Here is a 55,605-nt window from a genome sequence, read left to right as displayed (position 1 = left end):
CCTCCTGCACGTCGGTCGCGCGCCAGTCGGCCTCCGTCCCCTCCGCGGAGTAGTATGTCGTGCACGTGCGCCCGCCCCCGGTCGCCAGGGGCACCAGCTGGTCGAACCAGGGCCCGTCGTCGACGTTGAGGACGCTGTGGGCGGCACGACGGACCAGCTTGGCCTTGTCGGCGAAGTACTGCTCCATCGAGCCGTGGAAGTCCAGGTGCTCCCCGGTGAGGTTGGTCCAGACGGCCACGTCGTAGGAGACGCCCCGCACCCGGTCCAGCGCCAGCGCGTGGCTGGAGGACTCGACGACGGCGGCGGTCGCGCCGTGCCGGACCATGTCGCGCAGGATGTGCTGGACCTGGGGCGCCTCGGGGGTGGTGAAGTGGGACGGCGGCTGCCGCAGCACCCCGTCGGGCAGCTCGTAGCCGATCGTGGACAGGAGGCCGGTCTGCGCCCCGGTGGCACGCAGCAGGTGCAGCGCCAGGCAGGACGTTGTCGTCTTGCCGTCGGTGCCGGTGACCCCGACGACCGTGAGGGCGTCGCTGGGACGGCCCATCACCTCGGTGGCGGCGTCGGCCAGCGCGGCGCGGGCGTCGCCCACGGTCAGGTAGGGGACGTTGCAGGCCGACCCCGGCGGCAGCCCCTCGCCCGCGACCGCGACCGCACCGCGCTCGATGGCCTCGTCCATGAAGCCGTGCCCGTCGAAGCGCGCCCCCCGGACGGCCACGAACAGGTCGCCGGGCCGGATCCAGGCGGCCTGGTGGCTGACCCCGGTCACCTCCAGCCCCCGCGGGTGGTCGACAGTGTCGGCCAGCTGGGCATCGAGGGCGACGACGAGGTCGGCGAGCTTCATGGGCGACACCCTAGCCAGCGGCATCCCCAGGCCCGGCCTTCCGGTGCGACGGGGCCACCGATGTTGGGTACGATCCGAACCAGGTGTGGGGGTCCACCGACGTCCGTACACCTCCGGTGTGCCATGCACATCCTGGGGTGTGCCACAACGACACACGCGCCGACAGGCGCACGATGCAAGGGGAAGTACATGAGCACGACATTCCGTCGCGGGGTCGGCGCCATCGCCGTCGGCCTCCTCGTCGCCGGTGGTGGCACGATCGCCCACGCCGACACGCACACCCCCAACCAGGCGGGCTGGTGGGAGCCGGTGCTGATGGACCCGGACGGTGAGTACGCCGAGTACGGGTTCACCAACGTGGAGTGCGAGAAGGTGGCCGACGACTACAACGACGGCACGTGGACCGCCGAGGTGGACTACGTGGCCGTGATCCTGAACGCCGGGTCCGAGCAGTCGACCGAGGACCCGGACGACGTCAAGCTGAACGTCGCGGCGGGCAAGACGCTCGAGCACAAGTCCGGCAAGGAGATCTCGCACGTCATCGCCTGCACGGGTGACGTTCCCGAGGAGCCCACCGAGCCTGAGCCCACCGAGCCCGAGCCCACGAAGCCCGCGGAGCCGACCAAGCCGGTCGAGCCCACCGAGCCCGAGCCCACGAAGCCCGCCGAGCCGACGAAGCCCGCCGAGCCGACCCACCCGGCCAAGCCCGGCACCCCCGGTGGCCCCGGTGACGACGCCGGCACGCCGGTCGGCCCCGTCGTGCAGACCGACGTCCCGACGAAGGGCGTCAACGCGGTGCTGCCGCTGGCAGCCGTCGCTGCCGCTGGACTGGCGCTCGCCGGTCTCGGCCTGCGTCGCCGCGGCCAGGAGCACTGAGCGGCGACATGCCGTCAGGTCGTCGGCGGGGGGACCGCGCGCACGGCGCGGTCCCCCCGCTGGTCCTCGTGGTCGGCGGACTGGTCGTCGCCCTGGTGGCGGCCGCCCTCCTCCTCTCCACGCTGCTGCGCGACGGGCAGCCGACCCTCGCCTCGACCTCGACACCACCGGTGACGTCGACGGGTCCGCTCACGTCCGAGGAGCAGGGAGCGCCGTCGGCCACGTCGACGGGAGAGCGGCCGACCGGGTCGACCGACCAGGCCGCGACCCCTGCCGACGAAGCAGCAGCCGGGTCGGTCGGCGTCCACGGTTGGACCGCCTCCGCCGCGGGACCGGGATCGACCGCGGCGGGCGCCCCGACGTCCGGCGGCGGCTCGCCCGCCGCCCCCGCCGCCCCCGGCGGCGGGGCGGACGCGGGGGCCGTCGACCGGCCGGTGGACGAGCCGGCCTGGATCCGCATCGCCAGCGGCGGGGTCGACGGGGCCATCGTCCCGCAGGGCCTGGCTCCCGACGGCACGATCAACCCGGGGCGCAACGAGATCATCTGGTTCACCGGCAACGGCCGCGTCCGTCCCGGTGACGTGGGCACCTCCGTCGTCGCTGCCCACGTGACCTGGGAGGGCACGCCGGACGCCTTCGCCCAGCTGCCCTCCGTGGGCGCGGGTGACGTCGTGGAGGTCGGCTACGCCGACGGCTCCACCCGCTCCTTCACCGTGACCAGCACGTCGGCGGTCGACAAGGACGCCCTTGCCCGCTCGCTGACGGTCTGGGGCGGTCACCCGGACGTCCCCCGGCTGGCCATCATCACCTGCGACCCCGTCCTGGGCTACCAGGCCGACGGGCACACCGAGGCCAACTTCGTCGTCATCGCGGAGGGCTGACCCCGGCCCGACGACGAGACCCGGCACTTGCAGCCGGTTCCTGACCAGCGTCCCGGCGTTCCCGCAGGGAGGCGGCCGTCCCCGTGTCAGGAACCGGCCGAGAGTGCCCCGACCCCGCCCGGTCGATGCTCCGCCGCGCGGGACGCGATCTTGCACCACGTATACCCCCTGGGGTATTCTGGACGACAGATCGCACCCGATCACCCCGTCGAGAGGACCCTATCCATGTGCCGTGCCGTGAACTGCAAGACCTGTGGCAAGACGACCTGGGCTGGCTGCGGCCAGCACGTCGACCAGGTGATGAAGGGCGTGCCCAGCTCCCAGCGCTGCTCCGGCCACCAGCAGGAGGTCGGCGCCGGCGCCGGCGCCGGCTTCTTCGGCAAGCTGTTCGGCGGTCGCTGACACCCCGCCCCTGACCAGAACCCCGCGGTGGACACCCTTGTCTCCACCGCGGGGTTCTGCCGTCCCCCCGCGGAGGACCCTCAGCCGCACGGGTGCCCCAGAACCGGCGGCACGGCACCTGTGCGGCCGCGTCGTGCTCAGCGGCGCACGAGCCAGACCGGCTGATAGGTCGACAGGTAGACCGACCCGTCGTCGGTGAGGTTGGGCGGGAAGCCGTTGAGCGCGTCCACGGCCCCGTCGAGGTTGATGGCCTGCTCGCGCACCCACCAGGCGGGCACGGTGCGCGGCTGCTCGGTGACGTTGTACAGCTGGAGCATCGGCCCCACGGGGTGACGGCGCAGGACGACGAAGACGCCCGGGTCCGGCGCGGCCACCGTCTCGGCCGGCCACGAGGCGTGCAGGTGCGGCAGCGAGGCCCGCACCCGGGCGAGGTGCTGCAGACCCGCCCACACCCGGCCGACCGCGGAGCCGGGGTCACTCCGTGCCTCCTCCACGCACCCCCAGTCCAGCCGGGGCCGGTGGGCCCAACGGTTGTCCCCGTCGTGCTCGGGCACCTCGTCCCAGTGCTCGTCGTTGAGCTGGGCGATCTCGTCCCCGGACCAGATCACCGGGACACCGCCCCAGCCGTAGACGACGGCGTACCCCAGCAAGAACCGGGCGACGGCCACGTCCACGGCCTGGGCCGCCTCCTCGAAGCCCTCCTCGTCGACGGCGACGTCGAGGCGCCGCAGGGCGCTGCCGAGCCCGACCAGGCTGGCGGCGCTGCCGGAGATGCGGCGGTCACCGGTGGCCGGGTTGTGCTGGAAGACCAGGCCCTCGGCGGTCGACCCCTCGAACTCGCCGGAGTAGTAGTCGGAGAGGAACTTGCGGTGCGCCCAGCCGTCGACCATCACCGAGCGGGCGTCGTCGTCGTCGATCGCCCACCCGATGTCGTCGTGGCAGCGCAGGTAGGTGATCCAGGCCGACGTCGACGGCACCTGCGGGAAGCGGCTGAGGGCCCGCTCCGCCAGCCGGGAGTCCCGGCTGGCGAGCATCGACCAGACCTGGACCATGAGGCTGTTGTGGTAGGCGAGGTCGGAGACCTTGCCGTGGTGCCGCCCCTGGCCGAGGTAGTGCACCAGCTCGTTCGGGCCCACGATGGCCTCGGCGAGGAAGACCAGCGAGGGTGCGCTGATCCGGCTGACGGCCCGCAGCGCCTGGGTGAGCTGGTGCACCTCCGGCTCGTTCTGGCAGGCCGTGCCCATCCGCTTCCAGATGAAGGCGATCGCGTCCAGGCGCAGCACCTCCACCCCCTGGTTGGCCAGGAAGAGGATGACGTCGGCGACCTCGCAGAAGACGTCCGGGTTCTCCCAGGCCAGGTCCCACTGGTAGCTGTTGAAGGTCGTCCACACCCAGCCGTCGACCTCCTCGTCGAAGGTGAAGCTGCCCGGGGCGAAGTCGGGGAAGACCTCCGGCAGCGTCGCCTCGTAGGCGTCCGGGGTGGTCCGGTCGGGATAGACGTGGAAGTAGCGGCGATAGCGCTCGTCGCCGGCCCGCGCGGACTGCGCCCACGCGTGCTCGCGGGCGACGTGGTTGAGCACCAGGTCCAGGCACAGGCTGATGCCCTGCCCGCGCAGCGAGCGGGTCAGCGAGCGCAGGTCCTCCATCGTGCCCAGGTCCTCGCGCACGCGTCGGTAGTCGGCGACCGCGTAGCCTCCGTCGTTGGGCGCCGGACGCGGCTGCAGCAGCGGCATCAGGTGCAGGTAGGACACGCCCAGCTGCCGCAGGTGGTCCGCGTGCCGCGCGACCCCGGCCAGCGTCCCCTCGGGGGCGAACCGCTCGGCGTAGGCGGCGTAGCCGACCACGCCGGGCCGCTGGAACCAGTCCGGCTCCAGCGAGCGCCGCTCGTCCAGCAGGTGCAGCTCCTCCTCGCGGTCGAGGTATGCCGCCGCGGCCAGCTCGAGGACGCGCGCGGCCACCCCGGCCGGGTCGGAGTAGGGCGAGAGCCCCTCGACGAGGTCGTCCCACCAGCGGGCCACGCGGAGGGCGAAGGTGGTCCGTCGGTGCTCGGGGAGGGGCGCCAGCGTCCGTTCGAGACGAGCGCGCGCGGACGCCGGCAGGGCGGAGGGCCACGGAAGGTCACGGCTCACCCCGCCATGACACCACAGCCGGACCGGCCGGGTGGCCCGACGTGCCGCAGACCGCCGGGGGACCCGCCGGTCACGCGGGACGGCCGCCCGCAGCCGGAGCTGCGGACGGCCGTCGGGCCGGTGCGGAGGGGGGCTAGCCCTTGACCGCTCCCGAGGTCATGCCACGGACCAGGAAGTTCTGGAGCGTGAAGAACACGATCATCGGCAGCACGATGGAGATGAACGCCCCGGCGGTCAGCAGCTCGGCGCCCTGACCCTGCGTGCCCAGCAGCTGCTGGAGCTTCACGATCACCGTCGTGTTGTCGTTGGACAGGAACAGCTTGGCGATGAGCAGGTCGTTCCACACCCACAGGAACTGCAGGGTGGCGAACGCTGCCATCGCCGGCATGGCCATCGGGGCGATGAGCTTCCAGAAGATCTGGAAGTTGGAGCACCCGTCGATGCGCGCCGACTCGACCACGCTGAACGGCAGCGAGGCCATGTAGTTGCGCAGCATGTAGATGGCCAGCGGCATCCCGAACCCGGTGTGCAGCAGCCAGACCGCGAGGTACTGACCGGAGATGCCCCACCCGCGCGGGCCGAGCATGTCCAGCAGCGGCTGGAAGGCCACCTGGATCGGCACGACCATCACCGCGACGATGCTGATGAAGATGATGTCCTTGCCCTTGAAGTCCATGAACGTGAACGCGTAGGCGGCGAAGGCGGCGAACATGATCGGGATGATCGTCGCCGGCACGGCCACCATGACCCCGTTGATGAACGCGTTGCCCAGGTCGGCCTGCTCGAACACCCGGGCGTAGTTGTCCGCGGTCCAGCCGCCCTTCCAGAAGGCCTCCCACCACCCGGAGGTGGCCGCGGCGTCCCGGGTGCGGAAGCTGGTGACGAGCAGACCCACCGTCGGCAGCGACCACAGGATCACCAGCAGCAGCATCACGACCATCGCGACCGGGCTGCGGCGACGCCCGTCCTTGAGCCGTCCCTTGAGTCGTTGCGTGCTCATCGCATGGCCTCCTGCTCGCGGAACTGCTTGACCTGGTAGATGAGGATCGGGATAACGGCCAGCAGCAGGATGACCACGATGGCCGTGGCCCGGCCCGCCTGACCGCGCGCGAACATCTCGTTGAAGAAGAGGTTGGCGATCACGTTGGTGTTGTCCCGGCCGTTCGTCAGCACGTAGACGATGTCGAAGACCTTCATCACCAGGATGAGGATGGTGATGAACACGGTGATGATCGTGCCCTTGATCTGCGGGATGATCACCTTCCAGAAGATCTGCCACTCGCTGGCACCGTCGATGCGGGCCGCCTCGATGGTGTCCTCGGGGACACCCTTGATCGAGGACGACAGCAGCACCATGGCAAACCCGGTCTGCAGCCAGATGAGGATGACCATGAGGAGGATGCTGTTGAGCCGGGCGGTGTCGATCGAGAGCCAGTTCTGCGGCTGTCCGCCGAGCTGGGTGACGATCGCGTTGAGCGCCCCGGTCTGCGGACGACCCGGCGCCTGGTAGGCGTAGACCGTCGTCAGCCAGATGGCCGAGGCGGCCACGAAGCTGATCGCCATCGGCAGGAAGATGAAGCTCTTGGCCCACTTCTCGCTGCTGGCCGAGAGCTTGTCGGCCAGCACGGCCACGACCACGCCCAGCGCCACCGTGATCGCCGGGACGATCGCGATCCACAGGATGTTGTTGATGATCGCCGACCAGAAGCCCGGGTCGTCGAACAGGTCGAGGTAGTTGGCGAAGATCGGGTCGCGGTACTCCGTGCTGTCCCGGTTGGCGAAGGAGTAGTTGATCGTCTGGATCGTCGGGTAGAACAGCGTCAGCGCGATGAGCGAGAAGCCCGGGATGAGGAAGGCGTAGGGGATCAGCCCGTGCTCGAGCCGTCGGGGCAGCGCCTCGACCGCGACGTTGATGAACCAGAACAGCACCGCCGCCCCGCCGACGCCGGCCGCCAGGCCGAGGACACCCATGAGGATCTTGCTGTCGAAGAACCACTGGGGGTACCACGCGAAGGCGAAGAAGAGGTTGAACAGCGCCCACAGGGTCAGGCCGATGCCGACGACCCCGATGAGCAGCCTGACGGGCTGCAGACCGTAGTCGTCGGGCACCGTCGACTCGGGCGAGGCGTCGTCGACCCGGGGGTCGTCCTCGGGGACGTCGTGACCCACGGGTGGGGTCGAGTGGGAGGAGGTCATGGTCTCACTCGTCCTCGGACTCGCCGTCGACCTGCCGCTGGGCCTCCGGCCAGGTCTCCCAGATCTGCGCCGTCACCTTTTCGGCCGACGCGCCGTTCTGGAAGTCGACCATGCCCTTCCAGAAGGAGTCCGAGCCGACCTCCTTGGGCATGACGTCGGAGGCGTCGTAGCGGAAGACGTCGGCGGTGTAGGCCATCTCGGCGATCTGCCGGGTGGTCTCGTCGGGGTAGAGGCTGGTGTCGAAGGAGGTGTGCGGCGAGAGCCACCCGCCGGCCTCGGCCCAGGGGCCACCGAACTCGTCGGAGGTGAGGAACTCCATGAGCGCCACGGTGTCCTCGTCGAAGCTGAACGCGGCCGCGAGGTCGCCTCCGCCCAGGATCGGCTGCCCGTCGTACCCGTCCTCGGCCGGCGGGAAGGTCATGATGCCGACCTCCTCGTCCAGGTTCTCCTGGACGTCCGCGGGGAAGAAGGTGGTGGCGAAGTTGCCCTGCCGCATGAGGTAGCAGTCCGGCTCGGGCTGGAAGGCCGGAGCCATGGCGTCGGCGAAGGGCGTGGACAGGATCGCGGTGGTCCCGCCCAGGACGTTGCCCTCCTCGTTGGCCAGCTCGCCATAGGCCTCGAACGCCTCCACGACCCGGGGGTCGTCGAACGGGATCCGGCCGTACATCCAGTCGTCGTAGACGTCCGGGCCGTGCAGACGGAGCATGTACTCCTCGATCCAGTCCGTGCCGACCCAGCCGGTGGCCTGGGCGGACTCCCAGCCGATGCACCACGGCGCCGCGTCGGTGTCGGCCTTGATCTGCTCGGCGATCTCGTCGAGCTCATCGAGGGAGGCCGGTTCGGTGCTCCAGCCGCCCTCCTCGTAGGCCTCCTTGGGGTACCAGACGATCGACTTGACCGCCATCCGCATGGGGGCGGCGTAGACGCGCCCCTGGTAGCGGGCGGAGTCGAGGAAGCCGGAGACCAGCGTCGCGTCGAGGGCGTCGTAGTCGATCATCTGGTCGATCGGGATGACCTGCCCGTCGGCCGCCATCTGCATGACGCCGCCGGGCTGGGGGAAGAGGCCCACGTCCGGCGCGTCGCCGGAGTTGACCCGCAGCAGGATCGTCGTGGTGAAGTCCTGGTCGGAGGTGTAGACCACGTCGATGCCCGACTCCTCCTCGAAGACGGCGAGGGACTCGACGAAGAGCTCCTCCTCGGCGCCTCCGAAGGCGCCCAGGACGGTCACCGACCCGTCGCCGGGATCGGGGGAGCTCTGCGCTCCGAACCCACCGCCCCCGGCGTCCGGGTCGGGGTTCTGCAGGCATCCGGTCAGGGTCAGGGCCCCGGTCACGGCCAGGGCCGTCACCACGCCGCGTCGTGCACGTGAACTCGCCACCGTTGGCTCCTTCCTCACGGTGCCGGACGTCACGACCGCAGGACGGAGGGCGCGCATCGACCGGCACGAGATGACTCCGACCCTACTCAGCCGGGCCGGTTCCCGTCGGGGGAACATGGTCACGCTTTGGTCACGGTCCTGCTCGGGTCGGGCCACCCAGGACGGCGGTCCTGCTCAGGGTGGGCCACCCAGGACGGTGGTCCTGCCCACCGTCCCTCGTCAGGACCTCGCCGACGACGACGTGGTGGTTCCACCCCGTCAACCGCCTCGAACCGCACGCGCAGGCGCACGCCCGGCGCCTGCACCGTGTAGCAGGTGCGTCCGCGCGAGAGAACCCGGGCCGTCGTCCCGTGGTAGCGGCCGGGAGCAGTGATCCGGACCAGCTCGCCGGGCCGCAGCGAGCCCGGGGGTCGCCCGTCGGCGGGAGCGCCACCCGGGGGGTCGGTGAGCCGGCGCCAGCCCTGCACGACCTGGGGGCCGAGCTGTTCGGGCGGGACGGGCCGTCCGTCCAGGCTCCAGCGCAGCGCCCGGTCGCGGTCGGCCACGCCGCGGCAGCGCGCGCAGAGCAGCAGCCGGTCCGGACGACGGTGCCGGTGCACGACGTGCCCCGCGGCGCACCGACCCTGCCACCGCCCGGGCACGACCGGTCCGTCCGCGGTGTAGCACCGGTCACCGCTCGCGCCGAGGGACCGGGCGGTGCGGCGCCAGACCTCGTCGTGGCCGTGGAGCGGCCCGACGAGGGCGTGCGCCACCTCGTGGAGCACCGTCTCGCGCACCTCGGCCTCGTCCTGGACGGCCGTGATGGCCCGGCTCAGCGTGATCCGCCGGTCGCGGAAGTGGCACGCACCGGCCCGCACCCGGGCCCGGTCGAAGTCGAAGGCCCACCCGTCCAACCCGTGCTCGTCCATCACCTCGCGCGCCATCCGCGCCGCCCTCCCCAGATCCATGGCCGAGATGCTAGCCACGAGCACCGACGGACCCGCTCCCCGCCCGCGGGTCCGTGGACCCGCTCCGGCCCGTGGACCCTCCCCGGCCTGTGGACCCGCCCCGGCCGGGCAGCGGCGAGTATGGTCGGGGTCGTGAATCGGGAAAAGGTCGTCTTCGGCTTCTTCGTGCTGCTGGCCGCGACGCTGAACTTCGGGTACGTGGTGGGCGACATCGACAACCCGAGGCTGCACAACGTCTACGAGCTCTACGCGGCCGTCGCCGTCAACATCATCGCCACCATCCTCAAGTTCGGCGACCGCACCCAGATCGGCGCGGTCCAGCTGGCGACCAGCCTCGTGGCGAGCATCCAGCTGATCATCGCGGCGCTCGTGTGGATCTGGGGCTCGCACGTCGACGCCGGCGGGCTGACCGGGGAGCACATGGCCAGCGTCGTCTCGATCGCCGCCGGGGCGCTCCTGGCCAACTTCGTCTCGGTCATCCTGCTCATCATGGAGACCGTCTCCTACCGGCGCCGCTGACGCGCCCGCCGGACCGGCTGCACGGCATACCCCATGGCCAACCTGCTCCAGCTCCTCCGAGGCGGGACCCCCGCCCGCTCCCGCCCCGACAGCCTGCGCCGGGTGCGGGTCGACGTGCCCTCGGAGCCAGCGGGCACGGACGCGGTCTTCCTCATCCTGCGCCGGGTGCGCACACCGCTGGTCGTCCTGGTGTCCGTCTTCGCGGTGATGACCTTCGGTCTCTCGTTCATGCCGGGCACCGAGGAGAACCCCGATCGACTGTCGGTGTTCGACTCCTTCTACGTCATCAGCTACACCGGCCTGACGATCGGCTACGGCGAGGTGCCGCACGCCTTCTCCTACCCGCAGCGGATCTGGGTCACGTTGACCATCTACGCCAGCGCGTCGTGGCCTGGTCCTACTCGATCGCGGCCCTGCTGTCCCTGGCCCAGGAGCAGACCTTCCGCCGGGCGCTGGCGCTCAACAAGTTCACCCGCAAGGTCCGGGCGATCCAGGAGCCGTTCGTGCTGGTGGTCGGCTACGGGCAGGCCGGGGAGGCGGTGTGCCGGGCGCTGGAGGACCAGGGGCGCAACTTCGTCGTCCTGGACAGCGAGTCGGAGCGGATCGAGCACCTGGCGCTGGACGAGTACACGACCGACGTGCCCGCGATGGCCGCCAGCGGTCGGGACCCGCGGATCCTCGGCATGGCCGGCCTGGGCCACCCGAACTGCGAGGCCGTGCTGGCCCTCACGGACAACGACGAGACCAACCTCTCGGTCGTCATGACGGTCAACCTGCTGCGACCCGAGCTCATGGTCATCGCGCGGTGCAGCGACCGCGAGCACGCCCAGCAGATGCACGACTTCGCCGCGGACGTGGTCATCAACCCCTTCGACCGCTACGGCGCCTACCTCGTCATGGCGCTGCGCCGACCGTCCGGCTTCCGGCTCGCCTCCTGGCTGATGAGCCCCCGCGGCTCGGAGCTGCCGCACAAGCTCGAGCACCTCACCGACGGGCACTGGGTCGTCTGCGCGGACGGGACCTTCGGCTTCGAGGTCACCCGCGACCTGGAGAGCGCCGGCCTGGACGTCGTGCTCGTCGACCCGGCCGACGGGCGGCCCGACGTCAGCGAGGCGGTCGGCTTCATCGCCGGTGCGGAGTCGGACATCGTCAACATGGCGATGGCCGCACACGCGCGGATCGAGAACGACAACCTCTTCATCGCCGTCCGGCAGAGCTCGGCCGTCAACCACGCTCCGCTGCGTGCCTTCGACGCCGACTCGGTCTTCGTCCCGACCGAGCTGCTCGCCCGCGAGGCGGTGGCACGGATCACCTCGCCGAACTACTGGAGCTTCATCGACCACGTGCTGCACGAGGACGACGACTGGGACGCGCAGGTGATGGACGAGATCGTCTCGGTGGTCGGCGACGCCACCCCCGTGAGCACCCGCGTGGAGATCGACCAGCGCAGCACCCCAGCCGCCATCCGGTGGATGCGCACCCAGGAGCTGACCATCGGCGACCTGCTGCGCGACCCCGACGACCGGACGGTCCGGCTGGCGGTCTACCCGGCCGTGCTGGTCCGCGAGGGCCGCCGCACCTTCACCCCCTCCCTCGACAAGCCGTTGCAGGAGGGGGACACCCTGCTGCTGCTGGGCAAGGAGCACGATCTGGCGCTCGTGCGCACGACCGTCTTCCACGACGCCGCCGTGGAGTACGTGGCCACCGGCCGCGAGGTGCCCACCGCCTGGGTCTTCCGGGTCTGGCAGAAGCGGGTCGCGCGGCGGGTGGAGAAGCGGTCAGGCGGCGGCCGGGGCGCAGCCGCCGCCTGACGGGCGGCGCTGTGGCGGACGACACGTCCGCCCCCGCCGTCCGAGGCTGGTGCCCCCGACCGGCCGCCGAGGAGCACACTGGAGGGGAGGGCGTGCCCGCCCTCGGGAGGTGCACCATGACCGGTCCTTCGCGCCGACGCCGGGTCCTCCCCGCGCTCCTGCCCGTGCTGCTGGCCGCGACGCTCGTCGCCTGCGGGGGCGACGGCGGGACACCGGCGGACGTGGCCCCCACGACCTCCCCGACCGCACCGCCCACCGCGGCGCCGTCGGCCACGCCCGACGGAGCGAGCCCCACCCCCTCACCGTCCCCCGGGCGCCCCACGGCCACCACGGCCCCGGAGCCTCCGAGCTCTCCCGCTCCACCGGGCCCCACGCCCACCTCGACGCCGACGCCATACCCCTCCCCCTCGCCGACCACCGCACCGCCCGCACCGACGACGCCGCCCGCACCTCCGCCGACCACCCCGGCCCCCGATCCGGCGGTGACGGTGGGCGCCTGGGCGGGGCTGGACGTCGAGGCGTTCGACACCGACCGGGCGGTCGTCGCGCTGACCTTCGACGGCGGCGCCTCGGACGCGGCACTCTCCTCGATCCTGGGGACGTTGGCGCAGGAGGGGGTGCCGGCCACCTTCTTCGTCACGGGCGACTTCGCCCGGGCCTACCCCGGGGGTGTGACGGCGATCGCCCGCGCGGGTCACCCGGTGGGCAACCACAGCGACACCCACGTCTCCTTCCCGGACTCCACGAACGCCCAGATCCACGACCAGCTCGTGCGGGCCGACGCGGCCATCTCCGCCCTCACCGGCCGGGCCACGGCTCCGCTGTTCCGGTTCCCGTTCGGCGACCGCACGCCGCTGGACGTCGAGGTGGTCAACGCCGAGGGGTACGTGCCGATCCGCTGGACCGTGGACACGCTCGGGTGGCAGGGCACGAGCGGGGGGATCACGACGGCGGTGGTCCGGGAGCGGGTGCGCGACACCGCCCGCCGGGGCCAGGTCGTGCTGATGCACGTGGGCGCCCATCCGGAGGACGGCTCGACGCTGGACGCCGACGCGCTGCCCGGGATGATCGAGGACCTGCGGGCGATGGGCTACGGGTTCACGACCGTGCCGCAGCTGCTGGCCGAGGGCCGGTAGTCCCTGGCGGCACCCCTCAGCGGCTGCGGACCTCCACGATGTGGCCCACGACCCCGGGCACCCAGCCGCTCTCGCGGCGCATCCAACGCACCGCCACGAGGTTGCTGGGCACGACGACGAAGTCGCCGGCGGCCACGGCCAGGTCGGTGCCGAACACGTCGGTGACGACCTCCCAGGCCAGGTCGGTGTGCCGGTGGAGGTGCTCCCCGATGCCGATCGCGTAGCGGTCCACGATCGCGTCGTGGTCCTCCCCCTTGTCCGCCAGCCACCCGGTCAGCGCCCGGTCCAGGCCGGCACCGACCGAGACGAGGTCGTCGACGTCGACCCCCTCCTCGGCCAGGGCCGCGAGCCCGGCGTCGATGCCCTCCCGCTCCTCCTCGCCGATCTTGCGCGACTCGGGGGTCAGGGGCAGCTCCTCGGTCGGGACCTCCCCCGGGTCGGGCAGCGTCCGGACCCGGGTCTCGGTGGCGTGCTGGGCACGCTCCTGGCGGTCGGAGGCGGCGCGGCGGACGCGGTCGAACAGGCCCATCTGCCCACACTACGACCGATCCGCCCCCGCACGCTGGGTGCGGGGGCGGATCGGGGTGTGCAGCGGCGTCGGGACGGGGTCGACGGCGCCGTGGAGAGGCTCGGTCAGCCGACGGCGAGGTGCTGGCCCACGACGATCAGGTCGGCGTCGGCGATGCCGTTGGCGGCGACCAGGGCCTCGACGGTGGTGCCATGCTCCTGCGCCAGGGCGGCGAGGGTGTCGCCGCGCTCGACGGTGACGGTGCCGCCACCGACGGCGTCGGCCGGCACGAGCATGACGTCGCCGGCGTAGATGAGGCGACCGCCGTCGGCGAGGTCGTTGAGGGCGACCAGCTCGGAGACGGTGCTGTCGTAGCTCTGGGCGATGAGCGAGGTGGTCTCACCACGCTCGATGACGTGCTCGGCGACGGCCTGCGCGACCTCGGCGGCCTGCGGGGCCGGCTGGGCGGGAGCGGCCTGCGGGGCCGGCTGGACCGGGGCGGGCTGGGCCGGGGCGGGCTGCTCGACCGGGGCGGCGGGCGCGGCGGGCTCGACCGGGGCCTGCTCCTGCGGCGCGGCGGGCTGGGCCGGGGCGGCCTGCTCGACCGGCTCGGCGGCGGGCTGCGGAGCCTGCTGCTCCACCGGCGCCGGGGCGGGGGCGCTGGAGCCGCCGGCGGTCAGACCCGCGCGGACGGAGCAGACCGGCCACGCGCCGGGGCCCTGGACGGCCAGCACGTTCTCGGCGATCGCGATCTGCTGCGCGCGGCTGGCCAGGTCGGCGCGCGGCGCGTAGTCCAGGCCGCCGAAGCCCGCCCAGGTGCCCTGGACGAACTGCAGGCCGCCGTAGAAGCCGTTGCCGGTGTTGATGGACCAGTCGCCACCGGACTCGCACTGGGCGACGCGGTCCCAGGTGGCGCCGTCGGCGGCCGAGGCCGAGCCCGCGGTGCCGATGCCGGCGATGGTGGCCAGACCGGCGGCGGCGGCCACGGAGGACACGCGGAGCGAACGGGTGCGGGGGGTGCGGTGCATGGAGCTCATGGGGGTACCTCACGAAGTACGGGGATCAGGGTCGAATGCTCTGGACCCACGCCCACCGACGGGACCGGTGACATGGGACGGCCACCCGTAGGTGGCTCGGTCATCCACCGTGCGGTCTCACCCTGGGAATAGCAAACAGCACCCTGTCAGGGTCCGTTCAGAATTGCTCGTGATCTATCCGTGATCTTTCCGTGATCTGCAGAGATGGCGTTCCGACGTGAGACCCGTCACAGGTGCTCCGGCGGAGCCGCGCGGACCTCTCCGCGGTCGCCGTCGACGACCACCCGGGCGCCCTCGACCAGGGAGAGCGTGCCGCTGCCCGTGCCCATGACGGCGGGGATGCCGTACTCCCGGGCCACGATCGCCGCGTGCGAGGCCATTCCGCCGTGGTCGACGACGACGGCCGCGGCGCGCTGGAACAGGGGCGTCCACCCCGGGTTGGTCGACGCGCACACCAGCACCTCCCCCGGCCGCAGCCGCCCGAACTCCGCCGGCCCCGCGAGCACGCGGACCGGTCCGGTCGCCCGGCCGCCACCCGCCGGGGTCCCGACCGCCAGGACCTCGGCGGAGGTCGGGGGCCGGGGGTAGAGGGTGGTGGTCGCGATCAGGGGGCTGCCCGCCAGCTCCTGGTATGCCGCGCGCCGCCGGGTCACAGCCCCGCGCAGGTCCCCCCTGGCCGTCAACTCGTCCAGGGTGAGGAACCAGACGTCGTCGGGACCGTCCACCTCGCCGGTGGCGGCCAGCCGCCGCCCGGCCTCGAGCAGCGCACGGCGCACCGCCGGCATCGTGCGGGTGAGCTCGAAGTGGGTGTCCTCCCGCAGCGCCACGCCGGCGGCGGCCCGCTCGGCCGCCCGGCCCAGGGCGCCGGCCGCCGTCAGGGCCGGGGGACCGCTCCGCGCAGCGTCCTGCGGCCGGTCCCGGTCGGCGAGCAGGGCACGGACGAGCCCCAGCACGGTCGACGGCGCGGCTCCCCACGTGGGGTCGCGGAGCAGGAGCAGGCTCGTGGTCTCCCGGTGCCCGTAGGTCGCCAGGAAGTGCCGCAGCCGCTCGCCCCACCCGTCGGCACCGGGCAGGGCGCGGACCTCCGCCATGGTCACGGGGTCCGCGCGCTCCAGCAGCTCCGGCAGGCCGGGAACCTCCTGCGCACCGCGGGCCAGCGCCGCGAGCTCGTCGTTTGCTGCGCGTGTCCGGGTGGGGGCTCCCAGGAGCAGGTCGGCGAACAGCCCGCCGCGGCCGGTCAGCACGCAGGCCAGCCGGAGCCGCCCGATCGCGACGAAGGCGGCCGGGAGGTGCCCGGCCCGCAGGGCGGTCATCACGTCGACGAGCCCGGCGGCCCGCCGGGGCACCGCGACGAGCTCCTCCCACGTCAGCTCCGTCGGGTCGAGCGCGTCCAGCGCCTCCACCGCCGTCCGGTAGCCGGCCAGCCGCGGGTCCCGGGCCCACGCTTCCGGCCGTCCGCGCAGCCCGCGGACGAGGGAGCGCACCACCCGGGCAGGGGTCCGGACGGTGGGTCGCGGCGCGGGCGGGACGAACTCGCGCACCACCGCGTCGTCGGCCAGCAGGACGTCGGCGAAGCGCACGTGCAGCCCGGCCCCCTCCGCCACTATCCCCTCGACGTGCCGGCCCATGACCGGCCGGATCCAGGCGGTCAGCTCCAGCGGCAGGGGTCGTCGGGGCAGCAGCTCGAGCAGCACCGGTCCGGTGGTCCGCTGGATCCTGCTCAGCGACACCGGAGCTGGCGGCAGCGCCGTCATCGGCCGCGTCTGCAGGAGGACGAACCTGCCGTCGTCGAGCGCCCACTCCACGTCCTGCGGGCGCCCCAGGTGCGCGGCGACGGCGCGTCCGGTCGTGGCCAGCTCGGCCACCTGCGCGTCGGTCAGCACGGGGCCGCCGTCGCCGCCGGGCCTGCGCTCGAGCACCTCGCCGTCCTCCCCCACGACGAGGTGCTCGGGCGTCACGCTCCCGGACACGACCGCCTCGCCGAGCCCCCGCGCGGCGTCGACGACCACGCGGTCCCGGCGCCCGCTCACCGGGTCTGCGGTGAACAGCACGCCCGCCGCCTCGGCCGGCACCATGCGCTGGACGACCACGGCCATCGCGACCGACGCCGGGTCGATCGCCAGCCGCTCCCGGTAGTCCACCGCCCGCTCCGACCACAGCGAGGCCCAGCAGCGACGCACCGCCCCCAGCACGGCCTCGTCGCCCTCGACGTCCAGCAGGGTGTCCTGCTGACCGGCGAAGGTCGCGCCCGGCAGGTCCTCCGCGGTCGCGCTGGAGCGGACCGCGACCGGCCCGCCGCCCAGGTCCCGGTATGCCGTGCGCACGGCCTCGGCGAGATCCTCCGGCACCGGGGCCGCCAGCACCTGGGGCGCCGACGACGCGGCTCCCACGGCATACCGGTAGGCGTCGGTGGTGACCACGAACCCCGGGGGCACGGTGGCGCCGGCCCCCAGCAGGGCCGCCAGGCCGACCGCCTTCCCGCCCACCCGGGGGAGGTCGGTCGCACCGACGGAGGCCAGGTCGAGGACGACGTCGCGGCTCACCCTCCGAGGGTAGGGGGTGGAGGGGACCGTTGGCCCGGGGCGCCGAAGGTGGCAGGGTGGACCCATGAAGCGTGAGTACGAGCAGGCCACCGCCGTCGGCAACGCGAAGCTGCGGATCCGGACCCGAGGCCGGGCGGTGCTGTCCAACCCGATGACCAACCGGGGGACGGCGTTCACCGAGGCGCAGCGGGAGGCGCTCGAGCTCGACGGGCTGATGCCGACCGCGTTCACCACCATGGAGAACCAGACCCGGCGGGTCTACGACCAGTTCCGTTCGACCAAGACGATGCTCGGCAAGTTCCTCGCGCTGAACGCGCTGCGCGACCGCAACGAGGTGCTCTTCTACCACCTGCTCTCGAGCCACCTGGAGGAGATGCTGCCGGTCGTCTACACGCCCACCATCGGGGAGGCGATCGAGCGGTTCAGCCACACCTACAACCGGCCGCGCGGGGTCTTCCTCTCGATCGACCACCCGGAGAAGGTCGAGCAGGGGCTGCGCAACTACGGGCTGGACTCCGAGGACGTGGACCTGGTGTGCGTCACCGACTCCGAGGGCATCCTGGGCATCGGCGACCAGGGCATCGGCGGCATCCAGATCGCCATCGGCAAGCTGTCCGTCTACACCGCCGCGGCGGGGATCCATCCCCGACGGACCATCCCGGTCGTCCTGGACACCGGCACCGACAACCTCGGCCTGCTCTCCAGCGACCTCTACCTCGGCGAGCGGCACGCCCGGGTGCGCGGCGAGCGCTACGACGAGTTCATCGACCAGTTCGTGCAGACGGTGACCAAGCTCTTCCCGCACGCGATGATCCACTGGGAGGACATCGGCACCGCCAACGCGCACCGGATCCTGGAGCGCTACCGCGACGAGGTCTGCACCTTCAACGACGACATCCAGGGCACGGCGGCCGTCGTGCTGGCCGCCCTGCTGGCCGGCGTCGACGTGACCGGCACCAGCCTGGACGAGCAGCGGATCGTCATCTTCGGGGCCGGGAGCGCCGGCATCGGCATCGCCGACCTCGTCAAGGACCAGATGCTGCGCTCACGGACCGCGCGGAGCGAGGAGGAGGCTCACGGCCGATTCTGGTCGATCGGCCTGCAGGGGCTCTACGTCGACGACGACGACACCCTGCACGACTTCCAGCGGCCCTACGCCCGGCCGCGGGCCGAGGTCGCGGCCTGGGACGTGAAGGACCCGGGGAACATCGGGCTGATGGACGTGATCCGCAACGTGCGGCCCACGATCCTCATCGGCACCTCGACCAAGGGCGGGGCCTTCACCCAGGAGGTCGTGGAGGAGATGTCCCGGAACAACCCGCGGCCGATCATCTTTCCGCTGTCCAAAACCCCACGAGCCGGGCCGAGGCCACCCCCGCCGACGTCCTGCGGTGGTCCGACGGACGGGCGCTGGTGGCGACCGGCAGCCCGTTCGAGCCGGTCACCCACGACGGGATCCGGCACACGATCGCCCAGTCCAACAACGCGCTCATCTTCCCGGGTCTCGGGCTCGGCGTCGCCGCCTGCGGGGCCACCCGGATCACGCCAGGGATGATCGCCGCCGCCTCCCAGGCCCTGGCCAGCCTCGTCAACGCCTGGCGCCCCGGCGCCCCCCTGCTGCCCGGCATCGGGGAGCTGCGCCTGGTGTCGGCCACGGTCGCGATCGAGGTGGCCAAGCAGGCCGCGGTCGAGGGCGTCGCCGACCGGCCGCTCACCGACCCCGTGCAGCAGGTGTACGAGCGGATGTGGCAGCCGCGCTACCCCGAGGTCGAGGCGATCTGAGGGAAGGGCTTCCCTGGGACGTCGGGGGGCCTCGCGCGTCGGGGGGCCTCGCGCGTCGGGAGGCTCGCGCGCCGGGGGGCCTCGCGCGTCGGGGGGCTCCTGCGTCGGGGGGGCTGCCACCGTGGTCCGGTCCGACTTGACCTGCGTCAAGGAACCGACGGCGCATCGTCCGTAGCTTGAGGTCATCAGCCCCGAACGGGGGCGTGACACCACCAGCGAAAGGACGCCGTGATGACCACCACGAGCACCGACCGGACCGCCGACACCACGACCGCCACCACCCGGACCACCCTGCGCGCCGAGGGCTTCTCCTGCCCGTCCTGCGTGGCCAAGATCGAGAAGCAGGTCGGCCGCCTCGCCGGTGTGGAGTCCGTGAAGGTGCACTTCGCCTCGGCCCGCATCGAGGTCACCCACGACGAGGCGCTCGTGAGCGTCGACGACCTCGTCGCCGCGGTCGCCAAGGCCGGCTACACCGCCCGCCCGGCCGCCTTCTGAGCCCACCGGCACCCGCGGCTCCCGTCCTGGGGCCGCGGGTGCACGGCGTACGCGGGCACGGCATACCCCTGAGCGGCGGCGCGGCATACCCCGGCTCCCCCGCACGGCATACCCCGGCTCTGCGGCACGGCATACCCCCGGCTCGCAGACCTTCTCCCCCGGTGCGCACCGCGCGCCTCCAGCTCATCCTGCGAAAGAAGTTTCTCCACCATGAACCAGATCCAGACCTGGCTGCACGGCCGGTGGGCCGTGCCCACGCTCTCCGGGTCGGCGATCCTCGCCTCGCTCGTGCTGAGCCGGGTGCTGGACCTGCCGGGCTGGGGCGACGTCCTGATGATCCTCGCCGCCGTCGTGGCCGGGACCCCCGTCGTGCTCAAGGCCTGGCAGGCCCTGACCGCCAGGGTCGTCGGCATCGACCTGCTCGTCTCGATCGCCGCGATCGGTGCCGTGATCATCGGCAACTACTGGGAGGCGGCAGCGGTCACCTTCCTCTTCGCGGTGGGGCACGCCCTGGAGGCGGCCACCCTCAACAAGACGCGGTCGGCGCTGGCCGAGCTGGTCGCGGTCGCGCCCGACGTCGCCGTCGTGCTGCGCGACGGGCAGCAGGTCGAGGTGTCGGCCGCCGAGGTGCGCCCGGGCGAGACCGCCCTCGTCAAGAACGGCACGAAGGTGCCGGTCGACGGCACCGTGTCCGGCGGCACCGGAGCCCTGGACGAGGCGTCCATCACCGGCGAGTCGATCCCGGTCGAGAAGTCGGCCGGCGACCCGGTGTTCGCCGGCACGATCGCCACCGGTGGGTTCCTGCAGGTCACCGCGACCGGTGTGGGTGCCGACACGACGCTGGCCCGCATCATCCACCGGGTCGAGGAGGCCCAGGACGCCAAGGCCCGCACGCAGGCGTTCATGGACCGCTTCTCCGCCTGGTACACCCCCGCGATCATCGTCCTCGCGCTCTCCGTCGGCCTGCTGACCCAGGACGTCGTCCTCGCCCTGACCCTGCTCGTCATCGGCTGCCCCGGGGCGCTGGTCATCTCCATCCCCGTCTCGATCGTGGCCGGCATCGGCCGCGGCGCCAAGGACGGCATCCTCATCAAGGGTGGCGAGTTCCTCGAGACCTCGGCCCGGATCGACGCGGTCGCGCTGGACAAGACCGGCACGCTCACCGAAGGTCGTCCGCGGCTCACCGACGTGGTCGCCCTGGGCGACGTCGACCGCGACGAGGTGCTGCGGCTGGCCGCCCGCGCCGAGGCGGGGTCCGAGCACCCCCTGGCCCGCCCGATCCTGGAGGCCGCCGCCGCCGAGGGCCTGCACGTCTCCGGCCTGCCCGAGCACACCGAACCGGTGCCCGGAAAGGGCATCGTCGCCACGCTCGACGGGCACCGGGTGGCCGTGGGCAACCTCGCGCTGGTCGGGGCCGAGCAGGGTGCCGTCGCGCACGACGCACCGGCCGGCAGCCTCGGCGCCGGTGACGTCACCGCCGGCGACGTCGCCGCCGGCGAGGCACGCGGGGCCCATCACCCCGCCGCCGACCTGGCCCGTGCCGCCCAGGTCGTCGAGGAGCTGGCCGCCGCCGGCCGCACCCCGATGGTCGTCTCCCGCGACGGGCGCATCCTCGGCGTCGTCGCGGTCGCCGACCGGGTCCGGGACGACGCCCCGGAGATGGTGCGCCGCCTGCACGCCGCGGGCGTCAAGAAGGTCGTCATGCTCACCGGCGACATCGAGCCGGTCGCCCGCGCCGTCGGCGCCGCCGTCGGGGTGGACGAGGTCCGCGCCGGCCTGCTGCCCGAGGACAAGCTTGAGGCCGTCGAGGACCTGCGGCGCCAGGGCTACGTCGTGGCCATGGTCGGCGACGGCGTCAACGACGCCCCCGCGCTGGCCACGGCCGACATCGGCGTGGCCATGGGCGCCGCCGGCACGGGCGTGGCCATCGAGACGGCCGACATCGCGCTCATGAAGGACGACCTGCTCAAGCTGCCCGAGGCCGTCTCGCTCGCCCGGCGCACCGTCAACAACATGCGGCAGAACATCGCGGTCGCACTGCTCACGGTCGCCGCGCTCCTGGCCGGCGTGCTCTTCGGCGGCGTCACCATGGCGATCGGGATGCTGGTCCACGAGGTGTCGGTCCTGGTCGTCATCGTCAACGCGATGCGGCTGCTGCGCCGCCACCGCGGAGCTGACGCCCGGTCGGGCCACGACCACCAGGGCCCGGGCCGCTCCGCCGACGGCGCACCGTCGGACGACGACGTGAGGCAGGGACCGGCCCTGAGGGACGGGCGGACCGTCAGGCAGGGACAGACCGTCAGCCCTGTCGACGCCTGACGCTCCCACCTGGGCACCCCCCGGCCGCCCCCCCGCCCCCCCGGCCGCACAGGTGAGGTCGGGATCGTCGGACCTCCATCGCCCACCACGGCGATGGAGGTCCTTCCTTCGCGACCTTGCCCCGTGGGCACCTCGTTCCCGAGGAACCCCGCGCCCTGCCGACCTCACACCGTGGGCACCTCGTGCTGCTCCCGGCCCCGCTTCCGACAGCGCGGGGTGGGTCAGAATGGGCCATGACCGCTCCCTGGCCCGACCTGACCGCCACGACATCCTCCCGTGACCTCTCGGGCCAGGCCGGCTTCCGGCTGATGCCCACCGACGACGTCGAGCCAGGCCCCGCCACGGCCAGGGTCGAGACCCGCGCGGGCGGCCACGCGCTGCTCGTGACCTACACCTGGACCCACCCGACGGACGGCCTCCAGGAGGGGGTGCTCCTCGCCGGCTCGCCCGACGACGAGGACGCCCTGGTCCGAGGCACCTGGCTCGACGCCTGGCACCAGCAGCCGGCTCCGATGACCCTCACCGGACGCCTCGAGGATGGGACTGTCGAGCTCGAGGGGCGGTATGCCGACACCTGGGGATGGCAGATCGACCTCACCTTCACCGCGGAAGGGCTGAGGATCGTCATGCGGAACGTCGTCCCGCAGGAGGCGCTGGCGCAGGTCCCCGAGGGAACGGGCGCCATGGCCGGGCCCTACGAGGTGATGGACCTCAGGGTGTCCTGAGCGCCCAGCCTGACGGGTCGCGGTCGATCCGGACCACCTGGACAGGCCCTCTCACCGGACTCCGGACGAGCGACAACCGGGCGCTGCCTCGGGCTGTCCCTCCACGACTCCGGCTGGCCAGTCGTGGTGGTAGAAGATCGTGGCCGCCCTCCCTCACCGTGGCCGCCCTCTTCACCGTTTCCGGCAGGCCGTACGACGGCATCTCCTTCCGCTCCTACAGCGCCGGTTCCTCCCTGGTGGTGCTGCGCTGTGGTCGCCGGTCCGACGCTCACCGCGCTCACCTGGCGGCTGGCTGACCGCGTCGGCACGTTGTCAGCGTGGCTCTTGTCGAGACCGTGAACGCCTGGGACCGTTGACCATGGTGACCGCGCCGACATCACCCACCGCGGAAGACTTCCGCGCAGCCATGGCGGAAGTCCCACAGATCGTCCACACGGCGTCGGGACCGTTCGAGTATGCAGAGCGGGGGCACGGCGAGGCGATCCTGTCCATCCACGGCTCGCAGGGCGGGTGGGACCAAGGTCTCGTGGCCGCGGAGCACCTGCGGCTGAACGGCTACCGGATCATCGCCCCGAGCAGGCCGGGGTACCTGGGCACACCGCTGTCGACCGGGCGGACGTTCGCGCAGCAGGGGGATGCCCTGGCGGCGCTCCTGGACGCCCTCGAGATCGAACGCATCCACGTGATCGCCGTCTCGGGCGGCGGCCCGGCGGCGTACGAGCTCGCTGCCCGCCACGGTCGCCGCATCAGCAAGCTCGTGCAGGTCGACGCCGTGTGCCTGACCGACCACGGTCCGAGCGCGATCGCGCAGGCGGGGGCGCAAGCGGCGGCGCAGGACTTCCTGCTCAAGGCGGTGATCTGGCTCCTGCGGCACGCCACGAAGCCGACACTCACCACGCTGTTGCGGTCCTTCGGCACCTACACCCGGCGCGCCGCGTCCGAACGGGCGGCGGTGCTCGCCGCACTCCCCGGCCGGACCGCGTGGCTGGAAGCCACCCTTGCAGCATCCCTCGGCGTGGCCCGGCGACGCCAGGGGATGAGGAACGACTTCACCGTCTCTACCCCTGCGCCACTGGAACGCATCACGTGCCCGACACTGATCGTCCACGGCCGCTCGGACAAGGTCGTCCCGCCGACCCATGCCGATCATGCCCACGAGCACATCGCTGGTTCCGAGCTCTACTGGATGGACGGGTCGCACCTCGCGTTCTTCCTCGAGGCTGCCGACACCGCACCGGCGTATGTCGCGCACTGGTTTCGCGACAGTCGGTGACACCTCGGCCGAGGACGCTCGGGCCCTGAGTGCCGCCGGGTAGGGGTCGAGCACCCAGCGGCGACAGCGAGCACCGCACCGGGAAAGGCTTCCAGCAACATCGGGCCCACGACTACCGTGGGCCCATGCTTCGACGCCTTGCGGCTCGCGCCTTCTGGTCGCTCAGCCGCTGGAGACTGTCCACCGCGCCCGCACCGGACCGGCCGACGGTGCTCGTCGGTGCACCCCACACCTCCAACTGGGACTTCGTCCTGATGCTGGGGATCACCTGGCGCCTGGACATGGACATCCGCTGGCTGGGCAAGCACACCCTGTTCACGGGCTGGCGTGGCCCGCTCATGCGTGCCCTGGGTGGCATTCCCGTCGACCGGTCGGACGCGGGCCGTGTCGTCGACGAGGTGGTGGAGCTCGTCCGCTCGGGCGAGGTCTTCGGGCTCGTGGTCACTCCCGACGGAACCCGTGGAGGGCACAGCCATTGGAAGTCCGGTTTCTACCGCATCGCCCGGGAGAGCGGTATGCCGGTGACGCTCGGTTATGTCGACCGCACCACGATGACCACGGGTCTGGGCCCGACCCTGGAGATCACTGGAGACATGGCCGCCGACATGGACCGCATCCGGGCGTTCTATGCCGACAAGGCAGGTTTCCGTCCAGACCTGCGCGTGGAGCCGCGGCTTCGAGAGGAGAGCCCACGGGTCTGACGGATCTGCTGCGCTCGCCCTCGGCCTCCACGGCACCACCCTCGACCACCAGATCCCCAGGTCAATCATCCCCGGCCTCCTTCGTCGATGGTTGCGGCCCGGCCTGGCTGCCGGGCACGGCGATGACGATCTTGGCCCGGGTGTGTCGCTCGGCGAGGTGGCGGATGGCCTCGGCGGTCTGGGCCAGCGCGTAGGTCGTCTCGATCACGGGCCGGACCGCTTCGGCGTCGATCAGCGCCGTGAGCGTCTCGAGGTCCTGGTGGGACGGCTGTGCCGCGAGCACGCGCAGTCGTTGGGACACGAACGGAGACAAGGCAAGCGCTCCGACGTAGCGCCCCAGCGGCCCGAGCACCGGACCGCCGAAACCGCTCGCCGAGACGAGCGTCCCCGTACGGGTCAACGCTCGTCTGCAGTCGGCCAGAGGGTGCCGGCCCGCGAGGTCGAGGATCACGTCGAAGCGCTGCCCGCCGCGGGCGAAGTCCTCCCGGGTGTAGTCGATCACACGGTCCGCACCGAGCGAGCGGACCAGCTCCACGTTCCGGGTGCTGCACACTCCGGTGACATCGGCGCCCAGCGTCTTGGCGATCTGCACCGCGAACGTGCCGACACCCCCTGACGCGCCGTCGATCAGCACCGCCTGGCCGGGCTGCACACCGCCGACGTCGCGCAGGCCCTGCAGGGCGGTGACGGCGGCGAGCGGCACCGCAGCGGCCTGCTCGAAGGTGAGGTTGGCCGGCTTGAGCGCCAGCAGCCGTTCGGGGACGCAGGCGAACTCTGCGAAGCTGCCGGTGGTGGTCTCGCCGTAGACGTCGTCGCCGGGACGGAACCGGGTCACAGCGGCGCCGACCGCCTCGACCCGGCCGGCCAGGTCACGTCCGCGGATGGCGACCCGTGGCCTGCGCAGGCCGAGTGCCGCGCGCATGACGTACGGCCGGCCGGTGGTGAGGAACCAGTCTGCGTGGTTGACCGAGGCTGCGCGCACGCGGACGAGCACCTCGTCCGGCCCGGGAGCGGGCTTGTCGACGTCCTGCAGTCGCAGGACGTCGCCGGCCCCGTACGCCTGCTGGACGATCGCGCGCATCACGGGGTGTCAGGCGTCGCGTCGGTGCAGCATGAGCGCGGCCGCTGCGAGAGGGACGAGGGCGTAGGCGGCCATCACGATCAGGCTCGCCTGTGTGGAGAGGTAGTCACCGTGCGTCCCGGCGCCTCCGGTGGTGAGGAGCGCTGAGGAGGCCGGCAGCGGCAGGTAGCTGACGATGGTCTCCACCCGGTCCAGACGGATGAAGCTGAGGATGCCGGGCAGCAGCAGCAGCACGGTCAGGGCGGCGGTCAGGCTGGCAGCGGTGGAGCGGAGGAGCGTGCCGACGCCGAGCGAGAACAGGGCGGCGGCGGTGAGGCAGTAGACCGAGCCGCCGAGCACGCGCCAGGTACCCGGGTCGTCGATGGCCGGGACGAGGTCGTACCGGGAGAGCTGGGGCATGGTGACCAGGTAGGACAGCGTCAGGCTGACGAGTGCCACCGCGGCGGCCAGGACGACGAGGGTGAGGACCTTGGCGCCCAGGACGGGGAGCCGGGTCGGGACCGCGGCGAACGTGGAGCGGATCATGCCGGTGGCGTACTCCCCGGTGAAGGACAGGGCGCCCAGGACGGCGATGGTGAGCATCCCGAAGGGGAAGCCGCTCGCGACGATCTCGGCGCCGTGCATCTGCTCGATGCCCGGGGCCAGGGCGGGGTCGTCGGCCATGGCGTCCAGCGACATGGCGAAGCCGACGGAGGCCAGCGTCATGAGTGCGGCCGTGGCCGTCACCGCCCACCACGTCGAACGCAGGGACAGCAGCTTGATCCACTCCCCGCGCACGACCCCGGCGAAGGTGGGCTGCACCTGCGCGACGGCGGGTGAGGTGGCGGCGGGCGCGGCGGCGGGTGAGGTCGTCGGGGGGTCGGCGGTCAGGGTGCTCATCGGGTCTCGGCCTTCTCGGTCCTGGACGTGGTGGGGGTGGTGTGGGCGCGGTACTCGACCGCGTCCTGCGTCAGGCGCATGTACGCCTCCTCGAGGCTGGCGCGGCGCGGGGACAGCTCGTGCAGCGGCAGCCCGTGCCTGGCGGCGACCTCGCCGACGTGCTCCGCGGTGGTCCCGCCGACCTCGAGCATCCCGGTCTCGGGGGAGGTGACGGTGGCACCGTCGGCGGTCAGCGCGGCGGCGAGCTCGCCGGCGCGCGGGGAGCGCACCCGCACACCGTCGCCGGCGACGGAGTCGATGACCTGCTGGACCGTCCCGGCGGCGATGATGCGACCGCGGCCGATCACCAGGAGCTGGTCGGCGGTCCGGGACATCTCGCTCATCAGGTGCGAGGAGATGAACACGGTTCGTCCCTCGGCGGCCAGGGCGCGCACGAACTGGCGGACCCACTGCACCCCCTCGGGGTCGAGCCCGTTGACCGGCTCGTCCAGGATGAGCGTCCTGGGGTCGCCCAGGAGGGCGGCGGCGATGCCCAGGCGCTGGCCCATGCCGAGGGAGAACCCTCCGACCCGCTTGGTCGCGACCCCGGCCAGGCCAGGCCGGTCATCTCGATGACCTCCCCGACCCGGGATGCCTGGATGTTGTGGGTGGCGGCCATGGCCCGCAGGTGCGAGCGGGCGCTACGGCCGGGGTGCACGGCGCTGGCCTCCAGCAGGGCGCCGACCTCCCGCAGCGGGGCACGGTGCTGCCGGTACGGCTTGCCGTTGACGGTGACGCTGCCCGAAGTCGGGCGGTCCAGTCCCATGATCATGCGCATGGTGGTTGACTTGCCGGCGCCGTTCGGCCCGAGGAACCCCGTGACGGTGCCGGGCGCGATGGTGAAGCTGATGCTGTCGACGGCGGTCTGGTCGCCGTAGCGCTTGGTGAGCTCGTGCGCCTCGATCATGAGCGGGGCCTCTCTGGGGAATGGGAGGGGAGGGGGTGGGACCGGACCGGGCTCAGCAGCAGAGGCTGAGGCAGGTGGCCGGGCCTGCGGGTGGGGCGGGCGACGTCGGGTATGGCGCGGGGCGGGCGGTCACGCCTGCTGCGGCGTGCGCAGCGGCTCGCTGTCGAGGCTGGCTGCCAGGGTCGCCGGCGATGCGGTGCGGCGTGGCCAGGTCCAGGCGGAGCGCAGGATGAAGGCCAGGATCAGCACCTCGAGTCCGATGGAGAGGCCGTAGAAGTAGGAGTAGGTCCAGGACTCCCCGTCCGCGTTGTAGATCGTGATGGGGATGAGGAGCGTCGCTACGACGAGGTTGATGGTGCGGTTGATGCGGGCGGGCATTGTCGTGGAGAGCAGGATCATCAGGCTCGGGATGGCCATGAGCGTGAGCGCGAGGGCGAGAAAGGTTGGGCCGGTGGCGAACTCGTGGACGATGCCGGCCAGGATGTCGTCGACGACACCGGGCTTGTAGAAGGCGAGAATGTCGACGTAGGCGTAGAGGAACATGACGCTCGTCCACGCTGCGGCGAGCTTGGCCTGCACCGGAATGCGCGGGTCCTGCAGTGCGGTGGTGGGTCGAGGTGCTCTCATCAGGGGCTCCGTTGTCGTGGTGAGGATCGGTGGTGGTTCCACGATCGTCGAGCTCGACGGCGGGCACATCGGCCCGGAGGCCGGAGCTGGGCCGGCCGATGGAACCGTCTGCGTCTCGTGCTTTCGGCTGATCCGCGTCGGGAGCGGGTCGGTGCTGACCGTCAGGTCTTGATACGGCCTGTCTCGTGGGCCCACATGGCGATCTCGACCCGGTTCCGGGCGTCGAGCTTGCGCATGAGGGCCGCGAGGTGTGTCTTGACGGTGCTGAGGCTGATGTGCAGTTCGTCGGCGATCTCGCTGTTCGTCCGGCCCTGGGCGACCGGGATCAGGACCTCCTCCTCCCGGCTGGTGAGCGGTTCGATCGGCTGCGCCGGCGACGACCCGGCGGTCTGGGCGAAGGTGGCGAGCAGCCGCGCCGTGATGCTCGGGGCGATGAGCGCGTCGCCGTGCGCGGCCGCCTGCACAGCCTGGGTGAGCAGGGCGGGGCCGGCGTCCTTGAGCAGAAAGCCTCGGGCGCCTGCCTTCAACGCGCCGTGCACGTACTCGTCGAGGTCGAAGGTGGTGATCACGACGACGGCCAGCGGGTCCTCCACGTCGGGGCCGGCGAGCTGGCGGGTGGCCTCGATCCCGTCGACGTCGGGCATGCGGATGTCGAGGAGGCAGACGTCGGGCCGGAGCCTGCGGGCGAGCCTGACCGCTTCGCGCCCGTCGGCGGCCTGACCGACGACCTCGATGCCGGGTTGCGCGTCGAGGATGATGGTGAGTCCGGCACGGACGATGTCCTGGTCGTCGGCGACGAGGACGCGGATCGTCATGCGGCCGCGCCCTGCTTCGGCAGCACCGTCTCGACGGCCCAGCCGCCCTCGGGGGCAGGCCCGGCCCGGAGGTTGCCGCCGAGGATGGTGGCCCGTTCGGTCATGCCGAGGAGACCGTATCCCTGGACGGGGTGACCAGCGGCGCTCACCTCGCCGTCGTCGCGGACGGTCAGGCGGACCTGGTCCCCCTCGCCGGTGACCCGGATGACGACGACCCGGGTCGCGTTGCGGGCGTGGCGCACCGCGTTGGTGACCGCCTCCCGGGCGATCCGGTGGAGGGCGACCCCGACGGAGGGGCTGAGGTGGTCGAGGTCGCCGGACAGGTGCACGTCGACCCGTGGATACCCTCCGTCGCTGCGGGCGAGGGATCCGATGTCGGCCACGCCCGGTTGCGGGGTGAGGTCGGGCTCCGCCCCGTCACGCAGGACGCGCACCATGGTGCGCATCTCCGCGAGGGTCCGCGACGCCGCGTCCTCGATGGCCTCCAGGGCCGCCAGTGCACGGTCTGGGTGCGTGGCAGCGGCGACGCGCCCGGCCTGGGCCGCGACGGCGATGGCCGAGACGTGGTGGCCGACCGTGTCGTGCAGCTCTCGCGCGAGCTGGTTGCGCTGGCGAAGCTTCGCCTGCTCGATGTCGCGGACGCGGGCCTTCGCGTGGTAGCGGAGCGCCATGCCGAGCGCGGCGGAGAACAGGAAGAACCCGTACCCGGCCACGATCTCGGCCACGCCGACCGGCTCGGTGACGTGCGCGACGGCAAGGGTGACGGCGAGCCAGACGACGATGATCCCCAGACCGACCGCGGCCTCGCGGCCCGCTCCCCATCGGAACAGCGAATAGGGCAGCACGAGCACGGCCGCGACGCTCACCAGCCCGGTCACGTCGAGGGTCAGCAGTCTGGCGACGTCGAACGCGGTCACCGTGCCGAAGGCGACCACGAGGGCGCCCAGCGGATGGGTGCGTCGCCACAACAGGGTGAGCGCCACCACGACGCCGACGCCGAGCACGAGCGGCCGCCACGCGGTCTCCTCGCGGAGCATCACCTCCAGGACGGACCACGACACGAGCGCAGCCGCGAGCACCCAGTCCCGCCACACGCGGACGGGCGGATGTGGAGGACGGGGTTCGGCCCACAGTGCCTGGAGGGCGTCGACCGCCATGACCTCAGCGTAGAGGGAACCGCGCCCGTGCGGATCGGCCGAAAGTACCAGGCGTGAACCGTCCCCGCCGACCGACGACTAGGTCTGCGCCCGCAGGTACCGTCCGAAGTGCGGCACGGTGAACGCGATCCGCCCGCGCTCACCGCTGTAGATCAGTCCCTTCTTCAGCAGGGCGTCCCGGGCCGGGGACAACGACTGCGGCTTGCGACCCAGGTGGGTGGCGATGTCCGCCGTCGCCACCGACCCGACCTCGTCCACCTCCTGCCCGGCCTCGGCGTGCTCGGCGGCCAGGTCGGCCATCGCCCGCAGGTACTCCCGCTCCCCCGGCGTCGCCCGCTCGTAGCGCGAGCCGAAGAAGCCCACCGCCAGCTCCTCCTCGGCGTCCGGGGAGGCGACCCGCACGTCCTCGGCGGTGATCGGCGAGGACGGCGCCAGGTCCCAGACCTCCTTGCCGTAGGCCTGGATGAAGTAGGGGTAGCCGCCGGTCGCGGCATACATCGCCTCGAGGGCCTCCGGCGCCCACTCCGCGTCCTCGTCGGCGGCGGGGTTCTGCAGCGCGCGGACCGCCTCCTCGCGCGAGAGCCGGTCGATCCGGTTGTAGCGGAACAGCCGCTCGGAGTAGGACTTGCTCGCCGACAGCACCGCCGGCAGGTGCGGCAGGCCCGCGCCGACGACGATGACCGGCAGCGCCGACTGGCTCAGCTCGTGGCAGGCGGCACAGATCGCCGAGACGTCCTCGGGCGAGAGGTCCTGCATCTCGTCGATGAACACCGCCACGCCCTTGCCGACGTCCGCCGCCAGCCCGCCGACGTCGGTGAACAGCTCGACGAGGTCGATCTCGATGTCGCCGGAGTCGGCCCGGCCGCTCATCGCGGGCACGTCGATGCCCGGGTTCCAGCGGTCGCGCAGCTTGGCGCCCGGCTGGTCCTTCTGGGCGAACGCCTTGATGACGCCCAGGACGTGGTCGAGCTCCTCGCCCCGCGGGTGCCCCAGCTCACGAACCGCGACGTGCAGGGCGGCGGCCATCGGCCGGCGCATCCCCTGCTCGGGGCGCGCCTCGTACTTGCCGGTCCCCCACCGTGCCCGCACCGCGGCGCTGCGCAGCGCGTTGAGCAGCACCGTCTTGCCGACGCCCCGCAGCCCGGTGAGGATCATGGAGCGTTCCGGGCGTCCCCGCTGGATCCGCTCCAGGACGACGGTGAAGCGCTCGAGCTGCTCGTCGCGGCCGGCGAGCTCGGGCGGGCGCTGGCCCGCGCCGGGGGCGTAGGGGTTTCGGATCGGATCCACCATCGGACCGTATGTCGTTCTCTAGCGTGGGCGGCAGAGACACGCAGAGAAGAGCAGAGGCCGGCACCGGCCGCGGAGCGCAGCTGCCCCGGCGCCCGATCGCGCCCTCTCCAGGCCTCTAACCACCCGGCTAGAGTGGGGCAGATGCGCCCAGAAGACCTCTCCCGGGTCCCCCTCGGCGAGCGGGTCACCGTCCGCCGACGGCTGGCCGACGGGCGCGCGAGCGACGTCGTGGGGCGTGTCGTCGAGCTCGACGCGGAGACGATCGTCCTGGACACCCGGCACGGCCGGGCGGTCGTCAGGATCGTCGACGTCGTCGTGGCGCGGGTCGTCCGTCCGGTCCCCTGGCGGGTCGCCGCCTTCCTCGAGCGGGCCGACGTGGCGGTCCTCGACCTCGACGGGGTGCTGCGCACCTTCGACACCGAGGGCCACGTGGGCCGCGCGGCGGCCGGTCTGGGCACCGACCTGGAGGGCGTGCTGGAGACCGCGTTCGGCATCGACGAGGGGATGGCGATGCTCACCGGTCGCTGCACCCACGCCGAGTGGATCACGGCCCTGGAGGCACGCCTGCTGGACGACGGTCACGCTCCGCAGGCCGTGGCCCGGCTGATGACCGCCTGGGTCGAGGACCGGGGCACCCCGATCGCCCCGACCACCGAGCTGGTCGACCGGTTGTCCGCCTCCGGGACGCCCGTCTTCGTCTTCACCAACGGCACCGACCGGGTGCCCGAGGAGCTGGAGCACATCGGCCTGGGCCACCTGGTGCCCGCCCTGCTCAACGCGTGCGACCTGGGGGTGGCCAAGCCGGACCCCGAGGCGTATGCCGTCGCGCACGCGGAGATCGAACGTCGCCTCGGGCGGGAGCTCGGTCGGGAGCAGGTGCGGTTCACCGACGACCGGCCGCAGAACGTCGAGGCGGCCCGCACCTTCGGCTGGCAGGCGCGCATCTTCACGCCCCCGGCCTGACCTGCTGGGGTCAGAGGACGGTCGGCTCCCCTTCACCCTCGGCCGCCATCGGCTTGCCCTGGCGCTTCCAGGCCTGCATGCCCCCGTCGACGTTGACCACGTCGAAGCCCTGCTGCACGAGCCACTGGACGGTCCGGCCGGAGCGACCGCCGGTACGGCAGATCACCGGGAGCGACTCGTCGGTGATCGGCAGCTCGTCCAGCCGCGCCGGGACGTCACCCATGGGCAGGTGGATGGCGCCGGGGGTGTGTCCGGCGGCGAACTCGTCGTGCTCGCGGACGTCCACGACGAGGGCGTCGTCGGGGACCTGGTCGACGGAGACGGTGGGGATCTCGCTCATGCCAGACATCCTCCCACCGCCGCCGGGCGGTCTCTACCGCAGCAGGCGGGACATGCGCCGGTCGGCCAGCTCCTTGCCGCCGGTCTGGCAGGTCGGGCAGTACTGGAGCGAGCTGTCCGCGAAGGAGACCTCGTGGACGGTGTCCCCGCACACGGGGCAGGCCTCGCCGGTGCGGCCGTGGACGTTCATCCCCTGCCGCTTGGCGTCCTTCAGCTCGGCCGCGGGCCGTCCCTCGGCGGCCAGGACGGCGGCGGTCAGCGTCGTGCGGAGCGCCTCGTAGAGGCGGGCCACCTCCTCCTCGGTGAGCTTGGCCGCGATCGCGAACGGTGACAGCCGGGCCGCGTGCAGCACCTCGTCGGAGTAGGCGTTCCCGACGCCGGCGAGCACCGACTGGTCCCGCAGCAGGCCCTTGACCTGCGTGCGCCGGCCCTCGAGCAGGGCGGTGAACTGCGCCAGGTCGAAGTCCTCGGCGAGGGGGTCCGGCCCGAGGGAGGCGATGCCGGGGACCGCGGCGGGGTCGGGAACGACATACGCCGCCAGGCCCTTGCGGGTCCCCGCCTCGGTGAGGTCGAAGCCGGAGTCGTCGTCGAGGCGCACCCGCAGGGCGATGGGCGACCTGCCCGGGCGGACCCGGGTCGCGGGCACCTCCTCGTACCAGCGCAGCCAGCCGGCGCGCGCCAGGTGGAAGACGAGGTGGGTGCCGTCGACGTCGAGGTCGACGAACTTGCCGTGGCGGTGCACACCGTCGACCGGACGGCCCACGAGCGAGTCCGGCGGCGGGTCGAAGGTCTTGAGCACCGCGATGGACCCGAGCTCGACGTCGGTGACGACCCGGTCCAGGGTGCGCCCGGCGAGGAAGTCGACGAGCGCCTGCACCTCCGGCAGCTCAGGCACCCTCGCCCTCCTGCACCTGCGCGTCGGGCACGACGGCCAGCCCGCTGCCGGGGTCGGGGGTCGCCGGCCGGCCTCCTCCCGCCGGCGCTGCCGCGCCCCCACGAGCAGCTGGTGCAGGCCGTAGCCGTTGGGCGCCTTGAGCATCGGTGCCTTGGCCCGCTTGCCGAGCAGCTCGTCCGTGGCCACCGGAAGACCGCTGGAGAGCACCTGCTCGGCGGGGGTCAGCTCGCGGATGCAGATCGCCTCGACCGCGTCCGGGTGCTCGGCGGCCAGGGTGCCGTAGATGACCGGGTCGTGCTGCCCGTCGTCGCCGACGAGGATCCACCGGATGTGCGGGAACTCCGCGACCAGCCGGCGCAGCTCACGCTCCTTGTGCTCCTGGCCGGAGCGGAACCACCCCGTGTTGGTCGGTCCCCAGTCGGTGAGCAGCATCGGCCCGACGGGGTAGTCGTGCCGCCGCAGGAAGCGGGTCAGCGCCGGGGCGGTGTTCCACGCCCCGGTGGAGAGGTAGAACAGCGGCATCTGCGGGTCCTCGGCCACGAGTGCGCGGTACATGGAGCCCATCCCGGGGCACCCGCTCGCGCACCATCTCCGAACGCACGAACGTGTTCCAGCCGGCGATGAAGATGCGCGGCAGGTGGGTGATCATCACGGTGTCGTCGATGTCGCTGACCAGGCCGACCTCGGCCGAGGGGTCGACCACGCGCGCCGACACCGTGACCCGTGACCGTGTCGCCGTTGGCCAGCGAGACCGCGGCCTCCTGCCAGCCGGGGGGAAGCCCGTGGCCGGGGACCTCGACGTCGATGTAGCCGCCGCGGTCGCTCAGGGTCTCGACGGTCGCGTCGCCCATCCGCACGACCACCCGCGCGCCGACGTACGGTGCCGTGAGGAAGACGCGCCAGCCGCGCTGGGCGATGTCCAGCAGGGAGTCCTGGGCGTGGGTGAGGGCGGTCCGCTCCTCCGGGTCGTGGCGGGAGAGGACCACGCGGGCGAACACCCGGGCCCGTTCCACGCTGGCGTACCCGGTGTAGCCGAACAGCCGCTGCTGCCACCCGCGCTTCACCAGGGACGACATGACCCGGGCGCGGACGGTGTCCTCCAGCCGGGCAGCGATGTGGGTGCGCGCCATGGGGTCAACCCTAGCGGCGGGACCCGGTCCCGGCACGGGCCGGGAACCCCCGCCCGATCGTCGACCGAGGCGCGCCGGCCCGGGCCGGTCGGTGGGTCAGCCGGCGGCGACGACCGCTGCGTCGTGCTGCGCCTGCTCGGCGGCCTTCCTCGCGGCCTCCTCGGCCTTCTTCTCGGCCTTGGCCTTCTCCTCGGCCGCGGCCTCCTTGGCCTCGGCCTCCTCCTTGGCCTTCTTCTCGGCCGCCTTCTTCGCCTCGCGGCGCTCGCGGGCCTCCTCCGCACCGGGGGCTCCGTCGACGGTGCCGGCTTTCAGGGCCGCCTTCTCGACAGCTGCCCAGGTCGGTCCGTCGACCACGCCGGTGACCTCGAGCTCGGCCTTCTTCTGCACCTCGCGGACGGCCTCCTCGGTCAGCGGACCGAAGCTGCCGTCGTCCTCGAGGTCGAGCAGCCGCTGGAGGAGGGCGACGGCCCCGCCGGCGTACTCCGGCTCGGGCTCCCCCTCCTCGACGGTCCTGGCCTCGAGCAGCTCACCCGCGGGGTCGGCGGCCTCGTCCAGGCTGCCGTGCTCCAGCTCGACGTCGCGCACGGCGAACGTGGGGTGGGCGGTGCGTTCGGCGATCAGCCAGGTGAGGGGGGTCACGACGGCCGCGTCCTCGGCCTGACGCTCCGCCTGGGCCGCGAGCACCGGCACGCTCTCCTCCCACTCGCCCAGCGCCTTGGCCGTGATGGGTCCGAACTCGCCGTCGACCTCGACGCCGAGGAACTCCTGGATGACCTTGACGGCCTTGCCCGAGTCGCCCTGGGCGACGGTGGTGCGCAGGTGGGGGGTGAAGGCCGTGGACTGCCAGTCCGCCCGCTTCACCGGCCGGACGGCCTCCGGCAGCTCGCCCAGCTCCCAGCCCAGCAGCGCCGCGTAGGTGAAGTCGTCCGCGATCCCGGTGACCGGCAGGTCGTGCTCGGTCTGCCAGTCGATGAGCGCCTGGCGGGTCCGGTCGTCGAGCACGCCGCTGACCGGCAGCGTGAGCTGCTCCTGGAGCATCGCGACACCGCCGCCGGACTCGCCGGGGCGCACGCGCGCCATACCCGTCGCGGGTGCGGTCGCCAGCGCCCCCGACTCGCACGCGGTGACGCGCGGGAGCTGGTGGAGTGCGGCGTACTGCCCGGGGATGACGTCGCAGGGTCCCAGGTCGGGCTTGCTGACGGCCACGCCGGTCCACCAGGAGGTGCGCATCTGGGCGCCGTCCCAGGTGAAGGAGAAGTGGATGTGGTCGGTGTGCGGGGTGCCGGTGTAGAACTGCCAGCCGCGCCCGTCGCCGTGCCAGATGAGGCCGTTCCAGATGAGGTACTCCAGGCCGAACCGGTCGGCCATCTCGCCGTCCTTGTCCGTGAGCCACACGATGACCGCGTCCGCGATCTGCCGGTCGGCGGGGTCGAAGGCGTTGAGCGGCCAGTCGAGCCCGCGGCCGTCGTGGTGGAAGCTGGCGTAGTCGATGCAGGGGCGCGAGCCGAACCAGGTGGGCCGCTCGTAGTGCGTGCTGACCAGCAGGGCGAAGGCGACGACGCCGGGGCGGTCCATCGGGTCGCAGGAGACCTGCTGGGCGAACGGGCCGCGATCGTCGACCTCCACCGGGAGGCCCTCGTTCTCGGGCGCCTCCGGCACGATCGACGGGTCGGCCGGCACCGGGGAGAAGACGGCCGGGCCGCCCGCGTTGCCGTTGGGCACGAAACCGGTCGCGGCCGGGGGCGGGGCGGGGACGGGTGCGGGGGTCGTGCCCCCGGTGGCGGGCTGCTCGGACGCTCCGGGGTCGGCCGGGGCCGCTCCTCCGAGAGGGTCGACCGGGGGCGGTTCCGGAGTGGCCATCGCCGGCACCCAACCCAGGGCCAGCACCCCCGCCAGCAGCGCCGTCGCGCTCCATCGTGCCGCTCCCACCGATCCTGCCCGGTGGGATCCCCCTGGTGCTGACATCGCTGCTCTGCTTCCTGTGCCGAAGTCCTGCGCAAGGCCCGTCACGGGGGCTCGCGTCGATGCAACTGTATGCCCGCCACAGGCCCCCTGACCAGAGTGAATTTGCCGGCTTTGCCCACCTGTGAGGAAACAGCCAAGGAAGATCGTCACTTGCGTCACACGAGCCCCATTCGAGTATGCCGTGCCGGCGGGAAGTGCGCGCCGCACCTCCTCTGCGGGGGCCGACGCGTGGCCGGACGCGCGGGACGGGCCACCCCCGAGGGGGTGGCCCGTCCGTGTGCTGCTGGGTCGGCCGGTGGCCGTCCGCGGATCAGAGTCCGGCGACGCGGTCCCCGGGAGCCGTCAGGGGAGAGAACTCACGGATGTAGTTGACAAAGTTCGCCAGGTCCTCCGGCCCACCGGTGAGCCCGGTGCTGCCGAAGGCGGTGAACCCGTCCCCACCCTCCTGCAGGAAGTTCAACGTCGACACGCGGTAGGTCGCGTCCGGCTCGATCGGCACACCGTTCAGCTCCATCGTGCCGGGGACGACCGCCTTGGCCGTGTTGTCCCACGTGTAGGTGAAGCCCTCGGAGACCCCCAGTGCAAGCTGGGGACGACCCCGGGTCGCGATGTACTGCTGGTTCAGGACCGCCTCGATCTGCGCCCCGGTCATGGTGACCGTCACCAGGATGTTGTTGAACGGCATGACCTCGTAGGCCTCGCGGTAGGTGACGTCGCCCTGGTCGAGGCTCGCGCGCACGCCCCCGACGTTCATGAAGGCGATCTGGGCCCCGTTCTCCTGGGTGCCCCAGAGGATCGAGTCGGCGACCAGGTTGGCCATGGGGGTCTCGAAGGACCTTGACCGCTCGCCGTTCGGCCCGGCGGTGCCTTCGTCACCCTCGATCGCTTCGGCGGTCGATCCGACGACGGTCTCACCCACGACGTCGCCACGAGCCACCCACTCGTCCACGATGGCCTGGATCTGGGGATCGGGCGAGATCGTGGCGTTGTCGACGAGGTGGTTCTCGACGCTCAGGGACTCCCGGACGATGTCGTTGGTGCGCCGGTCGACCTGGAACGTCGTCTGGCTCAGCACGCGCCCCCAGTCGCCCGGCCCCGCCACGGCGCGCGGAGCACCCTCGCCGCCGGTGTCGAGGAGGCAGGCGAAGCCGTTGTGCGTGTGCCCCGTGAGAAGCACGTCGACCTCCTGCGACGTCCTGTCGTGGATGTCGACGATGGGACCCGCGAGAGTGTCGCACCCGGCGTTGACGTCCTCGGTGCTGATCGTTCTTGAATAGGCCCCTCCGTCGAAGCCGCCTTCATGCACCAGTCCAACGATCGCCTCCACGCCCTGAGCCTGCAGCTCGGCGGTGTACCGGTTGAGCGCATCTGCCTCGTCGGTGAACTCGACGTCTGCGATCCCTCCTGGCGACACCAGGATGGGGGTGTCCGACGTCACGACTCCGATGAACCCGACCTCGACACCCTTGACCTTCTTGACGACGTAGGGGGGCAGGATGGGGTCGTCGGTTCCCTTCCACTGCACGTTCGCCGCGAGGTAGGGAAAGTCGGCCCCCGCATACGGCGAGTCACCCATCTGTCCCAGCTCGGGGTGGTTGCCACCCTCGACCATGCGGAAGAGCTCGTCGACCCCCTCGTCGAACTCGTGGTTGCCGACCGCCGAGGCGTCCAGCCCCATGGCGTTGAGCACCTCGATGGTGGGCTCGTCCTGGAACAGGCCGGAGTAGAAGGCCGACCCGCCGATGCTGTCTCCCGACGAAACGGTCAACGTCGCACCACGGAAGTCCCGCGTCAGTTCGTTGACCAGCCCGGCAAGGTAGGCGGCGCCACCGTAGGTGCCGACCAACTCGTTGTTGATGACCAGGTCCTCCGGCTGGAGCCGACCGTGGAAGTCGCTGAACTGCAGCAGCTGGACGTCGACGAGCTGGCCAGGCGGAGTTTTGCCCTTCTTGCCGTTGTTGTTGCCCTTGCCCTTGTTCGGGTTGTCGGCCTTGTCCTTGTCGTGACCCTTGGCCTTCCCGTGCGGGGCGGTGTGGGCCTTCTCGTTGGCCTTGTCGTTGGGCGCTGCGACGGCGGTGGCGCCGACCATGGAGGTCGCGGTCACCGCGGCGAGCGCGAGGGCGAGAGTGCGCTTCATTGCTGGTCTTCTCCCTGAAGGATGTGCCGTGGGGGGACCTTGGCAAGGTACCCCCTCCCCCTCTTCGCTGCTACCCGTAAGCACCCCGTGTCGCACACCCCTCATCCGACGTTCGCCCACCCGTCACCCCGGCGGACTCCTCAGTGGGCGACCGCACATCTGACAAGCATTAGACAAACACTTGACATACCTTGTGCCTACGCGCCATGATCCTCTCACCGGGTCGACGACGACCCCCAGCCTCCAGGAGGAACCCATGAAGAAGTTCGCCAGCCTCGCCACCGCCGCCACCCTCGCTCTCGGGGCGCTGGCAGCCCCCGCCGCCGCGGCCCCTGCGGCCAAGCCCGACACCGCGTGCATGCAGGCCGGGATCGCCAAGCTCAAAGACATCGGCGCGTTCTCCGGCGTGGCCAAGGCGGGCCTGCCGATCTCCACCGCCACCGCCGTGGGAATCACCGTCCGTGAGGGCGCCGACATCTCCGGCCTCGGCCAGGTGCTGCCACTGTCCGTCGTGCTGGCCGACCACCGCGCCGGCGACGACAGCCTCTTCCTCTACCCCTGGTGCGAGTGACCAGACCGCGACGACGCCCAGCACCGCACCGACGCACCACCGCCCTCGGGTTGTCCAGGCTCCGTCCAAGCCTCCGCTACCCTTGATCCATCGTCCGTCCATGATCGAGGCACAAAGGAGGCGACAATGACGGTCCGTTACACGGTCAAGCAGGTCAGCGGGCTCACCGGCGTCGCCACCGACCGCCTGCGGGCCTGGGAGCGCCGGTACGGCGTCGTCGAACCCGGCCGGAGCGAGTCGCGCTACCGCCTCTACGACGACGAGGACGTGGCCCGCTCCGCCGGATGGCCGAGCTCGTCGAGGCGGGCACGCCGGCCTCCCTCGCCGCCGAGCAGGTCCGTGGGCTGAGGGCGGTCAGCTCACGGGACGGCAAGGTCTCCCTGGTCCGTGCCGACGACGCGCAGGGACGCAACGGCACGGGCCAGGAGACGGCCGGCGGCGAGGCCCCCCGGGGGTCCGCACGCACCTCGGCCGACGGCGACCGGTCACCCCGGCGGGACGGCTGGGTCCCCCTCGACCTGTCCTCCACGGGCCTGCCTCCGCTCGAGGCGCTCATCGCCCCCGCGCGCTCGCTCGACCGCATCAGTCTGGACCGCACGCTGGACCAGGCGTTCTCCGTCGGTTCGTTCGAGGTCGTGTTCGAGCGCTGGCTGACCCCCGCGCTCGCCCGGCTGGGCCAGGCGTGGGTCGACGGCCTCGTCGACGTCGGTGGCGAGCACTTCGTCAGCGCCGCCGTCCACCGGCGGCTGAGCCGGGCCTTCGAGGCCGCCGGCCCGCAGGAGGGCGGACCCGTGGTCGTCGTCGGTCTTCCGCCCGGGGCCATGCACGAGCTCGGTTCGCTGGCGCTGGCCACCTGCCTGCGACGGCTGGGGGCCGACGTGCGCTACCTCGGCCTCGCGCGACCTCCCGGTCGCCAGCTGGCTCCGCGCCGTCGAGCAGCTGCACCCCGCGGCTGTGACGATCTCGGTGCCCCTCACCAAGGACGACCCCGCCGCCCGCGAGCTCGTGGAGGCCCTGGGTGGGACGGCCGACCCTCCCCAGGTCTACCTGGGCGGCTTCGGCTGCGGGCAGGACTGGCCCGAGGAGCTCGGCGCCACCCGCCTCGACGTCGGGGTCGTCGAGGCCGCCCGGGCCATGGTCGACTCGCTGCGCTGAGCCAGGAGACCGTCGCGGGCCCTGCGGGGCCGACCTTCGCGGACCATGTGAGGGCTGGCCTTCGCGGGCCACGGGGGCCCGTGGTCGGCGAACCGCCGCGGCCGTTCATGGTGTCGGGGACCGGCGGACCGGCCGCCGCCCGCCGACCCCCGCCCGACCCCGTCACCTCCGCCGGGCGAGCACCTTCCCCAGGGCGAGCAGCCCCATACCCGCCCCGACCCCGGCCGCGATCTTCGGCCCGACCTCGCGCACCGGGTCCGGGTCCGCGTCGGCCATCGCCAGCCGCACCGCCGTCCGGTAGGGCGTGCGCCCACCCTCGGGCTCTCCGACCAGCTCGACGATGTCGTCCTCCTTGCAGACCACCTCGTGCACGAGCGAGCCCACGAGCGGCTTGGCCACGCCCGAGGCCACCGGCGTCACCAGCCCGACCCAGTGCCCGGCCAGCCACGGCGTCAGGACCGGCAGCGTGACGATGAACCGGCGGCGCATGCCGTTGACCTGGGCGAACCCCTGCATCATCTCCTCGTAGGTCAGCACGTCCGGCCCGCCGATGTCGAACGTCCGGTTGACCTCCGCCGGCAGCGAGGCGGCGCCGACGAGGTAGTGCAGGACGTCGTCCACCGCGATCGGCTGGATGCGGTTGTGCAACCACTTCGGCGCGACCATCGCCGGCAGCCGCCCGGTGAGGTAGCGCAGCATCTCGAAGCTCACCGACCCGTCGCCGATGACGACCGCCGCCTGGAGCACGGCGGCGGGCACCCCCGAGTCCAGGAGGATGTCGCCGACCTCCACGCGCGAGGCCAGGTGGGAGGAGAGCTCCCCGTCGGGGTGCAGGCCGGAGAGGTAGACCAGCCGTGAGACCCCGGCCTCCAGAGCCGCCGTGGAGAAGGTGCTGGCCATCCGCCGGTCGCGCTCGCGGAAGTCGCCCTCACCGTCCATCGAGTGCAGCAGGTAGTAGGCGACCGCCACCCCCTCCATCGCCCGGCGCACGTCGTCGGCGTCCTGCGCGTCGCCCTCGACGACCTCGACCCGGTCCGCCCAGTCCTCGGTCAGCCTGCCCGCCGAGCGGGTGAGACTCCGCACCCGCCAGCCGGCCTCGAGCAGCTGCGGCACGAGCAGCCCGCCGATGTAGCCGGTCGCGCCGGTGACCAGGGCGAGGTCGCCCGGCCCCGGAGGCGTGCCGGTCGGGTCGAGGTCGGCGGCGGGGCTGGTGTCGGTCCCGGTGGGGACGGTCGTTCCGGTCATGCGGTGCTCCTGGGGGTGGAGGGGGTATGCGGTGTCACGGGTGGGCGTGGCGCGGAGGGGTCGGTCGGGTCGTGCGGAGGGTCAGGCGGGTCGTGCGGATGGTCGGGCGAGTCATCGGAGCAGCTCCATGAGCGGAGGAAGGAGCAGCAGCATGCCGGCCGACCAGGTGATGTGCGTGATGATCGGGGCCAGCACACCGCCGGTGACCCGGCGCTGGAGGGAGCAGACGACCCCGATGAGGACCGCGGCGAAGACGAGCAGGGGCACGCCGACCGCGACCGTGACGACCGCGTAGACGACGACGTTGCCGACGACCGCCCAGTGCCTGGGCAGGGCGGCGTAGAGAGCACCGCGGAAGAAGAGCTCCTCCGCACCCCGTTGACCACGGTGATGAGCAGGACCACCCACAGGACGCCGGCGCGGGCGTGGTCCAGCAGCCCCTCGACCGGCTCGGCCAGGAGCGGGACCCGGGAGACGAGCAGCGCCCCGGCGAGGAAGAGCGCCAGCAGCAGCAGGCCCAGGGCGACCGGCTGGACGACCGGGACGACGTAGCGCGTGCCCTCGCGGGTGTTGGCCCGGCCCCGCCGCAGCGGGCCCGACGCGAACGCCCCGCCGGCCCAGACGACCGCCAGGACGGCCGTGCCGTAGTAGAAGGAGGGGTCGCCGGGCGGGAGCGCGAGCGACCACCAGAGCAGCACGGCCCCGAGCGCCAGCGTGAGGGCGACGACGGTCCGCCGGCGCCGCCGGAGCTCGGGCGGGTCCTCCGGACGGCCGGGGACCGGCTTGACGAGGGCGGCCTCGACGAAGTCGCGCACCTCGTCGACGACCTCCTTGACGGGGTTCACCGCCCGGTCAGAGGTTCTCGTCGATGAACTCCCGCGCCACCGCCGCCGGGTCCTGACCCTCGGTGACGACCTGGACCATCATGTCGGTGAGGTTGTCGGTGGTCAGGGCGGCCGAGACCTCGTTCAGGGCCTCCTCGACCGTGCCGTTGACCACGTCGGAGCTGATGAGCGGCACGATGTTCTGGGCGGCGAACAGCGACTCGGGGTCCTCCAGGACGACCAGGTCGTTCTCGCCCACGGCCGGGTCGGTGGTGAAGATGTTGGCCACGTCGACCTGTCCGTTGACCAGGGACTGGACCGTCAGCGTGGAGCCGGCGGACAGCGAGCGGAACTGGGCGAACTCCAGCCCGTAGACCTCGCTCAGCCCGTCCACGCCGTTGGGCCGGGACTCGAACTCCGGCGGCCCGCCGAGGACCATCTCCGCCGCGTGCGGCTCCAGGTCGGCGATGGTGCTCAGGCCCAGGGTGTCGGCCGTCTCGCTCGTCACCACCAACGAGTCCTTGTCCTCGGCGTCGCTGATCTCGACAGCTGCAGGCCCTCGGGCAGGTTCTCCTCCGCCTCGGCCAGCACCTCCTCGGAGGACGTGACCGTGATCTCGGGGTTGAGGAAGGTCGCCAGCCCGCCGGTGTACTCCGGGATGAGGTCGATCGACCCGTCCTCCAGCCCGGCCATGTAGGTCTCCCGGCTGCCGATGTTGAGGGTGGTCGACACGTCCACGCCGGCGTCGGAGAGCGCTGCCGCGTAGATCTCGGCGAGCAGCACGTTCTCGGGGAAGTTGGCCGAGCCGACGACGATCTCACCGACGTCCTCGCCCCCGGCGGCCGCACCACCGGTGGACCCGGTGTCGTCGGTCGCGTCGGTGCCGTCCGTGGACCCGTCGCCTCCGTCGGCGGAACCCTCGCTCTCGGGGGTCTCCGCCTCGAGGGGGTCGTCACCGCCACCGCACGCGCTGAGCGGGACGAGGACGGCGAGGGTCAGGGCCAGGATCGAGGTGCGCTTCATGAGGGTTCCTCCCCGGTGGTGGATGTCTGGAGCCAGCCTGCCACAGCAGGACCGCGACGGCTGCTCAGGCGGACGGTGGGAGCAGGTCGAGCAGCTCCTCCACCGCCGTGATCCGCTCGGCTCCGGGCGCCTCCAGGGGGATGCCCGGCGTCTGCAGCAGGACACCGCGCACACCTGCGGCCCGGGCCGCCGCGACGTCGCCGGGGCGGTCGCCGACGGCCAGCACCTCCTCCGGGTCCAGGCCGTGCCGCTCCAGCAGCTCGAGCACCATCGCCGGGTCGGGCTTGCGGGCGAAGCCGTCGGGGGCGCAGACCATGTCGTCCACGTCCACCCCGAGGATGTGCAGGAGCTGGGTCGCGCTCTCCCGGTCCCGGTGGGTGGCCACCAGGTTGAGACCGCCCTCCTCCCGGACCCTGGCGATCACGGCGCGCGCGCCGTCGACCACCGGCGGAGGGCTGGAGCGCCAGGTCTCCTTCGTCCGCTCGTAGGCCGCACGCAGGTCCTCCGGGGACACCCCGTGACGCTGCGCCAGGGTCTCGATCGCGTGCCCGCTGGAGACCCGGGTCAGCTCGGCCACCTCGTTCAGCTCCTCCTCCCCCCCCGGATCGTCCCCGTGCACGGCGCCCGCCAGGGCACGGTCCACGTCGGGATAGGTGTCGACGAGGGTGCCGCCGAGGTCCCAGATGACGGAGGTCATGGGTCCATTCTGCGCACAGGGGACGGACGGCTCCTCGCCGGCCGTGCAACAGTGTGGCCGGCTGCGGCTAGCCCGCCGAGGCGTGCCGCAGCCCCGGGGAGACCACGAGGCGCTGGACCGTCGCCAGGACCTGGTCGACGAGGAGGGCCAGGGCAGCCACCGCGATCGAGCCACCGGCCATCATCGCGTAGTCGCGGCTGGCCTGCCCGTCGATGAGGAAGCGCCCCAGGCCGCCCAGGCCGACGATCGCGGCGATGGTCGCAGTGCCGATGATCTGCAGCATCGCCGCCCGCATGCCGGACATGATGAGCGGCAGCGCGCCGGGCACCTCGACCTGGCGCAGCACCTGGCTACCCGTCATCCCCATCCCGCGGGCCGCGTCACGGGCCGCCGGGTCGGTGGCCTGCACCCCGGCGTAGGTGCCCGACAGGATCGGCGGGACGGCCAGCAGCACGAGCACGATCAGCGCCGGCGCCTCGAAGGCCCACTCGCCACGCAGCCGGGGCAGCAGGAGCAGCACCGCGATGAAGAGCACGCCCAGGGAGGGGATGGCCCGGAAGGCCCCGGTCAGGTTGATCGCCAGCCAGCGCAGCCGGCCGGTGTGCCCGACCCAGAGCCCGATCGGCACGGCGATCGCCGACGCGACGAGCAGGGCGATGAAGGAGTAGCGCAGGTGGGCCAGCGACTGCGCGAGGATGCCGCCCTGCCCCGACCAGCTCGCCGGGTCGAACAACCACTGGAAGGTCTGGCCGATCATGCGCTCGCCCCGCTCCGCAGCCAGGGGGTCAGCACCTTGGACAGGACGGCGATGGCCGCGTCCAGGGCGACCGCCAGCACGACGCAGGCCACGACCCCGACGACGATCGGCCCCATCGCGTTGCGGTTGAAGCCGTCGGTGAAGAGCATCCCCAGCTGGCTCACGCCGATCAGGGCCGCGATCGAGACGATCGAGACGTTGCTCACGGCCGCGACGCGCAGCCCGGCGGTGATGACTGGGACCGCCAGCGGCAGGTCCACCGAGACGACCCGGCGCAGCTCGCCGTAGCCCATCGCCGTGGCCGCCTGGCGCACGTGCCCGGGCACCGAGCCGAACCCGTCGGCGACCGTGCGGGTGAGCAGCGCGACGGTGTAGAGGGTCATCGCGACCAGGACGTTGGCGTCGTCGAGGATCCGGGTGCCCAGCAGCAGCGGCAGCATGATGAACAGCGCCAGCGAGGGGATCGTGTAGAGCAGCGACGTGCTGGCCACGACGGGAGCCTGCAGCCAGCGGGTGCGCACGGCCAGCCAGCCCAGCGGCAGGCTGATGAGCAGGCCCAGCAGCAGCGGCACCCCGGCGAGGTAGAGGTGGCGCAGGGTCAGCTCGCCCAGCGTCTCCCAGGCGACGCCGCCGATCACCGGGCCTCCTCCAGCGTGCCCCCCGGCCGCTCCGGGGGCGTGGCCGCGTGCCCGTCACGGCGCATGGCCGCGAGCACCTCGTCGGCGGTCACCGTCCCGACGACCCGTCCCTCCTCGACGACGACGCCCCGGCCGCTGGGCGAGGACAGCGCCGCGTCCAGCATGGTCCGGGCGCTCGAGCCCACCTCGGCGAGGGTCCCGAACCGACGCACCTTGTCCGCCGGCACCGGGCCGCCCCAGCCGTCGACGTCGACCCAGCCCTGCGGCATACCCTCCTCGTCGACGACCAGCACCCACCCGGCACCGGCCGGCACGCTCTCCCCCACCCGCACGGTCCGTTCCTCGCGGAGCGGGACGTGCGGCGCGGCGAAGCTCAGCGCGCGGTAGCCGCGGTCCTTGCCCACGAAGTCGGCCACGAAGTCGTCGGCCGGGGTGGCCAGCAGCTCCGACGGCGGGGCGAACTGGGCCAGGTGGCCGCCGTAGCGCATCACCGCGATCTGGTCGCCGAGCGTGAGGGCCTCGTCGATGTCGTGGGTGACCATGACGATGGTGATGCCCAGGTCCTTCTGCAGGCGGCGGACCTCGGCCTGCAGGTCGCCCCGCACGATCGGGTCGACCGCGCTGAACGGCTCGTCCATGAGGACCAGCTGCGGGTCACCGGCCAGCGCCCGGGCCACGCCCACGCGCTGCTGCTGGCCGCCGGAGAGCTGGGCGGGGTAGCGTCGGGCCTGGTCCTCGGTGAGCCCGACCTTCTCGATCGCCTCCATCGCGGCCCGGCGGGACTTCGCGCGGTCCCAGCCGAGGAGCCGCGGGACGGTCATGATGTTGGCGAGGACGGTGCGGTGCGGGAAGAGGCCGGCGTGCTGGATGACGTAGCCGATGTGGCGGCGCAGCTGGGCCGCGGGCCGCTCGGCGATGTCCTCGCCCTCGAGCAGGATCCGCCCCGACGTCGGCTCGACCATCCGGTTGATCATCCGCAGGCTCGTCGTCTTGCCGCACCCCGACGGCCCGACGAGGACGGTGATCCCGCCGCGGGGCACCTCCAGGTCCAGGCCGTCGACGGCGACGGTGCCGTCGGCGTACCTCTTGGTGACGTCCTCGAAGCGGATCATGGGGCCAGACGCTATCGGGTGGCGCGGCGTTCGGCGTCTCGTAGCGCACCCGGCCGGCGCCTCGACCGCCGGTGGCCCTCCCGTGCTCTCGCTCCCGGCGTTTTGTGCGCCCCCTCCCCGGCGTGTCGTGCACCGTGCTGGCACCGGTGCGGCGTGTCCCGTGCTGGGACACGGTTCCTGCACAGGCCCTCCCTGTGTGTCGCGCACAGGGCGGGGTGTCGCCACCGTGGCTACGAACGGCCGGAGCACGGACGGCGCAGGGTCCGTGCCGGTCCAGGACGGCACGGACGACGCAAGGGTCCGCGCCGGTCAAGGACGGGCGCGGACCCTTCGTCGCTCAGGCGGGCTGGTCAGCCGTGGTGGCGATGGTCAGTCAGCGGGGTGAAACACCCGGGTCGGGATGTCCTCGTAGTCTTCCGGGTCCAGGGATTCGACAGACCCGTCGGCGACGGCGGTGATCAGACCCTTGAGCCCGATCTCCACCTGCTTGGTGAGGAAGCCGTTGCGCTTCTGGCCGTCGGACTGCGTGTTGCTCGACGTCTCGAAGAGCACCGTCGCGCTCCCCCGCAGCGCGAACGACCCCAGCGCGGTGCCCGGCAGGTTGATGTTCTGCGGGTAGAGCGTCAGGTGGCCGAAGCCCGAGTTGCCCTGCCCCTGGAGCGCGTCGTAGACCGCCACGTTGGCCTGCCGTGAGGCGTCGTAGTCAAAGTTGGGCCAGTCGCCGAACTCGGTCGGGTCGGCGATGAAGCGGCCCGAGATCGACAGCGGCGACATGTTGTTCGTCCCCTCCTGCGAGTAGCAGGGCCACTGGTTGTGCAGGTCGACGAAGTAGTCGACGATCCCGAACTCGTCCTCCAGGCCGGCGTAGACGTCACGCACCGTCTGCGCCTCGGGGGTGATGTACCACCCGGTGTCGGCGCTGTTGCCCGGGAAGTCCTCCGGCTGGGGCACGTAGTCGAGGTCGGGGTTGAAGTCGCGGTTGAGGTCGAAGCCCGGCACCGAGGCACGGTAGTTCCAGGCCGGCTCGACTCCCGCAAGCTGCGGGAACGCCTCGACCACGTCGGCCCAGCTCATCGCGTTCTGCCGGGTGTCGTGCTCGGCCCCGTCCACGTTCAGCCGCGGGATGGCCACGATCGTGACGTTCTCCCGGACCATCCTCGCCTCGGCAGTGTTGCCGCCGAACTCCTTCAGCAGGCTGAGCAGTGCCTCCGTGCCGTGGTTCTCGTTGCCGTGAATCTGGCTCTGCACCAGGATCACGGTGTCCCCGGTGCCGACGCGGGCCTGGTAGATGTCCCGCCCCTCGTGGCTCTGGCCGACGACCTCGACGTCGACGGTGCCCTTGCTGGTCCGTTCGATGCGCTCCAGCTCTCCGGTCAGCTGCTCGTGGTCCACGAAGCTCGCCCGGTTGCCGCCCGGCTCGGTCCCGCAGTGCGAGTTCACGGGCACGGCGGTGGCCGTCAGCGGGGCCGCGGCCGCGGCAACGCCGACCATGGCGGCGGCGGACAGGGTGGCAGTGAACGTCTTGCGGTGTCTCATCGGGTCTCCTTCGACGACGGTGGGGTCCGACCAACCCACCGGCTACCCGCCCGTAGCTCAAGAGGTCTTGGCCGAACCTTGACCGGATCCGAACGCGCCCTTGACGTCGTGCGTGCCGGGGCACCCCAGACCGCGGGCCTGCCGGCCGAGCTCGGGGGCCGGCCTCATGGAAGCCCTCGCCTAGGGTCGGTCCGGTGACCAGCCCCCGGACCGACCTCGCGCAGGCTCTCGTCGACGCCGCGGACGTGCTCCTGGTCGACTTCGACGGCCCGCTCGCGCGGATCTTTCCCGGCACCCGCTGGCTGGAGGTGTCGGCGGACCTGCGCGGGTATGCCGTGGAGCGGGCGCGCAACGACCTCGACCTCGACCTCGCCGCGGTGCTCGGGGAAGAGCCGGACCACGTGCAGGTGCTGCGGCTGATCGGGCGACACGCGCCGGGGATCGCCGCCGACGCGGCCGAGCTGGTGACCCGGCTGGAGCTCGACGCGGCGCGGACGGCTCCGCTCCAGCCCGGGGCCCTGGAGTTCCTCGACGAGGCGCTGGCCCGGTCGGCGCGGGTGTTCGTCGTCACCAACAACGACCCCGACGTCGTCCCTGCCGTGCTCGACCGGCACGTGCCTGGACTGACCGCCCGGCTGACCGGCGTCCACGGCCGCACCGCGGGTCGGACCGACGACCTCAAGCCCGCGCCGGACCTACTGCTGCGGGCGCTGGCGCAGATGGCGAAACGCGGCGTCACGGGGGGCAAGGCCGGCCTCGACGAGATCAGCGCCGTCCTCCTGGGCGACTCGGTCACCGACGTCCTGGCCGGGAAGGCGGCCGGGGTGCCGGTCGTCGGCGTGGCCCAGGACGCGCAGCGGCGAGAGGACCTCCTCGCGGCCGGCGCCCGGGCCGTCGTCGGCGACCTGGGTGCGCTGCTGCACACCCCGGGGGACCGGGGATGACCCTCCGGCCCCCGTCCCGGGTGCCGTCACGGGATACTGGAGGGATGTCGATGGATGCCGTGCCCGGTGACCGCTTCACCATGGTCGAGCGGATGGCCGACACCGTGCTGCCCACCCGGCACGGCACCTTCCGGATGACGGCCTACCGCGACGACTCCGGCGAGGAGCACGTGGTCCTCAGCGTCGGCATCGAGGACGACGACGCCGCGGACGCCCCGGCCCCGCTCGTGCGGGTGCACTCGGAGTGCCTCACCGGGGACGCGCTGGGGTCGCGGCGCTGCGACTGCGGCGACCAGCTCCAGCACGCCCTCCACCTCGTCGCCCAGGAGGGCCGTGGCGCGGTCGTCTACGTCCGCGGGCACGAGGGACGCGGGATCGGCCTGGTCGAGAAGATGCGGGCGTACGCGCTCCAGGACACCGGGGTCGACACCGTCGACGCGAACCTCCAGCTGGGCCACCCGGCGGACGCGCGCACCTACGACCAGTCGGCCGCGATGCTGGCCGACCTGGGCGTGCGGTCGGTGCGGCTGCTCTCCTCCAACCCGGCCAAGGAGCGGGCGCTGACCGAGCTGGGCATCACCATCGAGGAGCGCCGGCCGCTCATCGTGCCCACCCGGCCGGAGAACGAGCACTACCTCGCGACCAAGCGGGACCGCATGGGGCACGACCGCCACGCCCCCGACGAGTGGGACCTGCTCCTCCGGGGCAGGGTGCCGTCCAGCGGCGTGCTGGCCGACCGCTACGGGCCTCTCGTCGCGGCCGGACGGCGTGCCCCGCTCGTCCTGGCCCAGCTCGGCCAGAGCATGGACGGCTTCATCGCCAGCCGGACCGGTGACGCGGAGTACGTCACCGGGGACGCCGACCGCGAGCACCTGCACCGCCTGCGCGCGCTCGTCGACGCGGTCGTCGTCGGTGGTGCCACGGTGGCGGCCGACGACGCCCGCCTCACGGTGCGGGCCGTGCCGGGGGACAACCCGGTCCGGGTGGTCCTGGACCCGCGCGGCGTCCTGCCGCCCGGCGCGGCCACCCTGACCGACGGCGCGGCACCGACCCTGTGGGTCGTCGGTCGGGACGCCGACGTGGCCGCCGAGGGCCTGGCCGACCACGTGGAGCTCGTGCGCTGGACGACGGACGGGGTGATGGAGCCGTACCAGGTCCTGCAGCTGCTGGCGGCGCGCGGCCTGTCCCGGGTGCTCGTGGAGGGCGGGGGACGGCTGGTGTCCGCGTTCGTCGCGGCGGGTGCGGTGGACCGGTTCTTCCTCACCACCGCCCCGGTGCTCATCGGTGACGGCGTGCCCGGCCTGCGGGTCGGGGGCACCGACCGGCTCGCCGACCCCTCCGTCCGTCCGCGCGGCGGTGGATGCTGGGCGAGGACGTCGTCACCGAGTTCGTGCTGACCGAGGCGTCCGGCTCTGCGGAGCTGACCGAGGCGTCCGGCTCGGCGGAGGAGACGGCGGCGTCCGGCTTCCCGGACGAGACCGCCGGGTCCGCCGAGACCGGCGGGTCCGCCGAGACCGGCGGGCCCGTCGCGTCCTCACGCCCCCGGTTGCGCGCCGTGGGGTCCGTCCGGGACGACGCCGCGCCCACCGGGACCGCCGAGGCCTCCGGCGTCGAGGGCGAGCAGGTCGACGTGGTCGACGAGGACCCGCAGCCCACCTGAGGCCAGCTGCTCCCGGCGTCGCTGCTGCCACGTCCGCAGGTCGACGGCCGAGGACGGGTCCCGCTCGACGGCGTCCTCGACCCGTTCGTCCAGCCACCGCTCGAGCAGAGCCCGGTACCGGCCGTCCCGACCGGGCAGGTCCCAGGGTGTCGACGCGGTCAGCACCTGCAGGCCCCGTTCCCGGAGCAGCCGCGTCAGGACCGCCGGGGCGTCGGGTCCCGGGCGGCCGTCGCGCCGCTGGTGGTCGTCGAACGCCGCCGACAGCAGCACGTCCGCCGGGTCGGCCGGCTCCCAGCGCACCTCCCCGGTCACCGACAGGGACAGGAGTCCCGCCCCCGCGATCGCCACGGCGTCCGCCAGGGCGGTGAGGTCCTGGGTCGTCAGCACGTCGAGCACGGCGGTGGCCACGACGACGGTCGGGACCACGGTGCCCCGCTGTGGCCCAGCGCCGTGCTGCCCGTCGGCGCCCTCTCCACGCGTCCGGACGTCGCGACCCCAGGACGCCCCCGTCCCGCCCGGCAGGGCCGCCAGCACCTCCGGCAGGTCCTGGACCGACCCGCGGACCCGCCGCGAGCCGTCGTGCCCGGGGTGCGCCAGCAGCTCGGCGTCGTGGTCCACCGCCACCCACTCCTGGTCGAACGGCAGGCGTGCCGAGAGGTACCTCCGGTTGGCTCCCGTCCCGTCCCGGCTCCCACGTCGACGATCCGCACCGTGGGCCGTCGGCCCGGCAGCGACCCGTCCGTCAGGTCCTGCGCCCGCTGACCCGCCCCTGCTCCCCCCGCTCCCCCCGCACCTGCGTCGCGAGGGCCACCCCCACCCACCGCGTCGACCAGGGCCGCGAGCAGCTCCCCGGCCCCCGCGTCCCGCGCCCGGGTGTCCACCTCCGCGCGCAGGTCCAGCCAGTCCGGACAGGCCCGCTGCGCCGGCTCCTCGGTCGTCATCGCCCCATTCTGGCGAGGGCGGCGTCGAGCTGCTCGGTCGTACGGTCCCACCCCTCGAGCCGCTCCCGTCGAGCCAGGGCCGCGTCCCGCCACCGCCGCCGCAGGTCGTCCTGGGTCAGCCAGGCCCGCAGCACGCCGGCGAGGGGGTCGGGGCCGTCCACCGCGACCGCCGTCCCGGGCAGCTCCACCGGAGGGGTCGCACCGGCCTCCGGGCCTGACCCTCCCGCCAGCGCCTCCACCGCACCCGTCCCCGCCCCCACCACCGTCGGTATGCCGTGCGCGTGTGCCTCGACGACGACCAGGCCGTAGGTCTCGCTCCGCGACGGATGCACCAGCAGGTCGCTCGTCGCCCAGGTCCGGTCCAGCGCCTCACCGACCAGCGCGCCCGGCCAGTCGACCCGGTCGGCGACCCCCAGGTCGTCGGCCAGCCGCAGCAGTCGGTCGAGGTGCCCGGGGTCCGGGGCGGGGCCGACCATCCGGGCGGACCACGGCAGGTCGCGCACCCCGGCCAGGGCCCGGAGCAGCACGCCGTGGTTCTTGACCGGCGTGACCGCCGCGAGCGTCAGCAGCTGCGGGCCGCGCGGCGGCGGCGTGCCTGCGGCCACCGGCGCCGGGTCGGCGCCCGGCCGGGCCACGACGACGTCGGTCAGCCCGTACCGCCGCTCCAGCTCCTGCGCCGCGAACCGGCTCGTCGCCACCACCACGCCGGCCGCCCGCAGCGCCCGCGCCTCCGCGCGGTCGAGCGCCGCCGCGTCCTCCCCCCGCCGCGCCGGCCCCCTCCGACAGGACTGCGTGCACGAGCAGCGCCGTCGGCCTCCGGGCGGCGCAGCGCTCCACCACCTCCGGCGCCGCGCAGCCGACCAGCCCGTCGATCAGCACCGGGCCACCGCCCCCCTCCGGTCCCTCCGGCTCTCCGCTCTCGGAACACACCGGTCGCCGGGACGACCGATGTGACACGGATGCCGCTGAGGAGCCGCCGAGCAGCACCTCCGCCAGCCTGCCCAGGTCCTCCCCGGTCGGCCGCGGCCAGGACCCCGCGACCGCCTCCACGCGCACCCGACGCCCCCGCGCCCGCCACGCGGCGGCGACGGCGGCGTCATACCGGTCCCCGCCGCTGGGCTCCCCCGCCGGCCGCGCGGGCACGACCAGGGTCAGGACCCCGCCCGCACCGCCGGAGGAGCTCACCCGCCCAGGTTGCGCCGGTAGCTCGCCCACGCGTCCGGGTGCTCCCGCAGCGTCACGGTCAGCGCCGCCAGCCCGGTGACCTCGACCGCTGCGGCCAGCTGGTCGGCCACCCACCGCGCCATCACCTCGGTGGTGGTGAGCATCCCGGCGAACTCCGCCATCTCGTCGAGGTTGGCGTAGGCGATCCGCCCCAGCACCCCCTCGAGCGCCTCGGTCGCGGCCCCGATGTCCATCACCACCCCGTGCTCGTCGAGGTCGGGCCGCTCGAAGGTCGCCTCCACGACGTAGGTCACCCCGTGCAGCCCCTGCGCCGGCCCGAAGAACGGGTCGGCCAGCGAGTGCGCGAGCATCACGTGGTCGCGGACGGTGAGGGTGAACAACGCGGGCTCCTTGCGGTCGAGGATCAGGGGGTATGCCGTGCGCGCCGGCCAGGGCGCGGGTTCCGCCGTGGCCGGTCGCGCCTCACGGGGCCGACCCGTCGTAGGACACCAGGTGGCACAGTCCGGGCGCCCCGTCGGCCAGGCGGTCCATGAGGGGAGGCAGGTCGGCCAGCGGCGTGGGCCCGGCCAGCAGCGCGTCGAGCCGCTCGTCGGCCGCGGCCCGGACCGCGACCTGCCGGCGGTCGGCGTGGTCGTGGCGGGCGGCGCGGTGCGGGCTGACCCGGCCGACCTGGCTGGCGCGGACCGAGAGGCGGCGGGCGTGGAAGTCGGCGCCGAGGCCGAGGGTGACCGGGTGGTCGCCGTACCAGGACAGCTCGACGACCTCCCCCTCGTCACCGAGCAGCTCCAGGGAGCGCTGCAGCCCCGCGGAAGTCGCCGAGGCATGGAAGACGAGGTCACAGTCGCCGGACGCCTCCTCGGGGGTCACGCCCACCGCACCCAGCGCGGCGGCGAGCGACCGGCGCTGCGCGTCGGGCTCGACGAGCTCGAGCCTGGTCAGCGGCATCCGCCCCAGCAGCGCGGCGACGCAGGCGCCGACCATCCCGCCGCCGACGACCGCCACCCGGTCGCCGTAGAGCGGCCGGCCGTCCCACAGCGCGTTGACGGCCGTCGTCTCCAGGGTGCCCAGGAGCACCGCCCGCCGGTCCGGCAGGTCGTCGGGCAGCGGCGTCAGCGCGGTGACGGGAACGACATACCGGTCCTGGTGGGGGTGGAGGCAGAAGACGCGCCGCCCCACCCACTCCGCCTCCCCGTCCTCGACGACGCCGACGGAGAGGTAGCCGTACTTGACCGGGCCGGGCAGCTCGCCGACCTGGAACGGGGCGCGCATCCGCTCGGCCACGGCGTCGGGCACGCCTCCGCGGTGCACGAGCAGCTCCGTGCCTCGGCTGACGGCGGAGAGGGTCGCCCGGACGAGCGCCTCGCCGGGCCCGGGCAGCGGGAGCGTCTCGGTGCGGATCTCGCCGCGGCCCGGGGCCACCGTCCAGTACGCCCGTGCCTCCATCCCGCCATTGTCGTCGGTCCTCGCGCCGCCCGCCGTCCGGGGGAGCGCGCAACCGACGGGTAACGGGTAGCGTCGGAACGTGGACCGAACCGTCCTCCCGGCGCACGGGTCCGGCGCGCCGCCACTGCGCAGCGGCTCCGGGCCTCGTGGCGCGGGCGGGCCGCCGACCTCATCACGCTGGGACGGGGCGTGCTGGTCGTGGTCCTGGGGGTGATCGTCGTCGGCGCGCTGACGGCCGGGGAGCCGATGCGGGCCTGGTGGGTGGTCGCCGTCGCGGTGCCCGCGTGGGCCCTGGACTCCCTGGACGGGTATGTCGCGCGCCGGACCGGGTCGGCCTCCGAGCGGGGAGCACGACTGGACTCGGGTGTCGACGGGGCGCTCGTGCTCGTGATGTCGCTGGCGATGGCCCCGCTCGCGCCCTGGGCCCTCGTGGGCGGGCTGCTGTTCCCGGTCTTCCTGGCGGCCCAGCTCGTGCGGCCGGCCTGGCGGCGGACGCTGCCGCGGCGGCCCTCGCGCCGGATCGCCGGCGGGACGATGACGGGGACGCTGGTCATCGGGATGGCACCGTTCTGGCCGGCGCCGCTGGTCCAGGTCGCCGTCGCCGTCGCTGTCGTCGTCGTGACCTGGTCGTTCGCCGTGGACGTCCGGTGGCTGGAGCGGCGGGCGGGGGACGGCCGACGGGGATGAGGAGGGCCGCCGGGAATGAGGAGTCCGACGTCGAAGAGGACTCCGCCGGGGATGAGGATCAGGCGAGCCAGGACGGGGGCGGGGACCAGTCCGGCGGCGGATCCTCGCCGACCCGACCGTCGAGGGCCTCGCGGATCAGGTCGGCGTGGCCGGTGTGCCGGCCGTACTCCTCGACCAGGTCGAAGAGCAGCCGCCGCAGGCTGACGGTGAAGTCCTCTCCTCCGAGCGCCACCGGACGGTCGAGCCCGCCGTCGGCGACGGCCGCGCGGAACCGCTTCCGGGCACGGGCGACCTCCTCGTCGTAGAGGCGGTAGAGCTCCTCGGGGGAGTCGTCGGCCGCGGTGGTGAACGTCCAGCCCGGGTCCCCCTCCCAGTCGGCCTCGGCCCACGGGCTGCCCGGGTTGCTCCCGTCCAGCCGGAAGGTCGACCCCGTCGCCTCGACGCTGGCCAGGTGCTTGAGCAGA

54 protein-coding genes and 3 pseudogenes (2 of these 57 only partly in view) are annotated in these 55,605 nt (G+C 72.9%); 20 read left to right on the top strand and 37 right to left on the bottom strand.

What is annotated here, in order from left to right; genetic code table 11:
* Positions 1–841: the 5' portion of a UDP-N-acetylmuramoyl-L-alanyl-D-glutamate--2,6-diaminopimelate ligase gene (locus ACQ95T_RS01455; protein ID WP_431473425.1), read on the bottom strand. Its footprint begins 668 nt before the window's first position; the window shows 841 of its 1,509 coding nt (coding positions 1–841); its start codon is at positions 839–841; its stop codon lies beyond the left edge, outside the window.
* 189 nt (positions 842–1,030) lie between these two features.
* Between ACQ95T_RS01455 and ACQ95T_RS01450 the strand changes: the two genes are divergently transcribed.
* The 3 genes from ACQ95T_RS01450 to ACQ95T_RS01440 all read left to right on the top strand — a co-directional run bounded on the left by ACQ95T_RS01450 (position 1,031) and on the right by ACQ95T_RS01440 (position 3,000).
* Positions 1,031–1,717, top strand: a complete 687-nt coding sequence (locus ACQ95T_RS01450) for a hypothetical protein (RefSeq protein WP_425943035.1) — start codon at positions 1,031–1,033, stop codon at positions 1,715–1,717.
* An 8-nt stretch (positions 1,718–1,725) separates the two neighbouring features.
* On the top strand, positions 1,726–2,598 hold the full coding sequence (locus ACQ95T_RS01445; protein WP_425943034.1) for a class F sortase: 873 nt from the start codon (positions 1,726–1,728) through the stop codon (positions 2,596–2,598).
* 225 nt (positions 2,599–2,823) lie between these two features.
* A complete protein-coding gene (locus tag ACQ95T_RS01440; RefSeq protein WP_425943033.1) occupies positions 2,824–3,000 on the top strand; it encodes a hypothetical protein in 177 nt (58 codons plus the stop codon).
* Positions 3,001–3,137: 137 nt separating this feature from the next.
* On the opposite strand, the gene ACQ95T_RS01435 is transcribed toward ACQ95T_RS01440, so the two are convergent.
* From ACQ95T_RS01435 to ACQ95T_RS01415, 5 genes are all read right to left on the bottom strand, one after another.
* The gene (locus ACQ95T_RS01435) at positions 3,138–5,129 is read right to left on the bottom strand and encodes an alpha-amylase family protein (protein WP_425943032.1); all 1,992 of its coding nucleotides are present in this window, start codon (positions 5,127–5,129) and stop codon (positions 3,138–3,140) included.
* Positions 5,130–5,262: 133 nt separating this feature from the next.
* On the bottom strand, positions 5,263–6,129 hold the full coding sequence (locus ACQ95T_RS01430) for a carbohydrate ABC transporter permease (RefSeq protein WP_425943031.1): 867 nt from the start codon (positions 6,127–6,129) through the stop codon (positions 5,263–5,265).
* Positions 6,126–7,325, bottom strand: a complete 1,200-nt coding sequence (locus ACQ95T_RS01425) for a carbohydrate ABC transporter permease (protein ID WP_425943030.1) — start codon at positions 7,323–7,325, stop codon at positions 6,126–6,128. Before ACQ95T_RS01425 ends, ACQ95T_RS01430 begins: the two co-directional genes overlap by 4 nt.
* 4 nt (positions 7,326–7,329) lie before the next feature.
* Positions 7,330–8,703 carry an ABC transporter substrate-binding protein gene (locus ACQ95T_RS01420; protein ID WP_425943029.1) on the bottom strand — a complete coding sequence of 458 codons (1,374 nt, stop codon included), beginning with the start codon at positions 8,701–8,703 and terminating at the stop codon, positions 7,330–7,332.
* 119 nt (positions 8,704–8,822) lie between these two features.
* Positions 8,823–9,650 (bottom strand): SprT-like domain-containing protein, encoded by an 828-nt coding sequence (locus ACQ95T_RS01415; RefSeq protein ID WP_425943028.1) that lies wholly within the window; start codon positions 9,648–9,650, stop codon positions 8,823–8,825.
* Positions 9,651–9,782: 132 nt separating this feature from the next.
* Between ACQ95T_RS01415 and ACQ95T_RS01410 the strand changes: the two genes are divergently transcribed.
* A complete protein-coding gene (locus tag ACQ95T_RS01410) occupies positions 9,783–10,169 on the top strand; it encodes a DUF6394 family protein (RefSeq protein ID WP_075958215.1) in 387 nt (128 codons plus the stop codon).
* Here ACQ95T_RS01410 and ACQ95T_RS01405 read toward each other — a convergent pair.
* Positions 10,154–10,399, bottom strand: coding sequence for a hypothetical protein (locus tag ACQ95T_RS01405; protein WP_431473424.1), 246 nt, complete (start codon positions 10,397–10,399; stop codon positions 10,154–10,156). The genes ACQ95T_RS01410 and ACQ95T_RS01405 overlap by 16 nt on opposite strands.
* A 156-nt stretch (positions 10,400–10,555) precedes the next feature.
* Here ACQ95T_RS01405 and ACQ95T_RS01400 point away from each other — a divergent pair, with 156 nt between their 5' ends.
* The gene (locus ACQ95T_RS01400) at positions 10,556–11,980 is read left to right on the top strand and encodes an NAD-binding protein (protein WP_431473423.1); all 1,425 of its coding nucleotides are present in this window, start codon (positions 10,556–10,558) and stop codon (positions 11,978–11,980) included.
* A 116-nt stretch (positions 11,981–12,096) separates the two neighbouring features.
* Positions 12,097–13,116, top strand: coding sequence for a polysaccharide deacetylase family protein (locus ACQ95T_RS01395; RefSeq protein WP_425943026.1), 1,020 nt, complete (start codon positions 12,097–12,099; stop codon positions 13,114–13,116).
* Positions 13,117–13,132: 16 nt separating this feature from the next.
* On the opposite strand, the gene ACQ95T_RS01390 is transcribed toward ACQ95T_RS01395, so the two are convergent.
* The 3 genes from ACQ95T_RS01390 to ACQ95T_RS01380 all read right to left on the bottom strand — a co-directional run bounded on the left by ACQ95T_RS01390 (position 13,133) and on the right by ACQ95T_RS01380 (position 17,204).
* Positions 13,133–13,645 carry a DUF3806 domain-containing protein gene (locus ACQ95T_RS01390; RefSeq protein ID WP_425943025.1) on the bottom strand — a complete coding sequence of 171 codons (513 nt, stop codon included), beginning with the start codon at positions 13,643–13,645 and terminating at the stop codon, positions 13,133–13,135.
* A 104-nt stretch (positions 13,646–13,749) separates the two neighbouring features.
* On the bottom strand, positions 13,750–14,661 hold the full coding sequence (locus ACQ95T_RS01385) for a transglycosylase family protein (protein ID WP_425943024.1): 912 nt from the start codon (positions 14,659–14,661) through the stop codon (positions 13,750–13,752).
* A 227-nt stretch (positions 14,662–14,888) separates the two neighbouring features.
* Positions 14,889–17,204 carry a PEP/pyruvate-binding domain-containing protein gene (locus ACQ95T_RS01380; protein ID WP_425943023.1) on the bottom strand — a complete coding sequence of 772 codons (2,316 nt, stop codon included), beginning with the start codon at positions 17,202–17,204 and terminating at the stop codon, positions 14,889–14,891.
* Between the two features lie 64 nt (positions 17,205–17,268).
* On the opposite strand from ACQ95T_RS01380, the pseudogene maeA reads away from it, so the two are divergent.
* The 7 genes and pseudogenes from maeA to ACQ95T_RS01345 all read left to right on the top strand — a co-directional run.
* Positions 17,269–18,492: pseudogene (gene maeA / locus ACQ95T_RS01375) on the top strand (oxaloacetate-decarboxylating malate dehydrogenase); the annotation flags it as partial.
* Positions 18,387–18,986 (top strand): malic enzyme-like NAD(P)-binding protein, encoded by a 600-nt coding sequence (locus ACQ95T_RS01370; protein ID WP_431473881.1) that lies wholly within the window; start codon positions 18,387–18,389, stop codon positions 18,984–18,986. The pseudogene maeA and the gene ACQ95T_RS01370, both read left to right, overlap by 106 nt.
* 231 nt (positions 18,987–19,217) lie before the next feature.
* Complete coding sequence (locus ACQ95T_RS01365) at positions 19,218–19,481, top strand: heavy-metal-associated domain-containing protein (protein ID WP_425943021.1); 264 nt, start codon at positions 19,218–19,220, stop codon at positions 19,479–19,481.
* A 210-nt stretch (positions 19,482–19,691) separates the two neighbouring features.
* Positions 19,692–21,800, top strand: a complete 2,109-nt coding sequence (locus ACQ95T_RS01360) for a heavy metal translocating P-type ATPase (protein WP_425943020.1) — start codon at positions 19,692–19,694, stop codon at positions 21,798–21,800.
* Positions 21,801–22,033: 233 nt separating this feature from the next.
* Positions 22,034–22,525, top strand: a complete 492-nt coding sequence (locus ACQ95T_RS01355; protein WP_425943019.1) for a hypothetical protein — start codon at positions 22,034–22,036, stop codon at positions 22,523–22,525.
* Positions 22,526–22,883: 358 nt separating this feature from the next.
* Positions 22,884–23,798, top strand: coding sequence for an alpha/beta fold hydrolase (locus tag ACQ95T_RS01350; protein ID WP_425943018.1), 915 nt, complete (start codon positions 22,884–22,886; stop codon positions 23,796–23,798).
* 125 nt (positions 23,799–23,923) lie between these two features.
* Positions 23,924–24,499, top strand: a complete 576-nt coding sequence (locus ACQ95T_RS01345) for a 1-acyl-sn-glycerol-3-phosphate acyltransferase (protein ID WP_425943017.1) — start codon at positions 23,924–23,926, stop codon at positions 24,497–24,499.
* Positions 24,500–24,560: 61 nt separating this feature from the next.
* Here the strand turns inward: ACQ95T_RS01345 and ACQ95T_RS01340 are convergent, their stop codons facing one another.
* The 7 genes and pseudogenes from ACQ95T_RS01340 to ACQ95T_RS01310 form a co-directional block, all read right to left on the bottom strand.
* Positions 24,561–25,580 carry an NAD(P)-dependent alcohol dehydrogenase gene (locus ACQ95T_RS01340; RefSeq protein ID WP_425943016.1) on the bottom strand — a complete coding sequence of 340 codons (1,020 nt, stop codon included), beginning with the start codon at positions 25,578–25,580 and terminating at the stop codon, positions 24,561–24,563.
* A 9-nt stretch (positions 25,581–25,589) separates the two neighbouring features.
* Positions 25,590–26,459, bottom strand: coding sequence for an ABC transporter permease subunit (locus ACQ95T_RS01335; RefSeq protein WP_425943015.1), 870 nt, complete (start codon positions 26,457–26,459; stop codon positions 25,590–25,592).
* Positions 26,456–27,405, bottom strand: a pseudogene (locus ACQ95T_RS01330) (ABC transporter ATP-binding protein). The gene ACQ95T_RS01335 and the pseudogene ACQ95T_RS01330 overlap by 4 nt, the downstream one beginning before the upstream one ends.
* A 129-nt stretch (positions 27,406–27,534) precedes the next feature.
* Positions 27,535–28,032, bottom strand: coding sequence for a DUF6326 family protein (locus tag ACQ95T_RS01325; RefSeq protein ID WP_425943013.1), 498 nt, complete (start codon positions 28,030–28,032; stop codon positions 27,535–27,537).
* A 161-nt stretch (positions 28,033–28,193) separates the two neighbouring features.
* Positions 28,194–28,847, bottom strand: a complete 654-nt coding sequence (locus ACQ95T_RS01320) for a response regulator (protein WP_425943012.1) — start codon at positions 28,845–28,847, stop codon at positions 28,194–28,196.
* The gene (locus ACQ95T_RS01315; protein WP_431473422.1) at positions 28,844–30,004 is read right to left on the bottom strand and encodes a sensor histidine kinase; all 1,161 of its coding nucleotides are present in this window, start codon (positions 30,002–30,004) and stop codon (positions 28,844–28,846) included. The genes ACQ95T_RS01320 and ACQ95T_RS01315 overlap by 4 nt, the downstream gene beginning before the upstream one ends.
* A gap of 78 nt (positions 30,005–30,082) precedes the next feature.
* The gene (locus ACQ95T_RS01310) at positions 30,083–31,291 is read right to left on the bottom strand and encodes an AAA family ATPase (RefSeq protein WP_425943010.1); all 1,209 of its coding nucleotides are present in this window, start codon (positions 31,289–31,291) and stop codon (positions 30,083–30,085) included.
* 144 nt (positions 31,292–31,435) lie between these two features.
* Here ACQ95T_RS01310 and ACQ95T_RS01305 point away from each other — a divergent pair, with 144 nt between their 5' ends.
* Positions 31,436–32,257, top strand: coding sequence for an HAD family hydrolase (locus tag ACQ95T_RS01305; RefSeq protein WP_425943009.1), 822 nt, complete (start codon positions 31,436–31,438; stop codon positions 32,255–32,257).
* A gap of 10 nt (positions 32,258–32,267) precedes the next feature.
* Here the strand turns inward: ACQ95T_RS01305 and ACQ95T_RS01300 are convergent, their stop codons facing one another.
* From ACQ95T_RS01300 to ACQ95T_RS01275, 6 genes and pseudogenes are all read right to left on the bottom strand, one after another.
* Positions 32,268–32,597, bottom strand: coding sequence for a rhodanese-like domain-containing protein (locus tag ACQ95T_RS01300; RefSeq protein WP_425943008.1), 330 nt, complete (start codon positions 32,595–32,597; stop codon positions 32,268–32,270).
* Between the two features lie 33 nt (positions 32,598–32,630).
* Complete coding sequence (locus tag ACQ95T_RS01295; protein WP_425943007.1) at positions 32,631–33,491, bottom strand: Fpg/Nei family DNA glycosylase; 861 nt, start codon at positions 33,489–33,491, stop codon at positions 32,631–32,633.
* A gap of 285 nt (positions 33,492–33,776) precedes the next feature.
* A pseudogene (locus ACQ95T_RS01290) lies at positions 33,777–34,013 on the bottom strand (phosphatase domain-containing protein); the annotation flags it as partial.
* Positions 33,962–34,621, bottom strand: coding sequence for a hypothetical protein (locus tag ACQ95T_RS01285; protein ID WP_431473421.1), 660 nt, complete (start codon positions 34,619–34,621; stop codon positions 33,962–33,964). The pseudogene ACQ95T_RS01290 and the gene ACQ95T_RS01285, both read right to left, overlap by 52 nt.
* 96 nt (positions 34,622–34,717) lie before the next feature.
* The gene (locus ACQ95T_RS01280) at positions 34,718–36,550 is read right to left on the bottom strand and encodes a peptidoglycan-binding domain-containing protein (RefSeq protein WP_425943005.1); all 1,833 of its coding nucleotides are present in this window, start codon (positions 36,548–36,550) and stop codon (positions 34,718–34,720) included.
* A 346-nt stretch (positions 36,551–36,896) separates the two neighbouring features.
* On the bottom strand, positions 36,897–38,723 hold the full coding sequence (locus tag ACQ95T_RS01275; RefSeq protein ID WP_425943004.1) for a bifunctional metallophosphatase/5'-nucleotidase: 1,827 nt from the start codon (positions 38,721–38,723) through the stop codon (positions 36,897–36,899).
* Positions 38,724–38,979: 256 nt separating this feature from the next.
* Between ACQ95T_RS01275 and ACQ95T_RS01270 the strand changes: the two genes are divergently transcribed.
* From ACQ95T_RS01270 to ACQ95T_RS01260, 3 genes are all read left to right on the top strand, one after another.
* Positions 38,980–39,294, top strand: coding sequence for a hypothetical protein (locus tag ACQ95T_RS01270; protein ID WP_425943003.1), 315 nt, complete (start codon positions 38,980–38,982; stop codon positions 39,292–39,294).
* Positions 39,295–39,420: 126 nt separating this feature from the next.
* Positions 39,421–39,642 (top strand): MerR family transcriptional regulator, encoded by a 222-nt coding sequence (locus tag ACQ95T_RS01265; protein WP_431473420.1) that lies wholly within the window; start codon positions 39,421–39,423, stop codon positions 39,640–39,642.
* A gap of 606 nt (positions 39,643–40,248) precedes the next feature.
* On the top strand, positions 40,249–40,449 hold the full coding sequence (locus tag ACQ95T_RS01260) for a hypothetical protein (RefSeq protein ID WP_431473419.1): 201 nt from the start codon (positions 40,249–40,251) through the stop codon (positions 40,447–40,449).
* A 162-nt stretch (positions 40,450–40,611) separates the two neighbouring features.
* On the opposite strand, the gene ACQ95T_RS01255 is transcribed toward ACQ95T_RS01260, so the two are convergent.
* The 9 genes from ACQ95T_RS01255 to ACQ95T_RS01215 all read right to left on the bottom strand — a co-directional run bounded on the left by ACQ95T_RS01255 (position 40,612) and on the right by ACQ95T_RS01215 (position 48,281).
* Positions 40,612–41,694: an NAD(P)H-binding protein gene (locus ACQ95T_RS01255; RefSeq protein WP_425943001.1), complete on the bottom strand. Its 1,083-nt coding sequence runs from the start codon at positions 41,692–41,694 to the stop codon at positions 40,612–40,614.
* Positions 41,695–41,805: 111 nt separating this feature from the next.
* Positions 41,806–42,102, bottom strand: coding sequence for a CPBP family intramembrane glutamic endopeptidase (locus tag ACQ95T_RS01250; RefSeq protein ID WP_431473418.1), 297 nt, complete (start codon positions 42,100–42,102; stop codon positions 41,806–41,808).
* A 444-nt stretch (positions 42,103–42,546) separates the two neighbouring features.
* Positions 42,547–43,026, bottom strand: coding sequence for an ABC transporter substrate-binding protein (locus ACQ95T_RS01245; RefSeq protein ID WP_431473417.1), 480 nt, complete (start codon positions 43,024–43,026; stop codon positions 42,547–42,549).
* Positions 43,023–43,541: a glycine betaine ABC transporter substrate-binding protein gene (locus ACQ95T_RS01240; protein ID WP_431473416.1), complete on the bottom strand. Its 519-nt coding sequence runs from the start codon at positions 43,539–43,541 to the stop codon at positions 43,023–43,025. Before ACQ95T_RS01240 ends, ACQ95T_RS01245 begins: the two co-directional genes overlap by 4 nt.
* Positions 43,542–43,605: 64 nt before the next feature.
* Entirely contained in the window at positions 43,606–44,238 is a 633-nt protein-coding gene (locus ACQ95T_RS01235; protein WP_431473415.1) for an HAD-IA family hydrolase, read from the bottom strand.
* 67 nt (positions 44,239–44,305) lie between these two features.
* Positions 44,306–44,995, bottom strand: a complete 690-nt coding sequence (locus tag ACQ95T_RS01230) for an ABC transporter permease (protein WP_425942997.1) — start codon at positions 44,993–44,995, stop codon at positions 44,306–44,308.
* Positions 44,992–45,633, bottom strand: a complete 642-nt coding sequence (locus ACQ95T_RS01225) for an ABC transporter permease (RefSeq protein ID WP_425942996.1) — start codon at positions 45,631–45,633, stop codon at positions 44,992–44,994. The genes ACQ95T_RS01230 and ACQ95T_RS01225 overlap by 4 nt, the downstream gene beginning before the upstream one ends.
* Positions 45,630–46,745 carry an ABC transporter ATP-binding protein gene (locus ACQ95T_RS01220; RefSeq protein ID WP_425942995.1) on the bottom strand — a complete coding sequence of 372 codons (1,116 nt, stop codon included), beginning with the start codon at positions 46,743–46,745 and terminating at the stop codon, positions 45,630–45,632. The genes ACQ95T_RS01225 and ACQ95T_RS01220 overlap by 4 nt, the downstream gene beginning before the upstream one ends.
* A gap of 369 nt (positions 46,746–47,114) precedes the next feature.
* Positions 47,115–48,281, bottom strand: a complete 1,167-nt coding sequence (locus tag ACQ95T_RS01215) for a M14 family zinc carboxypeptidase (protein WP_425942994.1) — start codon at positions 48,279–48,281, stop codon at positions 47,115–47,117.
* Between the two features lie 194 nt (positions 48,282–48,475).
* Between ACQ95T_RS01215 and ACQ95T_RS01210 the strand changes: the two genes are divergently transcribed.
* Together ACQ95T_RS01210 and ribA are read left to right on the top strand one after the other, a co-directional pair.
* On the top strand, positions 48,476–49,225 hold the full coding sequence (locus tag ACQ95T_RS01210; protein ID WP_425942993.1) for an HAD family hydrolase: 750 nt from the start codon (positions 48,476–48,478) through the stop codon (positions 49,223–49,225).
* Between the two features lie 44 nt (positions 49,226–49,269).
* Positions 49,270–50,622, top strand: a complete 1,353-nt coding sequence (ribA, locus tag ACQ95T_RS01205; protein WP_431473414.1) for a GTP cyclohydrolase II — start codon at positions 49,270–49,272, stop codon at positions 50,620–50,622.
* A 137-nt stretch (positions 50,623–50,759) separates the two neighbouring features.
* On the opposite strand, the gene ACQ95T_RS01200 is transcribed toward ribA, so the two are convergent.
* The 4 genes from ACQ95T_RS01200 to ACQ95T_RS01185 form a co-directional block, all read right to left on the bottom strand.
* Entirely contained in the window at positions 50,760–51,509 is a 750-nt protein-coding gene (locus tag ACQ95T_RS01200; protein ID WP_431473413.1) for a hypothetical protein, read from the bottom strand.
* Positions 51,510–51,822: 313 nt separating this feature from the next.
* Positions 51,823–52,545 carry a glycosyltransferase family 4 protein gene (locus ACQ95T_RS01195; protein WP_431473880.1) on the bottom strand — a complete coding sequence of 241 codons (723 nt, stop codon included), beginning with the start codon at positions 52,543–52,545 and terminating at the stop codon, positions 51,823–51,825.
* Between the two features lie 462 nt (positions 52,546–53,007).
* On the bottom strand, positions 53,008–53,391 hold the full coding sequence (locus ACQ95T_RS01190) for a 6-pyruvoyl trahydropterin synthase family protein (protein ID WP_425942990.1): 384 nt from the start codon (positions 53,389–53,391) through the stop codon (positions 53,008–53,010).
* A gap of 82 nt (positions 53,392–53,473) precedes the next feature.
* On the bottom strand, positions 53,474–54,454 hold the full coding sequence (locus ACQ95T_RS01185; protein WP_431473412.1) for a zinc-dependent alcohol dehydrogenase: 981 nt from the start codon (positions 54,452–54,454) through the stop codon (positions 53,474–53,476).
* 189 nt (positions 54,455–54,643) lie between these two features.
* On the opposite strand from ACQ95T_RS01185, the gene ACQ95T_RS01180 reads away from it, so the two are divergent.
* On the top strand, positions 54,644–55,141 hold the full coding sequence (locus tag ACQ95T_RS01180) for a CDP-alcohol phosphatidyltransferase family protein (protein WP_431473411.1): 498 nt from the start codon (positions 54,644–54,646) through the stop codon (positions 55,139–55,141).
* Between the two features lie 58 nt (positions 55,142–55,199).
* Here ACQ95T_RS01180 and ACQ95T_RS01175 read toward each other — a convergent pair whose 3' ends face one another.
* On the bottom strand, positions 55,200–55,605 hold the 3' portion of the coding sequence (locus ACQ95T_RS01175; RefSeq protein ID WP_425942987.1) for a DUF664 domain-containing protein. The gene runs 218 nt beyond the window's last position; 406 of the gene's 624 nt are visible here — the last part of the coding sequence; its start codon lies off the right edge, out of view; it ends in the stop codon at positions 55,200–55,202.

The organism is Ornithinimicrobium carbonis (genome assembly GCF_050703245.1).
Taxonomy (GTDB): domain Bacteria; phylum Actinomycetota; class Actinomycetes; order Actinomycetales; family Dermatophilaceae; genus Ornithinicoccus.
Note: the sequence above shows the minus strand (reverse complement) of the source record. Positions and strands in the feature narration are given on the sequence as shown.

Excerpts from the sequence above, each read along its gene's own strand:
- ACQ95T_RS01450 (WP_425943035.1), top strand. The coding sequence starts at position 1,031 with ATGAGCACGACATTCCGTCGCGGGGTCGGCGCCATCGCCGTCGGCCTC.
- ACQ95T_RS01445 (WP_425943034.1), top strand. The coding sequence starts at position 1,726 with ATGCCGTCAGGTCGTCGGCGGGGGGACCGCGCGCACGGCGCGGTCCCC.
- ACQ95T_RS01440 (WP_425943033.1), top strand. The coding sequence starts at position 2,824 with ATGTGCCGTGCCGTGAACTGCAAGACCTGTGGCAAGACGACCTGGGCT.
- ACQ95T_RS01430 (WP_425943031.1), bottom strand. The coding sequence starts at position 6,129 with ATGAGCACGCAACGACTCAAGGGACGGCTCAAGGACGGGCGTCGCCGC.
- ACQ95T_RS01425 (WP_425943030.1), bottom strand. The coding sequence starts at position 7,325 with ATGACCTCCTCCCACTCGACCCCACCCGTGGGTCACGACGTCCCCGAG.
- ACQ95T_RS01415 (WP_425943028.1), bottom strand. The coding sequence starts at position 9,650 with ATGGATCTGGGGAGGGCGGCGCGGATGGCGCGCGAGGTGATGGACGAG.
- ACQ95T_RS01405 (WP_431473424.1), bottom strand. The coding sequence starts at position 10,399 with ATGAACGAGAGACCGAAGGTCATCACCGCGAAGACGGACACCAGGACG.
- ACQ95T_RS01395 (WP_425943026.1), top strand. The coding sequence starts at position 12,097 with ATGACCGGTCCTTCGCGCCGACGCCGGGTCCTCCCCGCGCTCCTGCCC.
- ACQ95T_RS01390 (WP_425943025.1), bottom strand. The coding sequence starts at position 13,645 with ATGGGCCTGTTCGACCGCGTCCGCCGCGCCGCCTCCGACCGCCAGGAG.
- ACQ95T_RS01385 (WP_425943024.1), bottom strand. The coding sequence starts at position 14,661 with ATGAGCTCCATGCACCGCACCCCCCGCACCCGTTCGCTCCGCGTGTCC.
- ACQ95T_RS01365 (WP_425943021.1), top strand. The coding sequence starts at position 19,218 with ATGACCACCACGAGCACCGACCGGACCGCCGACACCACGACCGCCACC.
- ACQ95T_RS01360 (WP_425943020.1), top strand. The coding sequence starts at position 19,692 with ATGAACCAGATCCAGACCTGGCTGCACGGCCGGTGGGCCGTGCCCACG.
- ACQ95T_RS01355 (WP_425943019.1), top strand. The coding sequence starts at position 22,034 with ATGACCGCTCCCTGGCCCGACCTGACCGCCACGACATCCTCCCGTGAC.
- ACQ95T_RS01350 (WP_425943018.1), top strand. The coding sequence starts at position 22,884 with ATGGTGACCGCGCCGACATCACCCACCGCGGAAGACTTCCGCGCAGCC.
- ACQ95T_RS01345 (WP_425943017.1), top strand. The coding sequence starts at position 23,924 with ATGCTTCGACGCCTTGCGGCTCGCGCCTTCTGGTCGCTCAGCCGCTGG.
- ACQ95T_RS01340 (WP_425943016.1), bottom strand. The coding sequence starts at position 25,580 with ATGCGCGCGATCGTCCAGCAGGCGTACGGGGCCGGCGACGTCCTGCGA.
- ACQ95T_RS01335 (WP_425943015.1), bottom strand. The coding sequence starts at position 26,459 with ATGAGCACCCTGACCGCCGACCCCCCGACGACCTCACCCGCCGCCGCG.
- ACQ95T_RS01325 (WP_425943013.1), bottom strand. The coding sequence starts at position 28,032 with ATGAGAGCACCTCGACCCACCACCGCACTGCAGGACCCGCGCATTCCG.
- ACQ95T_RS01320 (WP_425943012.1), bottom strand. The coding sequence starts at position 28,847 with ATGACGATCCGCGTCCTCGTCGCCGACGACCAGGACATCGTCCGTGCC.
- ACQ95T_RS01315 (WP_431473422.1), bottom strand. The coding sequence starts at position 30,004 with ATGGCGGTCGACGCCCTCCAGGCACTGTGGGCCGAACCCCGTCCTCCA.
- ACQ95T_RS01305 (WP_425943009.1), top strand. The coding sequence starts at position 31,436 with ATGCGCCCAGAAGACCTCTCCCGGGTCCCCCTCGGCGAGCGGGTCACC.
- ACQ95T_RS01300 (WP_425943008.1), bottom strand. The coding sequence starts at position 32,597 with ATGAGCGAGATCCCCACCGTCTCCGTCGACCAGGTCCCCGACGACGCC.
- ACQ95T_RS01285 (WP_431473421.1), bottom strand. The coding sequence starts at position 34,621 with ATGGCGCGCACCCACATCGCTGCCCGGCTGGAGGACACCGTCCGCGCC.
- ACQ95T_RS01275 (WP_425943004.1), bottom strand. The coding sequence starts at position 38,723 with ATGAAGCGCACTCTCGCCCTCGCGCTCGCCGCGGTGACCGCGACCTCC.
- ACQ95T_RS01270 (WP_425943003.1), top strand. The coding sequence starts at position 38,980 with ATGAAGAAGTTCGCCAGCCTCGCCACCGCCGCCACCCTCGCTCTCGGG.
- ACQ95T_RS01265 (WP_431473420.1), top strand. The coding sequence starts at position 39,421 with ATGACGGTCCGTTACACGGTCAAGCAGGTCAGCGGGCTCACCGGCGTC.
- ACQ95T_RS01255 (WP_425943001.1), bottom strand. The coding sequence starts at position 41,694 with ATGACCGGAACGACCGTCCCCACCGGGACCGACACCAGCCCCGCCGCC.
- ACQ95T_RS01240 (WP_431473416.1), bottom strand. The coding sequence starts at position 43,541 with ATGAAGCGCACCTCGATCCTGGCCCTGACCCTCGCCGTCCTCGTCCCG.
- ACQ95T_RS01235 (WP_431473415.1), bottom strand. The coding sequence starts at position 44,238 with ATGACCTCCGTCATCTGGGACCTCGGCGGCACCCTCGTCGACACCTAT.
- ACQ95T_RS01230 (WP_425942997.1), bottom strand. The coding sequence starts at position 44,995 with ATGATCGGCCAGACCTTCCAGTGGTTGTTCGACCCGGCGAGCTGGTCG.
- ACQ95T_RS01220 (WP_425942995.1), bottom strand. The coding sequence starts at position 46,745 with ATGATCCGCTTCGAGGACGTCACCAAGAGGTACGCCGACGGCACCGTC.
- ACQ95T_RS01215 (WP_425942994.1), bottom strand. The coding sequence starts at position 48,281 with ATGAGACACCGCAAGACGTTCACTGCCACCCTGTCCGCCGCCGCCATG.
- ribA (WP_431473414.1), top strand. The coding sequence starts at position 49,270 with ATGTCGATGGATGCCGTGCCCGGTGACCGCTTCACCATGGTCGAGCGG.
- ACQ95T_RS01185 (WP_431473412.1), bottom strand. The coding sequence starts at position 54,454 with ATGGAGGCACGGGCGTACTGGACGGTGGCCCCGGGCCGCGGCGAGATC.